The sequence below is a fragment of the Paraburkholderia suaedae genome, assembly GCF_040812055.1.
In the GTDB taxonomy this organism is placed as follows: domain Bacteria; phylum Pseudomonadota; class Gammaproteobacteria; order Burkholderiales; family Burkholderiaceae; genus Paraburkholderia.
This window is the reverse complement of the sequence record NZ_JBFOAH010000012.1, coordinates 57672-115342: the sequence shown is the minus strand read 5'-3', so window position 1 is coordinate 115342 and position 57671 is coordinate 57672. Positions and strand designations below refer to the sequence as shown.

Genomic DNA, 57671 nt, shown 5'->3' with positions numbered 1-57671 from the left:
GGCGGATTCGCGTCGTGCCCGGCGTGTCGCTCGCTCTGCTCGGACAAGTGGACTCGGGCGAACTCGATCTGGCCGTGATCATCAAGCCGCCGTTCGCGCTGCCGTCCGAGCTCGAATGGCGCACGCTCGTCACCGAGCCGTTCGTTCTGCTCGTACCGAAGAAGCTCGCGCGCGGCCAGCGCGGCTGGCGTGAACTGCTCAACAGCGAGCCGTTCATCCGTTATGACCGCACGTCGTTTGGCGGCAGGCTGGTCGACCGTTTTCTGCGGCGCTCGCGGTTGAACGTGCACGACGTGATCGAGCTGGACGAGCTGCAGGCAATCGTGCAACTGGTCGCGCGCGGCATCGGCGTGGCGCTGATTCCGAAGTCGGCGGGGCTCGGCAAGTGGCCGGCGCGCGTCGCCGCGCTCGAACTCGGCGAGGCGACGTTCCAGCGCGAGATCGGACTCGTGCAACGTCCCCGGCATAGCCGGCAAGCGGTGGTGGACGTGTTGGCCGATTGTATTGGAGAGGCAGCGGGTGCGTGATCGATTGATGAGCCGTACCCACGCATGCCCGATTGTCCTGTCGCGCGCCCAATCAACTGTATCTGTGGGATTCACGCGATGGCGCGTAGAATCGTCGCTCCCGCATTGATTCGCATAGCGAACGACGCGTTCGCCCGATGCTCGTGCCGCGTGCATCGCGCCAAATATGCGGCGAGCGGCAGTCGACACCCCATTCCAGAGACCATGATCGCCAGCCCCATTCTCACCGCCGATGTCCTGATCGCCTATAGCGCCTACTTCGTCGGCACCGCCAGCCCCGGCCCCAGCAACCTCGCCATCATGTCGCTCGCGATGAACGCGGGCCGGCGCTCGGCATTGGCATTTGCGCTCGGCGTGGTGTCGGGGTCGTTCTCCTGGGCGCTGCTCGCCTCGCTCGGTTTGTCGGCGCTGCTCGCCAGATATTCGGCATGTCTGGTCGCGATCCGGATCGCCGGCGGCTTGTATCTGCTATGGCTCGGCTTCAAGTCCGCGCGGTCCGCGTTCGGCCCCGGGAACATGCCCAGCGGCGACGCGCGGGCGAGCGCGCCGCTCAAGCATCTTTTTCTGCGCGGCCTGCTGCTGCATCTCACCAATCCGAAAGCAGTGCTGGTGTGGCTGTCCATCGTCTCGCTGGCCGTCTCGCCGTCAACCGGCACGTCGCACACGTTGCCGGTGGTGCTCGGTTGCATGGCGATCGGCGTGACGGTGTTCAGCAGCTACGCGGTGCTGTTTTCCACGGCTCGCGCGCGGCGCATCTACGTTGCCATCCGGCGCTGGCTGGACGGCTCGCTCGCGCTGATGTTCGGAGTCGCGGGCATCAAGATGCTGACTTCAAAAAGCTAGCGCGCGTTCGACACGCGCCGCCGCTCTGCGATACTGTCGCCGTGACGAACAGTGGACGAGCCAGCACGATGAGCGGCAGCAACGAAGTCAACGCGGCGGTGAAACGCTCGCCTTTGCAAAAACGTATGTATCTGGCGGGCACCGCCGTGCTGTTCGCGGCGCTGCTCGCGGCGGCGCTGATCTACGCGAACACGCCGCCGCCCGACGAGGCGATCGCCCGATACGCCGCTGTCGATCCGCGATATCAGATCGAATTGCAGCGCATAGGCGGCAATGCGGCGGTGCTGATGGCGCAGCTTCATCAATGGTTCGACGGTCTGTGGCACGGCACCGCCCTCGCCTATACAGTAGCCGTGCTGGGCATCGCGATCGCCGGCGCATGTTTTCCGATCGGCTATCTTTTCGCCGACGACCCGCAACACTAGCCGCCCCACCGAAAAAGCTTCCGCTACGACGCGTGCTTCACATGCTCATGCGGCTTCTCGATGCCCGCCGCGAACAGCGCCTCGTGCAGCGTGCCGAAAATGCAGCGTTCTTCGACGATCGGCGTAATGCCGTGCCGATCCATGTCCGAGCGCAGATAACGGTTCACACGCGCGAAGATCACTTCGATGCCGCTCTGCTTGAGCGTGTTGCACAGCTCGCCAACCGAGCGTGCCGCCGAATAGTCGAGATCGGTGATCGCGCTCGCGTCGATCACGAGGCACCGCACCGCGCTCGGCGCGCGATCGACGAGATGCCGGATATCCTCGACGAAAAAATGATCGTTCGCGTAGAACAGGTCGGCGCCGAAGCGGTAGACGATGAGCCCCGGCGTGGTTTGTATACCCGGCACGGCGGGCACCGGCAACCAGACACCGTCCTCACCCGGGACCAGCACCATGGTGTGCGGCCGGTAGCTATGCCGCACGTGACGCAGCAACGATAAAGTCACCGCAATCAGAATGCCGTGCTCGACGCCGATCAACACCACCGCCGCGGCGGTGAACGAGGCGAGCGCGAATTCCCCAGGACTTTCGCGCCGGATCGCAAACAGCATCCTCAGGTTGATCAGGCCGATCGCAATCGTGAACACGATGCTGGCGAGAATGCAGCGTGGCAGATAGCGCAGATAGCGGCTGAAAAACAGCAGCACCACGACCACCGTCGCGGCGAACACCAGTTGCGCGAACTGGCTGCGCGTGCCGGCGCTATCGGCCATTGCGGTTTGCGTGGGACTGCCGTTGACCACGAACGCGCCCGATAACGCGGCTGCCGCGTTGGCCGCGGCAATGCCGAGCAGATCGGCGTTGATGTCGACGGGTTCGTGATAGCGCTCGGCGAACACCCGCGTCGCGGCAGCGCTTTGTGCGACGATCATGACGAAGCACGAGGCCGCAACCGGCAGCAGATCGAGCATCTGCTGCCAGCTCACCGAGGGCACGCTCAACGGCGGCAGTCCGGCCGTCACGGGACCGAGCACTGAGATGCCACGGGCCGCGAAGTCGTAGAAGTCGCTTGCCGCAATACCCGCGACCACGGCGATCAACGGCACCGGCACGCGCGGCAGGAAGCGCTTGCACACCAGAATCGCGATAACCACCAGCAGCGAAATGGCGAGCGTCGGCGCACTGACCCGGGCTGACTCGTGCGCCGCGAGCAGCAGCTGATCGACGCTGCTTGCCGCGTGTCCCGGAAGGCCCAACATCTCGCCAAGCATCGCGATGCCGACCTGCACGCCGACGCCGGTGAGAAAACCGACCAGCACCGTGCGCGACAGGAAGTCGGCGAGAAAGCCCAGTTTAAAGATGCGTGCGACGAGCAGCAACCCAGCAGTGAGCAGCGCGACGATCGCGGCGAGCGCTGCGTATCCGGCGCTCGACGCCGGCGCCATTGTCGAGAGGCGGCTCGCGAAAATGGTAGCGGTCGCGGAATCGGCGGCCACCACCAGGTGCCGCGATGCACCGAAAAACGCAAACGCCACCAGCGGCAGAAAAACCGTGTAAAGGCCGGCAACCGCGGGCATGCCGGCAATGCGCGCATAGCCGAGCACTTGTGGAATGTCCATCGACGCGAGCTGTACGCCCGCCAGCGCATCGCGCGCCGCTGCGGCACGGCTCAAAGGAAGAACGCCCTTGAGCACGCCTGCGCGCGCCATGATTTTCGCCAGAAAGTCGCACATATGCGATATCGCCCTGAACCTGGGTTATCGCGCATCGTGCCGCGAGTCGGCACGCAAAGGCAAGGCTTCAACTGCAACCGGCCGCAGCAAAAGCCTACGGCCCAAAAAATTCAACGCTTGATATGACCCGTTTGCGGATCGACATGTCGCGCAAACCCGAACAACGCGATGATGCAGATCGGAAAGGCAACCAGAAAAACGGCGAGCATCACGCACCCCGTAACAATTGTTACCAGCCAGTTTAAAGGATTGGTAAGCGAATTGAATGAGGGAAAACAGCAAAGCTCTATTGCCCGGAATTACAGCAATTTTCTGCAACGCGCGAATCGGCTCACGCCGGGCAAAAGCTGGAATCGATCGAGAAGCGGCGAATCACCACCGGCAAACGACGCGCAAACCTTTGCGGACCGATACGGGCGACATGTCTGAAGCGTCGCGTCGGCCATCTTTACGCGACGACTCGACGAACGCCTCACGCAAAGCCGCAAGCCCCTTCGCCCCACCGTCACCGATGAAGCCGCGACTTCGGCGCCGGCCCGACGGACTCTCGCATCGTCACGCTCACCGGAAACTCGCGGAAGATCTCCCATTCGGTCTGGTAGCACTCGTTGATCAGCCAGCGCACCGCATTCTGCGTCAGTTCCGCCGTGGGGATACGCACCGACGTCAGCCCCGGGGCCGTATAAGCGGCCGAGTAATCGTCGTCGTAGCCGATCACCGACATGTCGTGCGGCACGGCAATGCCGGCCTGGTGCAGGCGCGCGAGCGCGCTCACGGCCATCGTGTCGTTTGCGCAGAAAAGGCCGGTTGCGCGCCGCTTCGAGTCGAGCAGCTTGTGTGCGGCGGCGTAGCCGCCTTCCGGCGAGAAGTCCGATTCGATCAGCGTGACGTTCTCGCGCGCAATGCCTTCACGCGCCAGTTCCGCAAAGAAGCCGTCGAGCCGCGCCTGGTTATCCGACGAGGTGAACGGCCCCGAAATGACCGCGATCTCCCGGTGCCCATGATCGAGCAACGTGCGCGCCGCCAGTTCGCCGCCGCGCCGATGATCGGCGCAAAACGACGCCTGCGGCAACTGCTCGAACACGCGGTTCAGAAACACCATCTTGGGATGCATCGCATGCAGCATGATGAGATCTTCGTCATGCAGATCGTGGCTGACCACCACCACGCCGTCGCAATCGCGGCCGATCAGGAAGCGCACCGCCTCGATCGCCTGTTCGCGCGGCGACACTTCCCCGCAGCCGGTCGCCACCACCACGTGACGGTGCACCGCGCGCAGTTCGGTGTCGGTCTGCTTGAGAATGGTGCCGTAATAGGAGCCGAAGAAGGTCGGCACGAATAGACCGATGATGCCGAGCGACTGCGTCGCCATCGCCCGGCCGATCGACGACGGGCGAAAGTTCAACGCCTCAATTGCCGCCCTCACGCGGGCGGCAGCGTCGGCCGAGATAGGTCCTTTCCCGGAAATGGCCCGCGACGCAGTGGACATGCCCACGCCCGCCAGTGCCGCGACATCCTTGAGTGTTGCCACGCGGTTCTCCGTCATGCCTTGTTATACGCAAGCGCCGTCTCCAGCGCTACAAACGCGCGCCGCTCGCCTCCTCGAACAGGCAGACGTGTGCGGCGTCGAACGAGAACGTCGCGCTATCGCCAGGTGCGAGCGGCACTCTGCTCTGGTCGATCGACGCGATCTGCTCGCCATGATAGTCGAGCCAGACGATGCGGTGGTTGCCCATTGGCTCAACCAGCGAAACTTTTGCGCGCTCGCTCGAAGCACCGGCGAGCCGCACATCTTCGGCCCGGACGCCGAGCACGCAGGGCGCGGACGGCAACGCTTGCGCCGGCGCTTGCCTGAACGCATAAGCCGACATGTCGAGTTGCCAGTGCGGGGTGCAAAAGCAAAGCGCGCCGTTGCGCGTTTCTAGTGAGCCCCGCAGCAGGTTCATCGCGGGTGTGCCGAGGAAGGTGGCGACGAACAATGTGTCGGGGCGCGCATAGACCTCGGCGGGCGTGCCGTATTGCTGGATCACGCCGCCGCGCATCACCGCAATGCGCGTGGCGAGCGTCATCGCTTCGACCTGATCGTGCGTCACGTAGATCATCGTCGCGCCGAGGCGTTGATGCAGTTGCTTGAGTTCGCGGCGCAGTTCGGTGCGCAGTTTGGCGTCGAGATTGGACAGCGGCTCGTCGAACAGAAACACGTCCGCTTCCCGCACGATCGCGCGGCCAATCGCCACGCGCTGCCGCTGTCCGCCCGACAGTTGCGCCGGCTTGCGCTTGAGCAGCGGACCCAGCTGCAGCATCTCGCAGGCGCGCGCCACGCGCCGCGCGATCTCCGCCTTGGGCGTGCCATTGATACGCAACGCGAAGGACAGATTGCGCTCGACGTTCATCGTCGGATAGAGCGCATACGACTGAAACACCAGCGCGATGCCCCGGTCTTTCGGGTCGGCCCATGTCATGTCTTCGCCAGCGATTTCGATGCTGCCGTCGCTCACGTCGATCAGGCCGGCGATACTGTGCAGCAACGTGGACTTGCCGCAACCGGACGGCCCCAGCAGCACGATGAACTCGCCGGCTTGCACGTCGAGCGAGAGGTTCTCGATCACGGTATTCGTGCCGAGGCGAATGGTCAGATTGCGCACCGCGACGTTGGCCGGATTCGTGATATCCGCCGAGTCAGCGGCGTCAGCCCCGCTCGCCCTGTCGTCCATGTCAGCCGCGTTTGCCACACCCGCCATGTTTGTCATGCCCTTGCCTTTACCCTTGCGCTATCCCTTGACAGCGCCGGACGCAATCCCGCGCACGAACCAGCGCCCCGAAATGAAATAGACCGCGAGCGGCACCATCGAAGTCAGAATGGTCGCCGCCATGTTGACGTTATAGAGGCGCTCGCCGGTCGTCGTATTGATGATGTTGTTCAACTGCACCGTCATCGGCAGATTCTTCGTGCCGGCGAACACGAGGCCCAGAATGAAGTCGTTCCAGATGTTCGTCACCTGCATGATGAGCGCGACCACGATGATCGGCGTGGACATCGGCAGCATCAGTTGCACGAAGATGCGCCAGAAGCCGCCGCCGTCGATGCGCGCCGCCTTGAACAGCTCCTGCGGAATCGACACGTAGTAGTTGCGAAACAGCAACGTCATCACCGGCATGCCGAAGATCGTGTGAATCACGACGATGCCCGCCAGCGAGCTGAACAGGTGCACGCTCGCCAGCACTCGCACGAGCGGGTACACCATCACCTGAACCGGGATGAAGGCGCCCATCAGCAGCACGCCGAACAGCATGCCGGCGCCGCGCGGCCGCCAGAACGACAGCGCGTAACCGTTTACCGCGCCGACCGCGATCGACAGAACCGTGCTCGGCACGACAATGCGCACCGAGTTCCAGAAGCCGACCCGGATGCCGTTGCAATCGAGCCCGGTGCACGCGGATTGCCACGCGGCGCGCCACGCTTCGAGGCTGAAATGGGTGGGAAACGCCAGCAGATTGCCGAGCCGGATTTCGCTCATCGGCTTGACCGACGTGACCAGCATCACGTACAGCGGCAGCAGGAAGAAGAGCGCCGCGCTCAGCAAAAACGCGTAGATGCCGACGCGCGCCGGCGTGAACGCCGTGCGCCGCCGTTTGTGCGCGCGGCTTGGCGTGCCGCTTTTGAGCGGCGAACTGAGCGTGTTCATCACGTCTCCTTGCGCAACGACGCGCGGCTGCGGGCGTAGAAGAACGGCGCGAGAATCGCGAGCACCGTCGCCAGCAGCACGATCGACGCGGCGGATGCGAGGCCGATATTGGCGCGCCCGAACAGATAGTCCATGATGAACTTGGCCGGCACTTCGCTCGCCGTGCCGGGGCCGCCCTGGGTCATCGCGACCACCGCGTCGTAGAGCTTCACGACCATCACGAACAGCAGCACGAATGCGGTGGAGATCGACGGGCCGAGCATCGGCACGACGATGCTCGCATACACGCGCCAACGCGGAATGCCGTCGATGCGCGCGGCCTTCCATAGCTCGTCGTCGATGCCGCGCAAGCCTGCGAGCAGCAGCGCCATCACGAGGCCCGAGGCCTGCCACACGGTCGCAATCACGAGGGTGTAGATCACCCGATCCTGATCGACGATCCAGTCAAAGCGCGCGTGCACGAAACCGAGCCTGTGCAGCACGGCCTGCGCGCCCAGTTCCGGATTGAGAATCCATTGCCAGACGAGCCCCGTGGCGACGAACGACATCGCATACGGATAGAGAAACACCGTGCGTAACGCGCCTTCGGCGACCACGCGCTGATCGATGAAGATCGCCAGCAACAATCCGATCACCATGCACGCGACGATGAAGCACGCGCCGTAGACCACCAGGTTTTGCAGCGACAGCAACCACCGGTCGTTATGAAAGAGCCGCACGTATTGCGTGAAGCCCGCGAAGTCGCCGGAAGGAAACGTATGCGAATTGCTGAGCGACACGCGCGCGGTCCAGACCATCGTGCCGAGATACGCGAACACGACGGTCAGGACCATCGGCAGCAGCGCAAGCCACGCCGCGATGGAAACCCGTCTGCTGAGCGGCTTGTGGGCCGTTTTGCGGCCCGGCCCTGGACCGGTGGCTGGCAGCGCGTGCATTGCGGGCACGCCTAGCTCTTCAACGCGCTGGCAAACGCTTTCTGCGCATCGTCGACCGACTGGTTCTTGTTCCAGAAATTGGTGACGACGTCGATCAGCGCGCCCTGCGTGTCAGGTGAGAGCAGCATTTCCGGATTCGGCAACTGACGCGACTTGTCTTTCATGATCGCAATGCCCTCTTTCGCACAAATGTCGAGGCTGGCGGCATCCACGTCAGGCCGAATCGGAATCGAGCCCTTCTTCGCGCTGAACGCAACTTGCGCGGACGGCGAGGTCATCACCGTGGCAAGCAGGTTTTGCGCCTTGATTACATTGGTGTTGTCGGTCTTCGGGAACACGAACACGTCGCCCGCGACCAGATACGGCGAATGCGGACCAAAGCCGGGGAAGCAGCCGAAGTCTTTGCCCGCGCTCTGGTTGGCCGCCGAGAATTCGCCCTTGGCCCAATCGCCCATGATCTGCACGCCGGCCTTGCCGGAAATCACGAGTGCGGTCGCATCGTTCCAGTTGCGACCCGGCGAGCCCGCATCGACGAAGTCGTGCAGACGCTTGAACGATGCCAGCACTTTCCTGAACGCGTCCGACTTCACCGCGTTCAGGTCGTGGTCGCGATACACCTTCAGATACAGATCGGGGCCACCCACGTCGGCAAACACCGCGTCGAAGGTGATTTTTTCCTGCCACGGCTGACCGCCGAACGCGAGCGGAATCACGCCCGCACTCTTCAGCTTGCCGAGATCGGCGATGAACTCGTCGTAGCTTTTCGGCTCGGCGGCGATGCCGGCCTTCTGGAATACCGGCTTCGAGTAAAAGAACCAGGCCGGCATGTGGATGTCCACGGGCGCCGCATAGTAGTGCCCCTTCACCTTGATGCTGTCGATGATCGAGGCCGGGAACACGCCGTTCCAGTTCTCCTTTGCGGCAACGTCGTCGACGTTGTTCAGCAGGCCTTGATCGATCAGGTCGTGAAACTGCCTGGACGTATTGAACTGCGCGGCCGTAGGCGGATCGCCGCCGACGATCCGGTTGATCGCCGTGGAGCGCGCCTGATCGGCGCCCGCCACCGCGTTGTCGACCCACAGGCCGCCGGCTTTGTCGTACGCATCGGCGAACTGGCGAATCGCGGCCGACTCGCCGCCCGAGGTCCACCAGTGAATCACGTTGGCCTTCAGAGGCTCCGCGTGCGCGACAACGCCGTACAACCCCACTGCCGCAGCCACGGCCCGCAAGACCATTTTTCTGCTGTTCATTCCGTCTCCTCCAGGCTTCATGCCCGTTTGCAAGTCGACATCTCCGCCAGCCTTACCTGCTGTTCCCCACTTCACTACGACCGTGCCCTGCGCTCCCTCAAAAATTCGGCCACCAGTTCCGCGCTGCGTTTGAGCGTGCGCTTCTGCGTGCCGTAATCCACGTGCACGATGCCGAAACGCCGCTCGTAACCATACGCCCATTCGAAGTTGTCCATCAGCGACCACAGGAAATAGCCGCGAATATCCACGCCCGCCTTGATCGCCTGGTCGACCGCGGCCAGATGGCGTTTGATGAACGAAATGCGCTGGCTGTCGTCCACGCGGCCGTCCGTCACCTGGTCGTCCGAGGCCATGCCGTTTTCGGTGATGTAGATCGGCGGCAGGCTCGGGTAGGTCTGCCTGAAGCCGGTCAGCAGATCGCGCAAGCCGTCGGGGTGGACCTCCCAACCCATCTGCGTGCGCTCGACGCCTTCGAGCGGCACGTCCCTGAAACCGTGCGCGCCGTCGCTCGCGACGTTCGTGCGGAAATAATAATTGATGCCGAGGAAGTCCAGCGGCGCGGAAATGACTTTCATGTCGCCGTCGAGCACGAGCGGCTCGGTGCCTGGCCACAACTCGAATAGCGCCTGTGGATATTCGCCTTTGAGCAGCGGGTGGAGAATCCACTCGTTGTGCTGAACTTCGAACAGTTGCGCTGCGCGCTGGTCGGCGCGGCTGTCGCTGTCGGGCGTGCCGCGGCCCACGTTGGCGACGATGCCCTTCTGCGAGCGCGGGTCGTTCGCGCGCAGCACCGGCAGCGCGCGACCGTGGGCGAGCAGCAGATGATGCATCGCTTGCGTCGCGAAGCGGCGGTTCGCGAGGCCCGGCGCGTGATGGCCGTTGCCGTAGCCGAGATACGCGGAGCACCACGGCTCGTTGAGCGTCGCCCATGCGTCGACGAGACCCGACAATTCGCGGCTCATCAGGTCGGCGTAGTCGGCAAAACGGTACGCGGTGTCGCGGTTGAGCCAGCCGCCGCGATCTTCCAGATGTTGCGGCAAGTCCCAGTGATACAGCGTGACGAAGCTCGTGACGCCCTTATCTTTCAAACGCGTGAGCAGGCGCTTGTAGAAGTCGATGCCCTTGCGATTCGGCGCGCCGGCCGCGTCCATCACGCGCGGCCACGCGATGGACAGCCGATACCCCTCGAGGCCGAGCTCCACTAGCATGTCGAGGTCCGCTTCCCAGCGATGGTAGTGATCGCAGGCCACGGCGCCCGTATCGCCGGCCAACACCTTGCCCGGCATCGCTGAGAACGTGTCCCAGATGGACGGCAGACGGCCGTCCTCGTGAATCGCGCCTTCGATCTGATATGCGGCGGTGGCCGCGCCGAGCAGGAAGTCCTTGCGCCACAGCGACGAGTCGGCGGGCGGCGTAAACGGGTCGGCGAGCGATTGGGGGGAGACAGGTTCGATTACGGCGGATGCGTCGTTTGCCACGGCTTCTCCTCTGCTGGGATCGGTGCAACCTGGTGGATGGAAGACGCCGCGCCAAGCCCCTTGAACCGTTGATTGGAAGCGCTTCCACCTGGACCAGCGAACGATAGCAGCGCCGCATTCACCGCAGCAATGAGGGTTTGTCTGGAGCGAAACCGGCATCGGCGACGCAGGTAATGCAGCGCGCATTGGAGAGGTGGTGGCAGGCGTGAGGCGGCTGTTGGTTGGTGGGTTTGCGGCCGTTCGTCACGCGCCGGGGGACCACCAACGCTTGACGGAAAATCGCTTCCAGCCGTTCGCGCGGCGGCCACCGCGCAGTGGCGGCGCGGCTGCAGTGAAAACCCGCGCAGTAACCGAGGAAAAACGTATCGGCGGATACTCAGCGTCCGCGTGCCTCAACGCCACGATCTTGCCATGCACAAGGTCCGCAGCGCCTGACACATGGCCGCGCGCCAACATTGCGCGTCGGTGCAAATGCTTTGCACCGACTGCATCATCAGCTTTCTACTTTGGAAATGACTGCCGTCGCGGGATCGTATCGGTAACCCTTCTGCGCGAGTCGTTCGGCCATCGTCGCGCCAATCAGTTTTTGCTGCGCCTCGCGCGATGCGAGCTCATGATCCGGTTTCAGCCGCTCGAGTTCGGCCGAAAGCCGCCGTAGCAGCGCCACTTCTCCGGTGCTGCGCGCATCGACGAACAATATTCTTTCGTTGGCCGAACCAAGTCGCTGTTTCAGATCTTTGGCATGCGCGACCCACTGTTCGGCCAGTGCGCGAAGCTCGTTGAAGGCCTTCTCATGCGCTTTCCCTTCGGCCGAGAGTTGACGTCGCAACGTAAGCACTTCGTCCGCCGCGGCCGACTCATCGCGTTGTGCTTCGCGGATGCGCGCAGCGTTGAGTTCGGCGAGGCGTTGCTCGAGTCCAACTGCACGCTGCTCGGCGACATCCGCACGTTCTCTGGCGGCGGAGAGTTCGTGTGAGACGCGTGCGGCTTCGTCGATAGCAGCTGCTCGTGCGTCAGCCAGTGCGCTGATGTCTTTGCGTGCGGCCTCCAGTTCCGCGGCAACGCGCTGTACTTCGCCGAGATTGGCCGACGCTTGTTCCCGACTCGCAGCAGCAGTCTGCAGCTCGACTGCCAACGCTTGACGAACATCGTCCAGCTCCCGCGCGCGGGCGGCGTCGAGTTCCGTGAGGCGTTGCTCAAGCGTTGCCGCTCGTTGCTCGGCGGCGTCCGCACGTTCTCTTGCGGCGGTGGCTTCCTGCGTGAGTCGGGCGGCTTCATCGATTGCCGACGACTTCGCATTAGCCAGTGCGCTCACTTCTTCCCGAGCTTGCTCGAGCTCACTCACTACGCGCTGCAATTCGCCGAGCTTGACCGTTGCTTCTTCCAGTCGCGCCGCGGTGGTCTCGCGTTCGACTGCCAACGCATGACGCGCTTCGTCCAACTCCTGCACCCGCGCGGCGTCGATTTCCACGAGGCGTTGTTCAAGGGCTGCTGCTCGTTGCTCGGCGGCATCGGCCCGTTCGCTCGCGGCAGTGGCTTCTTGCGCGACTCGCGCGGCTTCAGCTAGCGCGGCGGCCTTGGCGTCGGCCATCGCAGTGAGCTGTTGTCGCGCGTCCTCGAGTTCCCCGGCTACGCGCTGCAGCTCGTTCAGATCGGCCGACGCTTGTTGCAGCCGCGCGGCAGTGATCTGCTGCTCAGCTGCCAGTTGATTGCGAGCGTCTTCAAGCTCGTTCTCGCGCGCTACGAGTTGCGCGCGGCTCTCGTCGCGTTGCGCCTCGGCGGCTTCGGCGCGCGATGAAGCCGCGCCCGCTTCCTCGGACCAGCGTTTGACGTCGTCCGACATCGCCCGATAGGCTTCGCCCAAAGCTGCGGCTTCTTTCCATGCCTCATCGCGCTTATGAGTGATCCGCGTTATCTCGTCGTTTTTGCTCGAGAGGGTCTCGGCCAATGCGTCGCGCGCCGCGCGTTCGTCATTGAGCGCCGCCTTGGTGTTGTCGAGTTCGGCGCGCTCCACCGATGCGCGCTGCACGAGCTCTTCCACTCGCGCCTCGGCCGCATCGGCACGCTGGTTCGACGTCGCGAGTTCCTCTTCGAGCTGCGTCGCAGCTTCGTGCGCAGCGCGTTGTGCGTGCGTGAGCCGCTCGATCTCGCCGTCTTTACCGGAGATCACCGCACTCAACGCAGCGCGCGCGGCGCGCTCTTCATCGAGCGCCGCTCGGGTCGATTCGAGTTCGGCCCTTTCAACAGACGCGCGCTGCGCAAGCTCGTCGACTTGCGCCTCGGCAGTTTCAGCGCGACGCGTCGACGTCGCGAATTCCGCTTCAAGGCGCCTCGCGGCTTCTTCCGAGGCACTATGCGCATTCGTCAAAGCAACGAGCCGCTCACGCGCGGCCTGAACTTCTTCCGCCATGCTCTGATATTCGGCGAGTGCTTCGCTGCGCTCGGCAAGCGTAGTGTCGAGATGCTGGCGCACGACACCCAGGCGCTGACTGGCTGCCCTTTCTGCTTCCTCATGAGCGGCCGACCAGAGCCGGTTGGCCGCGCCGATGACAGTTTCGGCGATGTTTTCCGGCAGCGTGTGAGGCGCTGCTTGCGGGGCTTGCGGCTGTCGCGCGTCTCGCCAGCGATCCAGCGCCGCCGCAATCGCGACGATCGAACCGCCACGAACCTCCGCCCAAACTGACACCGGAGATACGTTCCGGCCTTCTTCGATCATGCGATCCGCAATTCCAGCGATCCGTTCATCCGTCACTGCGTCTGCGTCCGTCGACATAAGCGCCTCTAAATGCACGTGCGTGATAGAAAATGGAGCTTTCAAATCCATCACTCCACTCAACGAGATCTCAAATGATAAAGGAATGGCATCGATCCATTCCATAAGCGCCGTTGCCAGGATGGACCGGGAGTAGCCGAACGATAAAGCGGCGGACTTTCAGCACCATCGACGTGTCACGTTGTTCGCGCCGCTCGTCGAATGCGGATTCGCACCGCTTCAATCAAGAAGAGCAGGATCATCGATCGCGCCCGTCAGCAGTTCGACGAACGCCTGCACCGCCTGCGGCAAAGTCCGGCCAGCCATCGTCTGGATCTGTAAGGTGCGCTGGTGGAGTTCCGGGTTGCGAATCGGCACGGCGGCGAGGCCGTCCACCTCGAGGCGGCTGCGCACGGTAAGCAAGCCTGTCACCGTGACGGCATCGGTCTGTAGCACGAAGGTTTGCAGCGCCGCATGATAGTTGCTGACGAACACTGGATCGAAAACGAGGCCCGCCACGCTGCATGAAATGTCGAACAGCTGACGGATCGTCACGCCCTGATGGTCTATGGCGAGCGGCCACGGCAGCAGGTCCGCGAGCGTCACGGACTCGCGCGCCGCGAGCGGATGAGCGCGCCGCATCAGCGCGAAAATCGGTGCCCGCTGCGCGTACACGACATTGATGTCCTTCTCCGGCGAAATGCTGAAACACACGGCGATATCGGCCACGCCGTCGCGTACGCGCTGCGTCGCTACAGACGGCGCGGACACGTCGAGCTGAAAATGCGTTGCCGGATGCGTGTTCAGAAAGCGCGCAAAAACCTGCGGCAGGAAATGAGGGGCGACACCCTCCGAACTCGCCACACGAATCGTCGCTCGGCCGCCGTTGCTCAATCCTCGAATCTCTTCGGTGACGCGCTCCGAGTCGAGCAGCGTGCGACGCGCGTACTCGGCCAGCAGGTGCCCGGCGTCGCTCAGCACCATTCCACGGGGGCGCCGTTCGAACAGCACCGCGCCGACTTCCTCCTCCAGCTTCGCAATCTGCCGGCTCAGCGCCGACACGGCAACGTACAGCCGCTCGGACGCCTTGCTCAACGAGCCGCTGCGCGCGACTTCAAGAAAGTAGCGCAGCGCCGTGTTGTCCAACTGAGTCATAACTGCCCCGCTTTGCCGTTTCGGCAACGATATCTGCCAAATATTGTAATTGTCCACAAATATCGTCCACGCCAAGATCGCGGCATCGCTTCGAATCAAGGGTTCTCGCCGATGGAGCGGACACCGGAGAACAATGTTGAGACATGACACGGCTAATCGATCGGCGACGGGTCTGCCCGATTCCGGTCGTTTTCTCGAAGCGCTTCGAGGCCGTGTCGCTTTCCATATGGAGAGCCAGGGAGCTTGCAGCGCATCCCGACTCCCGCGAAACGCCGCTAAGGGAAACTACTATGAGTTTTGATTCCGCCACTACGGCCGGGACGATCGAGCAACCCGCGTCGCGCTCGGGCGTATCGCGCCTGATCCTCGCGACTTCCATCGGCAATGCGCTCGAGTTCTACGACCTGATCGTGTACGGCTACTTCGCCACCGTGCTGTCGCGGACTTTTTTTCCGGTGCACGACAGGACGGTTTCGCTGCTGCTGACGCTCGGGACCTTTGCACTCTCGTATCTGGCGCGGCCCATCGGCGCGCTGGTGCTCGGCTCGTTCAGCGATCGCAAGGGCCGCAAGGCGTCGCTCACGCTGTCCATCGCGATGATGACGCTCGGCACCGGCATGGTCGCGCTCATGCCTTCGTATGCGACGATCGGCCTGCTCGCGCCGATCGGCATCTTCGCTTCACGGCTGTTGCAAGGCTTCTCCGCCGGCGGCGAATTCGGCAGTTCCACCGCGTTCCTGATCGAGCACGCGCCGGCCCGCAAAGGCTTCATGGCAAGCTGGCAGTTCTCGAGCCAGGGTGCGAGCACGCTCATCGCATCCGCGTTCGGCGCGGTACTGACCGGTGTGCTGACCCAAAGTCAACTCGAAGGCTGGGGCTGGCGCATTCCTTTTCTGTTCGGCATGCTGATCGGGCCGGTCGGCCTGTACATCCGCCGGCGTATCGACGAGACGCCGGAATTCGAGCGCGCGGAGAAGTCGGCGTCGCCCGTACGGGAATTGCTGGCCACGCAGAAAGAGCGCGTTCTCGTGTCGATCGGCTCGCTGGTCCTGACCACCACGGCCAACTACATGCTTCTCTACATGCCGACGTATGCGGCGCGGCAGCTCGGTCTCGCGCCCTCGTCCGGCTTCATTGCAACGCTGCTGGCCGGTTTGATCATGATGACGCTGACGCCGATCGTCGGCCACTGGTCCGACAAGGTCGGCCGTATCCGCATCATGCTGGGCGCCGGCATACTGTTCTTCGCGACGGTCTATCCGGCGTTCATGTTCATGAACGCGCACCCCTCGCTCGTCACGCTGCTTGCCGCTGTTGTGTGGGTCGCCGTCCTGAAGGCCACGTATTTCGCGCCGATTCCCGCATTGATGTCGGAGCTGTTTCCGACCCGCACGCGAACCACGGGCATGGCGCTCGGCTACAACATCGGCACGACCGTATTCGGCGGCTTCACACCGCTCGCCGTGGCGGCGCTCATCGCGCTGACCGGCAACAACCTCGCCCCTGGCCTCTATCTGATGCTGGCGGCCGTCATCAGTCTCTTCACGATCGTATGGGCCCGTGTGCGCCTGAATGCGCACTGAACCGTCGACCCCAATTGCACGAACAGGACTTTGAGCATGCAAGACGATTTGCAACAGGCAGTGCAGTTCGCAGTGGAACATGAGTCGCTTTGGGATCGCCACGTTGGCGGTGCGTGGGGCGTGCACGTCAACGACCCGCCCCCATGGAACCGGCTCCTCGGCCCGGTCCATGATCGCGGTCCCGTTTCCGGCACGATCTGCGTCGATGGTCGCGTGTTGACGTCGTGGGGCGAACCCGATCGGCCCGATCTGACTTTCAGCGTCGCCAAGATGTGCCTCGCTTTGCTCGCCGGTGTGGCGTTCGATCGTGGACTGCTGCCGGATGTCGACGAACCGGTCGCTGTGCGCGCGCCCGGCATTGGCTTCGATGACGAACATAATTCCGCCGTCACCTGGGCGCACCTGCTTCAACAGACGAGCGAATGGCAGGGCTCGTACTTCGGTCTCCCGGATCAGGCGGACCACTATCGGGCCGTCAATTTCGCCGCCCCGCCCGATGGGAAAAAGGGCGACCTGAGACCGCTGAACAAGCCCGGTACGTACTGGGAATACAACGATGTGCGGATCAACCAGCTTTCGCTCGCGCTGCTTTATCTATTCCGCCAACCGTTGCCCGAGGTTTTCCGCGAAACGATAATGCGCCCTGCCGGCGCGAGTGAAAACTGGCAATGGGTCGGCTACGACAATGCATGGGTCGAGATCGACGGACAGCGCATGCAATCCGTTCCTGGCGGATCGCATTGGGGCGGCGGAATGTCGGTCAGCGCGAACGATCAACTCAAGGTCGCACAGATGCTGCTGAATGACGGCGTGGTGGGCGGCCGGCGCGTTCTGTCGAGCGAATGGATCGCGCGCATGCGAACGCCTTGTGCGCTGGCACCGTTTTATGGCTACCTGGTATGGCTCAATACGGATCGCAAGATCTTTCCGAGTGTGCCGGCGTCGAGTTATTTCGGCATCGGTGCGGGTAGCTCGTTTACCTGGATCGAGCCGGAGCGCCGGATGGCGGTTATCGTTCGCTGGCTGAATCCGGCCAGCGCTGACGCGTTCTTTGGGCGTGTGCTCAAAGCGGTCGATGCCATACACGCGAGGTGAAGCGTCAAAGCGGAACTGTCTGAAGGCACTGAGTTCCGTGGCGGCGCTCGCCACAAGTGAAAACTGCCGCGCCCGCGACAGCATGGCACCACGGTCACCCGGCGATAGCTCAGGACCAGTGGTGCACTTCGCTCTGCGCGACATTCTTGCTTGTCGGCCAGACGCGTCCCTCGAACTGATCCGACGGGACCGGCTCGGAATATAAAAAGCCTTGAGCAAAGTCACAGCCTATCGCGGCGAGAAAATCGCGTTGATCTGTGGTTTCCACCCCTTCGGCAATAACCTTTAACCCCAGTTTGTGCGCGAGCATGACCATGGCTTCGCAAAGCGCCTGATTGTCGGCGTCGAAGCCGAGGTTCTGTATCTTGAGGTAATCGATGTCGAAGCGCTTCAGATAGGCCAGCGATGAATAACCCGTCCCAAAGTCGTCAATCGAGACCCCAATCCCCGCATCACGGAAAGTCAGCAACTTCTCGTTCAACTCGGCGTCCAGCAATAACCCTTCAGTTATCTCGATAGCCACGCTTTTGCCGGGCATCCCTTCCCCCGCGAGGTAGTCCGACCATTGAATGCAAACCAGGTTGTCCTGACGAATCTGCGCGGGTGACATGTTGACGCTGATCTGAAACGACGGATGGAATCGGCGTCGCCAGTGACGGGCCTGGCGCACCGCCTGTCTGAAAATCCAATCGCCGATCGGGACGATGAGCCCTGTCTCCTCGGCCAACGCAATGAAATCCAGCGGGCTGATCTGGCCGCGTTCCGGGTGCAGCCAACGAATCAGCGCCTCCGCTTTATAAACCTCGCCGGTCGCGAGGTCGACGATAGGCTGATAGTAGACGCGGAACTGTCCGGCCGGCAGGGCAGCGCGCAAATCGTTCGTGAGACGCAAGCGCCTTTGTGCCGCCACTTGCAAATCGGGGGTGAAGTAGTTCCAGCGGTTGCGTCCGGCGCTTTTGGCCGCGTACATGGCCTGGTCCGCATTCTTGAAGAGCACATCCAGTTCGCGCGCGTCTTGCGGGTAAAGCGTGATGCCGATACTCGCCGAAATGAAGGCTTCGTCCGGGCCCAGCCTGAAGGGTTGGGCCAGTGTGTCAATGATCGTCTTCGCGATCTGTTCAATGCTTTCGGTGTCGTCCATTTCCGGCAGAATGACCGTGAACTCGTCGCCGCCAAGACGGGCTACGGTGTCGGTCTCGCGCACACAGGACTTGATGCGCCTCGCTGCTTCGATCAGCAGAATGTCGCCGGTGTCGTGCCCCAGTGAGTCGTTGACTTCCTTGAATCGATCGAGGTCGATCAGCATCAGGCCCATGGGTCGTCCGGATAAATGCGAGAGTCTGGCTTCCTTGTCAAGTCGGTCATGAAACATCTGCCGGTTCGGGAGATGAGTGAGCGCGTCGAAATTGGCCTGTTTCCAGATCGTTGCTTCGAATACCATGCGGTCCGATAGATCACGGCCGATGGCCAGCACCGAATTCACCTCGCCCGAGCGGTCGATCTCGGGCGTCAGGCGGATGTGACTGCACTGTTCCTGTCCGTCCTTACTGAGCCATCTCAGTTCGAATTGGCCGCTCTTTCCGCTTGCAATGGTTTCGCCGATCTTCTTCTGGTACATCAGTGCATTGGCGCCGCCTGGAACTTCTGACGGCTGCTTTCCAAGCAGTTCGCTCAAACTGCGCCCGGCCGAAGCACAGAACGCGGGATTGGCATAGGTGCGGCGTAGATCCCGGTCATAGCGCGCGATGGTGTCGGGCGAGTTCTCGATCATGGTGCGCGACTGCTGCTCCCGCGTCACCAGTTCCGCCGTTCGTTCTATGACAACCTGCTCGAGTGAGGCGTTGATCTCGTTGATCTTCTGGATCTTCTGCTTGATCGCCGCACTCATTCGTTGAAAGCGGTGTGCCAATCTGCCGAGTTCATCCCTGGCACCCGGGCGAGTGGGAACGTCCGCCTGCACCGGAAGCTCGGCGCCCGCGTCGCTGCCTGTTGCGTGCATTTCCTGCACCAGTTCTTTGAGCGGTGCAGAGATGCTGTATGAAATGAAGTAAGCAAGGAAGATGGATAGCAGAAACCCCGAGATGCCGACCAGCACGATCTGGTTGCGCACGGATTGCGCCTGAGCCGTCAGCTTCTGTTCGGCAATGGTGCTGACCACGAACCATGTCGTGCCGGGAATGCTCGTGTACGCGGCGAGATACCGGCCGCCGCTCTGGCCGTCGAAGTCGACGAAAGCGCTGCGGCCGCCCTGCCGCCCGGCGTTGGCGATCTTTTCTATCAGCCCGGGTTCGGCCGTGCCATTGCTGCTCATGGCCGCGCCGCCGGCCCGAATGATCAGCTTGTCGTTGCGGGCGTCGAGTACGTAGATTTCCGTTCCACTGCCTAAAGCGACATCATCGAAAATCGACGAAAAGTACTCGCGCCGAACAACCAGAACCAGATTGCCGATCTGCCGATTGTTGCTCTTGCCGATGATGGCACGCACCATGCCGAGGTTTTGCTGTCCGACGCCGTTGTCGTAGCTGCCCCAGTACGGCCGGCCGTTATGATGGGGAGACTGCTCGACGAGGCGCATCACGCCCTGCGTGAGTTGTGCGAACGCCTGGGTGTCCATGATCCGGTTGTTCTGGTCGAGCAAGTATTTCTGGTTGATGAAATCAACCGAGCCGTAGTGCCAGGTTTTTCGACTCGCCGCCAGCCGACAGGCGCGCGTTGATTCGGGCCGCAGTGAAGCAAACGAGCACCGTCATGAACAGCTCCGTTGCAGCCACCGAATACGCGGCACCTACGCCGCCGCCAAAGTAGATTGCCACCGGCATCTGGCAAAGATGAAAGAGCGCGCCGACGAAATAGATGCGCTTCAACACATTCTGGTTACCTGAAGCCACGATGCACAACTGCACCAGGGTTGCGGCGACACCGATGATGACCGGCACCAGAATCATTACCTGCAACACGTGGTAGGTCTTCGCGAACCCGCCGCCGTAGAATCGCGTGACGAACCATTGCCCCAACAGTTGAAAGCCCACGAATAGCAGCGTGCCCGCAATAGTGAAAACGATCACAAGGCGGCGCAGCACGCGGCCGACCGAATGAGCATCGCCATTCGCATAAAGCTGGCACATTTTGGGGAAAAATGCCTGGATCAAGGGAACGGACAGCTGGCGAAGCGGCGTCGTCAGTTTGTCCGCAGCCACGTAGTATCCGACATCGGCGTTGCCGGCAATCGCGCGCAAGAATACGACGTTCGCGTACATGTAGACGGATGTCAACGCCGAACTCGCGAAGATATGGTACGCATCCTTCATATCGTCCAGCATGTCGCGCAAACTGACCGTGCAACCGAACCATACCGCGCGTATCCGGAAAAGCCATGCGGTCAGGACGCTTCCCGCGACCATTGCTGGAGCAAATTGCAGTGTCGCTGCCATGACCACGTCGTCCGGCGTTTTGACGAACAGAAAAAGCGGCACCAACAGCATCGCGCGGATCGCCAACATCGACAAGGCGAGCATCGGCATACGCTGTGTACCTTGATAAAACCATGTCGGGGTCAACACGCTCCCCCAAATGATCAGCATACCGAGCAATGTCGCGCTCCGCTCTGACCCGCTGTCGTGCCCGACGAATGCGACGCCCACCATTCCGATGCAGCATATCAAAGCAAGTACCGACTTTGCGCTCATCGTCGTCCAATAGATCTTGTTCAGAACCTCCGGCTGATCCCGATGAAGTGCGACCTTGCGAGCACTGGTGAGATCGAAACCAAAGTCAACGACGATCAGCAACATTTGTGCGACGGTCTGCGCATATCCGATCACACCCAGTCCTGCCGGACCGAGAACCCGTGACAAGTAGGGCAAGGTGATCAAAGGCACCACGTAGTTCAATAGTTGTGCCGAGTAGAGCCCGGCAATCACCTTTTTTGTCGACATGGATAGCCCCGTCAGACCGTCGCGCAGCCAAGATTGACCAGCGCTTTCTCGACCTTGCTGAGTTGAGGCTGAATGAACGCCGTCGCAGCGCTATCCAAACGCATGCTGAGAAATAGCTCTTGAAGGATCGACCGGGCTTTGGCAGCCATGCGCCGGTGGTTGTCCGGCGAAAGCGGCGCGGACTGATACCACGCGTCCGGCGAGCCAGAGAACAGCCAGCGGCGCAGATGCGCGCGCAGCGAAGGCCCAATGGCATCGGCAAAGAACTCGTCTTCGCTCGGACTGTCGTGGATGCAGGCATCGAGCCGCGCTACATATAACGCATTGTCGATGCTCTGCAGTGCCTGCCGGTCCATTACAAACAAGTTGGATCGCACCCAGCGGCTAGTATGCAAACCGCAAAGTTGAAGACGCCGTGCCGACCAATCGACGAGGCCAACGATCGCATTCGAACCAAGATGCTCTTGCGCTGCGCTGCTGAACTTGCGCAGGTAAAAGGTGGTGATGGGGTAGTGACTGCCGACTGTGTCATTGGCGAACAGACATGGCAGATCATCTGCGTCGGTGCGCCGCAGGTCGTCGAGGCCGCGCTGATACGCGCCGAACTCGAGGCCAGTATTGTCGTGCCGTAATATGCGCACTGGCGCAGACAGACTCGCAAAATGCTGCTTGACCACGCTCTCGTCGATCTGCGGGTTATTGATTACCACACGCAGCGTGGCTACGCTTTGCGCTTCCATCAGAGCACCCATGACTTTGACGATTCTGGCAAGGTACGCCGCGAAATAGATCACCAGCACGCAATGAACAGGCCGGGGGGTACTGTCACCACGGGACCGCGCGGACTCTTTACCGCCCATGTCGCTCCCCATCTCTACGTCCGTTGCCGAGCGTGCGCCGGCTCAAATGCGCTGTTGAAAGTGGTACTCCCCGAGTTGGCGCAGGGCTCCTCCCGCCGTTTGCGTTAAGCACAATACGAGCAGGTAACCCAGTGGTCAATGATAGTTGCCGCGCCGACGCGGTGCACGAGCGCAAACCGCATGTCCTCAACGCTTTGGCGCTCGCGAGCGTGATCTGAATGCAGGTCGCCACCGATCCCGAGCCGGTGCATTGGAACCTAAGAGCGAGACGGCCGTGCGCGGATGTCAAAGTTTCAGAATGACGGATTAGCAAATGAATATTCGTGTATCGGGCCAACATGCGCGCTCAATAATGCGCATCGATCCTGTGCCATCCCGCGCGAAATGGCGATGAAGGCTGGCATGACCCCGGATGATTACCCGCTAGGCCGTCATCGAAATCGCGACGGAAACATGGAACGTTTCTGGCGCGCAAGAACGCACGTTCAATTTGTCGGCGAATGCCGCGCTTTTGACTGACGTCATCGCCCGATTATGTAATTTGGCTAAATAAACACCGCGAACAGCCGATAACATGTTTACCCGCTTCCTTCCCGGCGGCCGGATCCAACATGCACAGCACATATAATCTTTGGCTCGCGGCCATTTCATTCGTGGTTGCGACGCTGGCCTCGTACACGGCGCTCGACCTGACCGGTCGCATTTCCCTGCTGGCGTCCGCGGGGCTGCGGCAGGCGTGGCGGCTGGGCGGCGCGCTTGCGCTCGGCGTCGGCATCTGGTCGATGCACTTCATCGCGATGCTGGCGTTTTCGCTACCGATCCCGCTCGGCTACGACCTCGCGACCACGGCCTGCTCGCTCGGGCTCGGCATCGGCGCGTCGTATCTGGCGCTGGTCGTGACGACCCAGCCCCGGCTGACGCCCGTCCGCCTGCTGGCAGGCGGCGTGCTGATGGGCCTCGGCATCGCCGGCATGCACTACACCGGGATGGCGGCGTTGCAGATGACGCCCGCGATCCACTATCGGCCGGGCTGGCTCGCAGGCTCGCTGGCGATTGCGATCGGCGCGTCGAGCGCCGCACTCTGGATGGCGCAGGCCCTCGGCAACGACCAGGCGCAGCACGTGGTGCGCAAGCGTCTGGGCGCCGCACTGGTGATGGGCATCGCGATCAGCGGTATGCACTATGCAGGCATGGCCGCGGCCGACTTCGCGCCGGACGCGGTGTGCGGCGCAGCCAAAGGCGTGGACGCCCCCTGGCTTGCAACCTCGCTGATCCTGCTCACGTTCGCGATCCTGATCGTGACGCTGATGCTGTCGCGCTTCGACGCGCGCACCAGCTTGCTCACGGGCGCGGTGTCGCGGCTGAACGGGCAGATCGTGCGCCTCGCCACGCTCGATACGCTGACCGGGCTGCCGAACCGCAGCACGCTGACCGAGTGCATCGAACGTGCGATCTCACGCCGTCAACACGCACCGTTTGCGCTCCTCTTCATGGATCTGGACGGCTTCAAGACCATCAACGATTCGCTCGGCCACTCGGCCGGCGATGCCGTGCTGTCCACGTTCGCGCAGCGCCTGCAGCACTGCGTGCGGGCGACCGACACCGTTGCGCGGCTGGGCGGCGACGAATTCGTGGTGCTGGCGCAAAACCTGGGCTCGCGCGAAGACGCCGCGATACTGGCCGAAGCCGTGCTCGAACGGATGCGCCAGGCCATGTGGGCCGATTCGCAACCGCTGCAGGTCATGCCGAGCATCGGCATCGCGCTTTATCCGGGCGACGGCGACACGGTGGAAACGCTGCTCAAGCACGCGGACGCAGCCATGTACGAAGCCAAGCGCGCTGGCCGCAGCACATACCGCTTCTTCGAGCGCAGCATGAACGAGGCCGCCACGCGCACGCTGCAGATTCAAAGCGCACTGCACGCCGGGCTTGCCGAGGGCCTTTTTTCGCTCGAATTCCAGCCGAAGTTTTATGGCGGCAACGACTCGCTCGCCGGCGCCGAGGCGCTGATCCGTCTGTGCCACCCGCAACTGGGCATCTTGCCGCCGGCCGAATTCATTCCGATCGCCGAGCGCTCCGGCCAGATCGTGCCGATCGGCTACTGGGTCGTGCGCGAGACATGCCGGCGGATTCGCAGCTGGGTCGAACAGGGCCTGCCGGCAATGAAGGTGGCGATCAATCTGTCGCCGCGTCAACTTCTGGAGCCCGACCTCGTCGCAAACATGCTGGAGATCGTCAAGGCGGAAGGCGTCGCGAGCGGACAGATCATGTTCGAGATCACCGAAACCGTGGCGATGCTGGACGCCCAGAAAACCGTCGAGATGATCCGCGCATTTCAGGCAAGCGGCTTCGAGATCGCGATCGACGATTTCGGCACCGGCTATTCGAGCCTCGCTTACCTGCAACGTTTTCGCGTGAAGCAATTGAAGATCGACCGTTTCTTCACCAACGGACTGGACGAGCACGGCGCGCAAGGCAGCGCGATCGTATCGGCGATCATCGCGCTCGCGCATTCGCTGGAAATGGACGTGGTGGCCGAGGGCGTCGAGACCGAATCGCAACTCGGCCTGCTGCGTTCCATGAGCTGCGACGAGATGCAAGGCTTTTTGCTTGGCAAGCCCGTGAGCGCGGACGACTTCGGTGCGCTGCTGAGGGGCCGCACGATGGCCCCGTGAGCACGTCGGCGGTTTTGCGACATTGTCGCGGCGTGCAAGGCTGTGCCGTCGCGAGCCGCTCCCGATAGCCGGCCGCGGCACATCCGCACGACTGGCGGTCGCATGCGCGGTGCGCAAGCTGGGCGACGCGATCATTTTTAGCAGGGTCAATGGCCGCCGCTACCTTCAACGACGCACGCGTGGCGCGGCCACAGCGCCGCGCTAGCCGGCCTTGCGTTCCTTGCGGTCCTTGGGTTCCCTGGGTTCGTCACGTTCGCTATATTCGGCGCGCGAGGGTTGATCCACCGCGACCAGATGCGGCGGCGCGGCCTGCGCAGCTTCTTGCCGTGTTAGCTTGCCATCGACCGACGCGCCGCAATCCATCCTCAATTGCTGATAGTAGATGTTGCCGACCACATGGGCGTTGCCCTGCAACTCGACGAAGTGATCCGCAATCAGATCGCCGACGATCCTGCCGTTGACCACCACGTCGTACGCGTGCACGTTGCCCTCGATCGAGCCGCGATCGCTCAGCACCAGCAGCGCCTGACTGCCGGGCGCGCCGCTGACATTACCCTTCACATGGCCGTCCATGCGCAGGCCCTCGCTGAACTGAACGTCGCCGGTGATGCGCACGTCATGGGCGATCAGGGTGGCAAGTCTGGTCTGTTCGATGCCCGAATTTTTCTTCTTGCGGAACATAGCGGTTTCCTCGAAATGAAATGGATGGTCGCGTGACGGCGCTTCGCCGACGCCACAGGTAGTCTGTTGCAATGGCCTGGCAGATGGCTTACCGCGCCCTCCCCGCTGTTGCGTGCGCTCAATGTCGCGACGCGTTGCTCTGGCTGCGCAAAAACTGCAATTCCGCACTGAGCCGGGCGACCTCGGCGGCGGCGCTATCCGCGGCCTTTTGCACCGCAGCGCGCGCGGCCGATTCCTCCGCCAACGCCAGCCGCATACGGGCCAGTTCCGTCTGCTGGCTGCCTACGTCGACGGATCGGGCCGCGCACGCCCCCGCCGCGGTGCCCGCGCGCGACACCTGCCAGCCCGTCAATGCCGCGGCGCCGAGCACAGCGCTGGCAAGGCACACGACGGCCCACCCGGCGATCCGCCAGGCCAACGGCCGCGCGGGCTGCAACCTGTAGTCGCGCCGGCTCAGGGCGTTCGCGGCGCGGGCCACCCGGCGATCGGCGCGCCGGCCGCTTCCCAGCTCAGCCATGAGGCATCGGCGCGAACAGCGCGAGGTAGCCGGCAGGATTGACCGGCGCACCGTTGACGAGCACTTCGAAATGCAGGTGCGGGCCCGTCGAGCGGCCAGTGGAGCCGACATCGGCAATATATTGGCGCGGCAGCACCAGCTCGCCGACATGCGCGACGATCCGCGACGCGTGACCGTAGCGCGTCACCAGCCCATTGCCGTGATCGATCTCGACCGCATTTCCGTAGCCCGCCTTCTCTCCCGCGAACACCACGCGGCCGCCCGCTGCCGCCAGAATCGGCGTGCCGGTGCGGGCGACCAGATCGACGCCCGGGTGAAAACTCAAACGATGCGTGAACGGATCGCTGCGATTGCCGAACGGCGAGCCAAAACGCGCGCCGTCGACCGGCATGCGGCCTGGAAAAGCGGCATACGCGACCGCGTGGGCGGCGGTCTGCTGCTCCAGTGCCGACAGCGTCGCAGCGATGCAATCGAGTTGTTCGCGTGTGTGTTCGGCATCGGCACGGCTGCGCCACGGCGCCCCTTGGTCGCTGCAGCGCCGCGGCGGCAATGCGGGGCCGCCGGCGCCGTCGGTGGCGGAGGCGTCGGCTTCGGACGACGAGCCCGGCGCAAGGGATTCGCTCGGCGCAGCCGACGCACGCGGCGCCGGCCGCGGCGTATTCAGGCGTGCTTCAAAATCGCGCAGCCCGTCGACCTGCGCGGTCAGCCGCGCGATGCGCGGCTCGAGCTGCGCGACCGACGCGCTCAACTGCCCGAGCTGATCGATCGCGTAGTCGTGTTCGATGCGCTTGTCGCCGGGCGCGCCGGGCGTTTCGTGCACGGGCCAATGCCGGCCGATCGCGACGCCCCCGGCAAGCGCGAGCACCGCCGCACTGCAAGCTGCGCCGAGCGCGATCGACCATGCCGTGCGGTGTGTGACGAAACGGACGGAGCCGTTGGAAAGCCAGTTGCCGGCTGCGATCACGGAAGCCATTCAAGGCTCCTCGCGTGCGATGCCCGCTGCGCGACGGCGTGCAAACGCGGCCGGGCGCACAAATGCGGACAGCGGCACAGTGAAAGCGTGCCCGACGCGACGCGCGGAGCAGCGGGACCAGAGATCGGTGAATACGATTGACTGCATACGGCATCGGCGGGGCGCAGCCCGCGGCGATGAAAGACAAAGGGCGTCGATTATCGCGTGGATGCACGCGGCCTCATCTCAAATATGGGCCGCAACCGGACGCGCCGCCTGGATTCGCCGTGACCAGGACTTCGCGATCGCCGGCTAAATAAAATGATTCGATGTCCTACACGATTTCATCGAGCCCATCCAGCGCCCTGAGCCGCGCGGCTAGCGCGTCGCTCGCGCGCGTCATTGGCATGCGCAGTTCATCGCGTATCAGTCCTTGCGCCGCGAGCAGCGCCTTCACCGGCCCAGGGTTCGGTTCGGCGAACGCCGCCTGGATCAGCGGCGTGAGCGCGTGAAAAATGCGTCGGCCCTCGGCGAGCCGTCCCTCAGCCAGCGCGCGATACAGCGCGACGAAGCGTTCCGGGCACAGATGCGCGGATGCCGCGATCGCCCCACTGCCGCCCAGACACAGCGTGTTGAAGATCGCCACGTCCTCGCCGGCGAGCACTTGCAGGCGGCCGTCGCGGACCAGCGCGAGCGTGGTGTCGAGCGAACCCGCGCAGTCCTTCACGGCGCGAATCATCGGATGCGCCGACAGTGTGAGCAGCGTGTCCAGTTCTAGCCGTACGCCGGTGCGGTATGGAATGTCGTATAGCACAACGGGCTTGGCGCTGGCGTCGGCGAGCGCGGTGAAATGGCCGACGATCCCCGCTTGCGACGGCCTGATGTAGTACGGCGCGGCGATCAGCATGCCGGCAATCGGCAGCGGGTTCAGCTGCGCGATCCGCGCGCGCATCGACGCCGTGTGATTGCCCGATACGCCGACCACCACCGGCAGCGCCCGCGCAGGGGGCCTGTCATGCTCGGCGGGCTGCGCGGCGTGGAGAATCGTCGCCAGCACCGCGTCCTGTTCGGCGGCGTCGAGCGCGGCCGGTTCGCCGGTCGTGCCGAGCGCGACCACGCCGGCAATTCCCGCATCGGCATAGCGGCGCACCAGCGCGCGCAGCGCGGCGTGGTCGACGGCACCGTCGGCGAACGGCGTGATGAGTGGAACCCAGATACCTGAAAAATCGAACATGTTTTTACCTCGATAACGCGACCGTATCGATTCCGTTCAGCGGTACGAGGAAAATTCAGGACAGGCCGCACGCAGGCGGTAGACCGGCTGTTCCGTCGCACATCTGACGGAACAGCTTGCTCCGGTCAGATGAGCGGCTGTTTTTTGGCTTTGGCGCCGACGTTCGGGCGGCTCGCGCGGCGGGCAGCGCCGATGCGAACGCGTGACGCCTGCGCGCGCGCGAATCCGACGCTTGCAAAAGCGTGGCACGCAAGGGACGACGGGCAGAGTCGAAAGGTAGGGCCGGAATGCATGAGACGCAGTGTAACCGGGCACGGGGCCCGCTGGCAAAGCACTTCGCAAATAGCGCTTGACTTCCCCAGCAGGCAAACTAATATACGCACCGCGTATATCTCCCCCACCCTCTGCGACAGGTGCCTCGATGAGCGTTCCCCAGCAAGCCTTCCTGCGCGATGCGATGCGTCGCCTGAACATGACGCGCGAGAGCTTCGCGAGCCGCATCGGCGTGTCGCGCCGGGCGCTGGACACCTGGCTGCTGCCAGACGATTCGCAGGAATCGCGGGCCATGCCGGAGATCGTCGAGCGCTTCGTGTCGGAGATCGTCGTTCGCGGCGACCCAGCCGAAAAATATACGCAGAGCGTAGATTCCCAGTCGCTTGCCAGCCAGATGCTGTTCGAGGGCAAGCCGCAGCTTTTGTCGGTGGATCAGTTCTCGCGAGATTCCGTCGAGGCCCTGTTTCGGGTCGCCGACATCATGCAGCCGATCGCCCGGCGCCGCAAAATCTCCCGCGTGCTCGAAGGCGCGGTGCTCGGCAATCTGTTCTTCGAGGCGAGCACGCGCACCCGCGTGAGCTTCGGCGCGGCGTTCTGCCGGCTGGGCGGCTCGGTGTGCGACACCACCGGCTTCACGTTTTCGTCGATGGCCAAGGGCGAGTCGATCTACGACACCAGCCGCGTGATGAGCGGCTACGTCGACGCACTCGTGATCCGCCATCCGGAGCAAGGCTCGGTGGCCGAATTCGCGCGTGCGACCAACGTGCCGGTGATCAACGGCGGCGACGGTCCGGGCGAGCACCCCAGCCAGGCGCTGCTCGATCTGTACACGATCCAGCGCGAATTCTCGCGGCTCGGCAAGATCGTCGACGGCGCGCATATCGCCCTGGTCGGCGACCTGAAATACGGGCGCACCGTGCACTCGCTGGTGAAGCTGCTGGCGCTGTACCGCGGCATCAAGTTCACGCTGATTTCCCCGCCGATGCTCGAAATGCCCAGCTACATCATCGAGCAGATCTCGCGCAACGGCCACGTGATCGAGCCTACTCACGACCTCGCAAGCGGGCTGCGCGGCGCCGACGTCGTGTACGCGACGCGCATCCAGAAAGAGCGCTTCACCGACGAGTCATTCGAGGGCTACACGCCCGACTTCCAGATCAACGAGGCACTGGTGGACAGCGTGTGCGGCCCCGACACCCTGATCATGCACCCGTTGCCGCGCGACAGCCGGCCCGGCGCGAACGATCTGAGCGTGGACCTGAATCACGATGCGCGGCTGGCGATCTTTCGCCAGACCGACAACGGCATTCCCGTGCGGATGGCGATTTTCGCGGTGCTGCTGGGCGTCGAAAGGCTGGTCCAGCATTCGATGCGCGATGCCGCATGGCGTCCGCCCGCCTATCTCGGCCCGGACGACGCGGTGTTTCACGGCATCGACTGAGCGGCGCCGCACGCCGCGCCTTCAGCTCGCGGCGCCTGTCATGCCGTTGGCCATCTTCGTGAGCAGGCGCGCGTGGCTGAACGCGCCGGCGAAGAACATCACCTGATACTGCACGGTGTTGGCCCAGTACTTCCAGGTATGGCCCCCGGGCCGCTCGGCGTAGTCGTGCGGCATGCCGAGTTCGACGAGCCGCTCGTGCAGCGTCCGGTTCGACTGCACCAGCGAATCGTTCACCCCGCAGTCGATTGTCAGCGCGATATGCGCATCGCCAAAACTGCGCGCGTTGTCGACGATCGCCTCGCTGTTTCAGAAGCCGGCGTCGCGGGCCGGGTCGCCGAATCACGCCCCGCCGCGGGCTTTGCCGATCGCGTCCAGTTCGCCCAACACCTCGTCGGTCAAATTCAAGCGCCCCGCTTGCAGGTTTTCCCGCAGATGCGCTGTCGAGGACGTACCCGGAATCAGCAGAATGTTAGGAGACCGATGTAAAAGCCAGGCCAAAGCTACCTGCATCGGCGTCGCGCCGAGGGTCCGCGCGATCTCCGACAGCGCCGACGACTGCAGCGGCGTAAAGCCGCCGAGCGGGAAGAACGGCACGTAAGCAATGCCATGGGCTGCCAGATCGTCGATCAACGCGTCGTCGTCGCGATGAACCAGGTTGTAGTGGTTCTGTACGCAGACGATCCCGGCGATGCGCCGCGCCTCGGCGATCTGGGCGGCCGTGACGTTGCTCAGGCCGATATGGCGCACGAGCCCACGCTGCTGAAGCTCGGCGAGTGCCGTGACCTGCTTTTCGATCGGACCTTCCGAAGGCGCATGCACGCTGCCCATGATCCGCATGTTGACGACCTCCAGTACGTCGAGGCCGAGGTTACGCAGATTGTCGTGCACGCCGCGCTCGATGTCCGCCGGTTCGACGGCCGGCAGCCACGCGCCATCGCCGCCGCGCGTCGCGCCGACCTTCGTGACGATCACCAGCTTCTCCGGATACGGATGCAGGGCTTCGCGGATCAACTGGTTGGTGATGTGCGGCCCGTAAAAATCGCTGGTATCGATGTGATCGACGCCCGAGGCCACCGCTTCGCGCAGCACCGCGAGCGCGGCCGCGCGGTCCCGGGGCGGCCCGAACACGCCGGGCCCCGCAAGCTGCATCGCACCATAGCCCATGCGGTGGACGGTGCGGCCGGCAAGCGGATAGGTATCGGTGACAGTGACATTCGGCATGACGCGCTCCTCGATGAGTGGATGACCCGCAGTATCCCCGACATTGCGTTGTTGAATAAAGGGGTCTAACGTGGACGGGTTGTTTAATATTTTCAACAGCTGTCTGACTTGCCCGTCATCGAGGATGGAATTGAACGACCTTGCCGCGTTTGTCTCGGTTGTCCGCGCGGGCGGCTTTCGCGACGCCGCGCGAATCGGCGGCGTGTCCGCGTCGAGCCTCAGCATTGCCGTGCAGCGGCTGGAGGCGAAACTCGGTCTGCGCCTGCTGAACCGCACGACACGCAGCGTCGCCCCGACCGAAGCGGGCCTGCGTCTGATCGAAAAACTCGCGCCGCTTTTCAGTGAAATGGAAGCGGCGCTGGACGTCCTCAATGGCTTCCGGGACAAGCCGAGCGGCACGCTGAAGCTGAACGTGCCGTCGAGCGCAGCGCGCATCGTATTGCCCGGCGTCGTCGCGCCATTTCTTAAGCTGTATCCGGAGATACGCGTCGAAGTGGTGGTCGAGGACGGCTTCGTCGACGTGTTGTCGATTGGCTGCGACGCGGGCATTCGCTACGACGAGCGCCTCGAGCAGGACATGATAGCGATCCCGATCGGGCCGCGCGTGCAGCGCTTCGCGACGGCCGCGTCCGCCGCCTATCTCGACGCACATGGCCGGCCCGGACATCCGCGCGAGTTGCTGACTCACGCCTGCCTGCGCGGTCAATTCGCCGGCGGCGCGACGCCGACCTGGTATTTCGAACGCGATGGCGAGGTGCTGCAGTTGAATCCGACGGGGCCGCTGCTCGTGCGCCCCGGTGCCGCGATCGATCTCGCCGTCAGTTGCGCCATCGCCGGCGTCGGCGTCATTCATCTGTTCGAAGACCTGCTTCGCCCGCATCTCGACAGCGGCGCGCTCGAGCCGATTCTCGAACCGTGGTGGCAACGCTTTTCGGGGCCGTTCCTCTACTATCCCGGAGGCCGCCACTTGCCCGCGCCGTTGCGCGCGTTCGTCGACTTCGTGAAGGAGGCCAACGCGCGCACCTGACTTGCGCATCAGTCTTGTTGCGGCCGCATCGATCCCGCGCTGGGCGCGTGAACGGCGGCGTGAGCGTTGGAACCGTCGCGGTCGCCCGAATCGACACCTTGCGAAGGTGAAGCGGCCGTGCAACAAACGTTCCTTGCGCGGCAATTACGGTGATAATGGAACCGACTTTCGGCCACTGCAGCGCGGGTTGCTTTTTACACAAGCGAGGCACCCACCGGCGCGCCCTCCAATTGACTGCGGCAAACGCAGGCGGGCACAGGCAAAAGGTCTTCGCGAACTGCCATCGTGCCGGATTGGAACGCCCGCATGTACTTGAACTTTCATCCCTAGACGCGCCATGACCGACACACCCGCGAGCCCGCTGCATAAGTTTTCCCAGTTCATCCGGGCCGAGCGAATCCGCTTCACCAAGCAATGGATGAATGCCGTCGCCAAAGATGTCGATCTCGTCGAAGCCGACAAGCTCACCTACCAGCAACTCGTCGATCATCTGCCCGAAATCCTCGACGGCCTGTGCGCGGCGCTCGACAGCGAAGATCTCGAACGCGTCGAGAGTTCGATCGAGCGCAATGCAAAAAAACACGGCAAAGTGCGATGGCGGCAGGGCTACCGCATCGAGGAGCTCGTGCGCGAACTCGATCTCTTTCATCAGGTGCTCGCCGATGCGCTGGAAGAATTCGCCGCGCAAGACAGCACCTTCACGCGCCGTCACGAGAGCCGCGCGCGGCGGTTGATCGCCGAAGCGGTCAGCATGGTCTCGTACACGTCGATCAAGGAAGTGGTGAGTGAGCGTGACCGCAAGATCGACGAGTACACCGGCAGGCTGGAACGCGCGAACCACGAACTGACGTTGAAGCAGCGGCTGGTGAGCGATCTGTATGAATCGCGAATGCAGATTACACGCAGCGTGGTGCATGACCTGCGCAATTTTCTGAACGCATTTTCGATCGCGCTGCAACTGATCGCACGCGCGCCGTCGAAAGCGGACACCGCGTTGACGCTGGCAAACCGGCAGACCGCCGACATGAAGCAGCTGGTCGACCAGATGGTCGAGTACGCGGTCATGCTCGGCGATGGCGCGCCGTTCGCTCTCGAACAGGTGGACCTACGCGAGCTTTATGACGAACTCGTCGCGTCCTCGCGTCCGCTGATCGAAGCGAAGGGGCTGACATTGTGTGCGGTATACGATCCCGCGCTGAAGGCTGTCACGTCCAATCGCCTCAAACTGAAACAGATCGCGGTCAATCTGTTGTCCAACGCGGCCAAGTACACGAAGTCGGGCCAAGTGGAACTTCGCTTTGCAATGAACGGCCCCGCGCACTGGACGATACGCGTGTCGGATACCGGCGTGGGCATCGCGCCCGCGGACGCGGACCGGGTGTTCGACGAATTCGAGCGCGCCGCGGGCGAGGACATTCCGGGCACGGGTCTCGGCCTCGCGATCGTCAGGGAGTTGTGCCACGTGCTGAATGGGCAGATCGATTTCGTGTCCCACGAGGGGTTGGGGACTACGTTCGAGATCCGCTTTCCGGTGGTGCTCGAAGCTCAGCAATAAACTCGCGCCGCGCGAAGTCGCGCCGCTCACTGGGACGCTTGCCCGCTTGAGCTGATCGGCAGGCACGTGTTCAATGCGCCGCGCCGATCGCTCAGGCCGCGCACCACAACCTTCGATGATTTGCCCTCGCGCCTCGCCAGTTCAGCGAGATCCAGCACCGCAGCGTAGCGGGACGCACACTCTTGCGCTGCCTCGGGTTCGCGAGCCGCGCGCAGCGCCAGCGCGTGAGTGAAAAGTCCGCTGATCGCCGCTGCCGCGCAGAACGCAACGATGAGCGCCGCTAGCACGCCTACCCTATAGATAACGCTATGTGGCGCCGCCGCGCAACGCGAGGGGGACGCAGCGTTGCTGTCCCGAGCCTGGAGCACCTGATGATGGGATCGCATCGCCGCGCGCATCACGCCCAGTGCGCCGGCACCCAGACACGCCCGACCCAATGGCCCGGCACCCACACCACCGCACGGGGCGCCGGCGCGACGTAGACCGCGCGCGGTGCGACGTAGACCGCATGCGGCGCGGGCGGCGGCAGGTAGACTACCGGCGGCCGGACCACGACAGGCTTCGGCGGAACATAGACGACCGGCGGCGGCACCGCGGCCGGCGGCGGAACGGAAGTGACCGGCGCCGTCACGACGACCGTAGGCGGCGGAACGTACGCCACCGGCGGCGCTACGACGACTGGCGGCGGCGCAACATAAGCGACTGGCGGCGCCACGACCACGGGCTTCGGCGCCACGACGACCGTGGTCCCACCTGTCGCGACGGCATGACCCGTCACGACCGTCCCACTCGACGTCACCGTGTTGCCGTGCGTGCCGGTCACACTCGTCGAAGTCGTGACGACACCCGGCGCGACACGCGTCGCCGTGCCGGCGTGATTGAAGTTCCCGCCATCCGGGCCCGTCACCGTGCCCGAGCGTGCGCACGTCGAGCCCGCGCAATCAGTCGATGCCGAATGATCGACCGTGTTGCCGTTCGAGCCCGTGATCGACCCCGACGACGAATACTGCCCCGGCGCACTCTTCGTCACCTCGCCGGAGGTGGTGGCCGTCTTGCCGTCCGGCCCGGTCAACGCGCCGGTGTGCGTGCACGTGCCGCCCGCGCAACTGGTGTCGCCGGCGTGCTGCACGGAGTTGCCGTAACGGCCGGTCGCGGTGCCCGAATTCGAAAACTGGCCCGGCGCATTGCGCTTCACCGTGCCCGTGTTGCTCGCAAAGCCACCGTACGGGCCGGCGACGCCGCCCGCATGCGAGCAGCTGCCGCCGCCGCACGAGCCGTAGCGCGCGCCGTTGTAGGTGCCGTGCGACGTGTATGCCGTGCCATGCTGCGACCACGCGAACGCCGATGCACTGCCGAGCGCGAGGACGGCGACGGTTGCGCTGAAAACGAGCTTGCGCAGCACGCCGCGCGTCGACGCAAGAGATGCCGATGATGCAACACAGGCGGCACTGGCCGGGGCGATGAACGAACGATTTTTCACGGTATGTCCTTGCTGGGTTCGGGCCACTGGGTGTGACTGCTGCGTGGCGACAAACGGACTATAGAAGGACGCGCCGGCTAAATCAGCAACGAACATATGTCGCCTTGTTTCATGCTGCCGGAGGAGCGCTGGGCGTGGGTTTGCGGGCGATTTCCAGTGGCCGTGACATATCTCTACATAGATTGTCGTAGCGGCAGCGATGCCATGCACCCGATGCTTCACGTGCGCCGCGCCGCACGCATGTGGGTGCACACCGCGCACCGAGCCCGCGTTGTTTGAAACGGTCCGCGGCTCGCGAGGTGCGCGTATTCGGTCATCAGCGTCGCGATGCGTCGCCGGTACGCGGCGAGCAGGCACGCCTCGTTGCGGCCGCAGGTTTGCCGTGACTTGAGCCACGTCTCTCTGTTCGTCGTGCATGTCGCCACGCGTGCCCACCCGGCTGAACCGCGGCAAGCGCGGCGATGATCGCAACATGCGGCCCCAGAACGAACAGCCCCATCGCACAAGCGATGGGGCTGTTCAAGGTTCAAGAGGCAGGTGCTGCAAACAGAAACGCCCGCGACGGCGCCCCGCGCTAGATCATCACACGCGCTCGATGGCGATCGCGATGCCCTGACCGACGCCGATACACATCGTGCACAGCGCGAAGCGGCCTTGCGTGCGCTGCAATTGATACATTGCGGTCGTCACCAGCCGCGCGCCGCTCATACCGAGCGGATGGCCGAGCGCGATTGCGCCGCCGTTCGGATTCACGCGCGCGTCGTCGTCGGCGACGCCGAGCGCGCGCAGCACCGCGAGACCTTGCGAAGCGAACGCCTCGTTCAGCTCGATCACATCGAACTGGTCGATGGTCATGTTCAGGCGCGCCAGCAGCTTTTGCGTGGCGGGCGCGGGGCCGATGCCCATCACGCGCGGCGCGACGCCGGCGGTGGCGAGGCCCAGCACGCGAGCGCGCGGCGTGAGGCCGAAGCGCCTGGCAGTGGCTTCGTTCGCAAGCAGCAGAGCCGCCGCGCCGTCGTTCACGCCCGACGCATTGCCCGCCGTCACGGTGCCGTCCGGACGCACCACGCCCTTGAGCTTGGCCAGCGTTTCAAGGCTCGTTTCACGCGGATGCTCGTCTTGCGACACGGTGACCGGATCGCCCTTCTTCTGCGCGATCGTCACGCCGACGATTTCCTGCGCGAGGGTGCCGTCGCGCTGCGCACGAGCCGCCTTCTGCTGACTGCGCAGCGCGAACGCGTCCTGGTCCGCTCGGTTGACGTGGTAGTCGGTCGCGACGTTTTCGGCCGTCTCCGGCATCGAGTCGACGCCGTACAGCTTCTTCATCAGCGGGTTCACGAAGCGCCAGCCGATCGTGGTGTCGTAAATCTCGGCCTGGCGCGAAAACGCGCTGCTCGCCTTGGGCATCACGAACGGCGCGCGGCTCATGCTTTCCACACCGCCGGCCACCATCAGCGCGGCCTCGCCCGATTTGATCGCGCGAGCCGCGATGCCGACCGCGTCCATGCCCGAACCGCACAGGCGGTTCACCGTCGACCCCGGCACGCCCTGCGGCAGGCCCGCGAGCAGCAGCGACATGCGCGCGACGTTGCGGTTGTCGTCACCGGCCTGGTTCGCGCAGCCATAGATCACGTCGTCGATTGCGTCCCAGTCGACGCTTTTGTTGCGCTCCATCAAGGCCTTGAGCGGCACGGCGCCCAGATCGTCGGCGCGCACCGACGACAGGGAACCCGCATAGCGGCCAATGGGGGTGCGAATCGCATCGCACAGGAATGCTTCGGTCATGTGATGTCTCCAGTTGATGGGGTGCGTGCGCCGCGGCGCGGGCGGCTCGCCGCACCGGCGCGGGCGGAATGCACGAGGCACCGGGCCGCCGGGCACGAGAAAAGCGCCGATACGTTGGCCGCCGTGAAGGGCAGCTTAGCGCAGGATCGGGAACGACGACCTTGCAATCGCCGTTTGTTCTTTATACGAACATTAGGTCATATATCGAACAACAAGACTCGATGATAGGCGCGTGCGCGAAACGGTGTCAAGCGCGACCAGGCCTGCACCAGGGATTACGTGCAGGCCGTGCGACATGACAGGTTGATCGTGAAGCGTCACAGGAATCGCGATGAAAGCGCTCATCCGCGCGGGGCAACAAGATGAGCGAGAGGCAAGAGGCGCTTGCCGCTGGCCCGAAGCCGAGGCCAATAACGAAGCCAAAGCCAAAGCAGAAAGCGCCTCAGCGAATCTGAATCCCCTCATCCGCGATATAACTGCGAATCACATCCGCGAAACTCCGCTCGCCGCTCAGACCCAGCTGTTCGGCGCGCGAAGTGTCCCACTTCCCCGGCCAACTGCCGACGATCTTCTCCACGCGTGCATCCGGCTCGCGCACGATCCGCTTCGCGACTTCGTCGCCGGCAACTTTGCGCAAAGCGGCGATCATCTCGTCGACGCTCACCGAAATGCCCGGCAGGTTCAGCACGCGCCGGTTGCCGAGCGCGGGCGCGTCGAGTTCGAGTCCGGCGATCAGGCTCTCGATTGCCTTGCGCGGCGACAGCAGCCACAAGCGCGTGGCGCCCGCCACCGGACACACCGCCGTCTCGCCGTTCAGCGGCTCGCGGATGATGCCGCTCGCGAACGACGACGCCGCCGCGTTGGGCCGCCCCGGCCGCACGCTGATGGTCGGCAGGCGCAGCACGCGGCCGTCGACGAACCCGCGCCGCGCGTAATCGTTGAGCAGCAACTCCGCGATCGCCTTTTGCGTGCCATAAGAGGACTGCGGATTCAGCGCGGTGTCGTCCTGAACGACCTCGGGCAAGTCGCCCCCGTAGACCGCCACCGAACTCGTGAACACCACGCGCGGCCGATGCCCGCGCTGCCGGCACACTTCCAGCAGCAGGCGCGACGCGTCCAGATTGATGCGCATGCCCAGGTCGAAATCGGCTTCGGCCTGACCACTGACGATCGCCGCCAGGTGAAAAATCGCGGCGGTCTTGTCGTCGATCACGCGCTCCAACACGCTGCGCTCGGCGATGTCGCCCACTTCCGTGCGCACGCGGCCGTCGCCGAAATCGCCGGCACGCACCACGTCGAGCAACACCAGTTCGGTCAGCGCTTGCGGCGCACCGTGCGGGTCCTTCACGCAACCGCGCGCAAGCAGTTCACGGGCGAGGCGCTGACCGAGAAATCCCGCGCCGCCGGTAATCAGTATTTTCATGTCGATGTGTCCGTCGTAGTGAGTGCTTAGCGCTGCGCGTCCAGATACGGCTTGAGCCAACCGAGGCCGGCCGACGTGGCCGCGCGCGGCCGGTATTCGCAACCGATGTAACCGTCGTAGCCGAGCGAGTCGATCAGCTCCAGCAGATACGGGTAGTTCAGTTCGCCGATATCGGGTTCGTAGCGCTCCGGCACGCCGGCGATCTGAATATGGCCGATGCCGGCCATATCGCGTTTGAGCTTCATCGCGAGATCGCCCTCCACGATCTGGCAGTGATAGCAGTCGAACTGCACCTTGAGATTCGGCGCGCCGACTTCCGCGCAAATCGCCTGCGCGTCGTCCTGACGGTTCAGGAAGAAGCCCGGTATGTCACGCGTGTTGATCGGCTCGATCAACACCATGATGTTTTCGGCCTGGGCGGCCTGCGCCGCATGCGCGAGATTCTTCAGATACACGTCGCGATGTTTCGCGCGCGGCTGATCGGCGCCGATCAGCCCGGCCATCACATGCACCTTGCGATTGCCGAGCACCCGCGCGTATTCGAGCGCGGTGTCGAAACTCCGGCGGAACTCGTCCTCGCGGCCCGGCAGCGAAGCGATGCCGCGCTCGCCCGCGGCCCAGTCGCCCGGCGGCGCATTGAAGAGCGCCTGCGTCAGGCCGTTCGCGTCGAGCCGCGCCTTCAGTTCGCCGGCGCGGAAGTCGTATGGGAACAGATATTCCACGGCTTTAAAACCGTCTTTCGCGGCAGCGGCGAAACGGTCGAGGAAAGCGTGCTCGTTGTACATCATCGTCAGGTTGGCGGCGAAACGCGGCATGGCGGCAACTCCTTGAAAACGGTGTGTCATGCATTGTCCATGAACGCCGGATGCGCGCCGGGGGGCGGCATGGCTTGGTGTGTCGTGTTCTACCAGCGTGCGCCGAACACCGCGCGCAGTTCTGCGATGGCGGCCGGGTCGAGCGGCGCGGGTTTTGGGTCCGTCATCAGCCACAAGCGCGCGGTCTCTTCCAGTTCTTCGAGCGCATAAGCGGCTTGTGCGACCGACCTCTCCCACACCACCGGGCCGAGACGTTCAAGCAGCACCGCACGCACGCTATCGGCGAGCGCGGCGATCTGGGCGGCCACTTGCGGGTCGCCGGGCCGGCTGTAGCGGATCAGCGGCACGTGGCCCACTTTCATCACGTAGTACGGCGTGAGCGGCGGCAGCACGTCCGTCTCGCGCCACACCCCGGCGAGCGTGAGCGCAACCAGGTGCGTCGAATGCGTATGGACGATGCCGCGCGCTTCGCCGTTGCGCGCATAGATGCCGCGATGAAGCGCGAGCGTTTTCGACGGCTTGCCGCCCGACACCGCGTTGCCGTCGAAATCGACCTTGGCGATGTCCGCGGGATCGAGCCGGCCGAGACAGGCGTCGGTGGGCGTGATCAGCCAGCCGTCGTCCAGACGCGCGCTGATGTTGCCGGCGGTGCCGACGGTATAGCCGCGTTGATGCAGACTCGCGCCGTTCAAGCAGATTTCCTCGCGTACGCGTGCCTCGTTGGTCGTGTGCAGTGCGGGCGCGGCGGTCATCGCGCGCCTCCATCGAGATGCCGCAATGCCTTGTCGAAGAAATCAGTCGTGCCGAAGTTGCCCGACTTGAGCGCCAGCGCGAGCGGCTCGGCGCCGGTGGTGGCCGTGGCCGGCACGCCAGGATCGATCTGCGCGCCGATGCGCAGCGTACGCACGTCCAGTGCCTGCACCACCGCGCCGGAGGTCTCGCCGCCCGCCACCACGAACTTGCGCACACCGCGTTCGCGCAGGCCTCGCGCGATCGACGCCAGCGTGGCCTCGACCAGATGCCCCGCCTCGTTGACGCCGAGTTCGCGTTGCACCGACTTCACCTCGTCGGGCGTGGCGGTGGCATAGATCAGCACCGGTTCGGCGCGTTCGAGATGCGTCTGCGCGAAAGCCAGCGCCTGCTCGACGACGGCTTCACCGCGCGCCGCCGCGAGCGGATCGATTCGAAAGGCCGGCCGGTTCGCGCGCCATGCCGCCACTTGCGCGTTGGTCGCTTTCGACGCGCTGCCGGCCAGCACCACCGACAAGCCTTCGACGCGCGGCAAACGCGCGGCGTCGGCCCGCTGCGCGAGCAGACCCGCGCGGCGGAAGTTGGCCGGCAGTCCGAGCGCGATCCCGGAGCCGCCGGTGATCAGCGCGAGGTCGGCGCAGGCTTCGCCGAGCACATGGAGATCGGCGTCGGACACCGCGTCGGCGATCGCCATGCGCACGCCCTCGCCGCGCAGCGCGTCGAACGCCGCGCGCACGCCCGGCACGCCCTTGGCCACCACGTCGTAGCGCACGAGGCCGACTTTCGATGGGGTCTGCCGTTGCAGGACGCGCACGAGGTTCGCATCGCGCATCGGCGTGAGCGGATGGTTCTCCATGCCCGATTCGTTGAGCAGCACATCGCCGACGAACAGATGGCCGCGAAAGATCGTGCGGCCGTTCTCCGGAAAAGCCGGGCAAGCGATCGTAAAAGCGCTAGGGTTGCCGTCGGCGGCAAGCGCGTCGAGCAACGCATCGCTCACCTGGCCAATGTTGCCCGCGTCGGTCGAATCGAATGTCGAGCAGTACTTGAAGAAGAACTGCCGGCAGCCTTGCGCGCGCAGCCAGTCGAGTGCCGCAAGCGATTGCGCGACGGCGTCGGCGGCGGGGATCGTGCGCGACTTCAGCGCGACCACCAGCGCGTCGGCCTCGACCGCTTCGTTCGACGCAGGCACGCCGATGGTCTGCACCGTGCGCATGCCGCCGCGCACCAGCATGTTGGCGAGATCGGTCGCGCCGGTGAAGTCGTCGGCGATGCAGCCGAGCAGCGCGCGTTGGGTGTTGGCCGTCATGGCGTGCTCCTCGCTTACCTGGCTGCCGGCACGTCGATGCCGGGGAAGATCTTGATGACCGCCGAATCGTCCTCGCCGCCGTGGCCGGCGGTGGACGCCATCATGAACATTTGATGCGCCGCCGCCGACAACGGCAGCGGAAATTTGGAGCGGCGCGCGGTATCCAGCACGAGCCCGAGGTCCTTGACGAAAATATCGACCGCCGACAAGGGCGTGTAGTCGCCCGCCAGAATGTGCGGCACGCGGTTTTCGAACATCCACGAATTGCCCGCGCTGTGCGTGATCACGTCGTACAGCGCGTCGGGATCCACACCTTCACGCAGGCCGAGCGCCATCGCCTCGGCGGCCACCGCGATATGCACGCCGGCCAGCAACTGATTGATGATCTTCACCTTCGAACCCGCGCCATGCGCCGAGCCAAGGCGATACACCTTGCCGGCCATCGCGGCCAGCACGTCCTCGCATGCGGCGTAGGCCGCCGCCGGTCCGGAAGTCATCATCGTCATTTCGCCGGATGCGGCGCGCGCTGCGCCGCCCGACACCGGCGCGTCGAGCATCTGCAGACCGGCCGCCTCGATCCGCTTGCCGAGTTCGATCGCGAAGTCCGGCGCGACGGTCGCACTCGCGATCACCACGCCGCCCGGCTTCATCGCGGCGAGCGCCCCCTGCTCGCCGAACAGCACGGCCTCGGTTTGCGCCGCATTGACGACGAGCGTGACGACCACGTCGCAGTGCACGCCGAGTTCGGCGGGCGTCGCGCAACCTGTGCCGCCTTCGGCAACGAACGCTTGCAGCACCTCGCTGCGCAGGTCGCACGCATGCACCCGAAAGCCCGCGCGCAACAACGAACGCGCGACTCCCAGGCCCATTGCGCCCAAACCGATGACTCCGACATTTCTCGACATGCTCGACCTCTCAAGATGGGTTGTGCGTCGTTGCGCCGGTTCTCTTCACAGATTCGCCGGACGCAAGCCGTGCTACGCGCGCAGCCTCAACGAATGCCCGCTTCCGCGAGCCGCCGCGCAGCGTTGTACATATGGGTTTGCGCCGCATTGCGCGCCGCCATCGGATCGCCCGCGCGAATCGCGGCGGCAATCGCCGCGTGCTCTTCGCGCACCTGGCGCGAGAAGTCCTCGCGCAGCGCTTCATTGCGGCGCGTGACGAGCGTGCCCGCTTCCAGGTACTGATTCAGGAACGTGAGTGTTTTGAGGAAATACGGATTGCCGGTGGCCGCTGCGATCGCACGATGAAACGCCACATCTTCTGCGACGCCGTCCTCGCCTTGCGCGACCGCCTCGTCGATGCGGGCGAGCGCCGCGTCGATCGACGCCATGTCGGCATCGCTGCGGCGCATCGCGGCTTCCGATGCCACCTCGGCTTCGATCGCACGGCGCAGCGCGAGAATCTGCACCACCGAGCCGGGCTCGACGGCTTGCGCATAATCGATGCGCAGCGGCCGGATCGCCCCATGCGCCGCGATGAATACGCCGCTGCCCTGGCGCGGCTCGACCACGCCCTCGTTCTTCAGCCGCGAGATCGCCTCGCGAATCACCGTGCGGCTTACGCCGAACTGCTGCGACAGCACGGCCTCGGTCGGCAGTTTGCCGCCGCGCACGAAGGTGCCTTTGTCGATCTGCTTGAGCAGCTGCTGCGCGACCGTGTCGCTCAATGCGCGCGCAGGAATCTTGTCGAACATCGACGCCTCGCATGATCAGGTGATCGGGTCATCATACAAATTTGAGATGCCCGCGGCATCCGCACAAACCCTGGAACCACCGGGCAATTTCGCGTTAAGTTGGCGAAACAGAAGGCTTAAGCTATCGTCACGCCTTTGCGCAAGCAGCGCGTCGCGTGCAACAGCGCGGCCGCGGGCGCGCCTTTCCGAACGCATTTTTCAGGTCCATGAGCAAAGCCCCACCGCCGTCATCCGCCGTTCCCGTCACCGCCGAAGCGGCCCCGGACAAACCGGGCGACTCGTATGTGCAGTCCTTCGCGCGAGGACTCGCGGTGATCCGTGCGTTCGACGCGACGCGGCCCGCACAGACGCTCACCGACGTCGCCGCCGCCACGGGTCTCACGCGCGCGGGCGCACGGCGCATTCTGCTGACGCTGCAAACGCTCGGCTACGTGGAAGCCGAGGGGCGCCTGTTCCGCCTCACGCCGAAGATTCTCGACCTCGGCTTCGCCTATCTGACTTCGATGCCGTTCTGGAATCTCGCCGAGCCGGTGATGGAAGCACTCTCGGCGCAAGTGCACGAGAGCTGCTCGGCGGCCGTGCTCGACCGCACGGAAATCGTCTACGTGCTGCGCGTGCCGACCCACAAGATCATGACCATCAACCTCTCGATCGGCAGCCGGCTGCCCGCGTACTGCACGTCGATGGGCCGCGTGCTGCTCGCCGCGCTCGACGAAGACACGCTCGACGCCACGCTCGGTTCGACGCCGCTGTACGCACACACACCGCGCACCGTCACCGACAAGGAAGTGCTGAAGAAGCTGATCGCGCAGGTGCGCCAGCAAGGCTGGGCCATCGTCGATCAGGAACTGGAGGGCGGGCTCATTTCGCTGTCCGCGCCGATCCGCAATCGCCAGGGGCGCGTGATCGCCGCCATGAACATCAGCGGTAACGCGCAGCGCAATTCGGCGAAGCAAATGGTGAAGGCATTCCTTGAGCCGTTGCAGCAAGCGGCGCAGACGGTGTCGGAGATGGTGGCGCGGCGGGGCTAATGACGACGCATGAACTCATGGCCAGCTGGCAACGAGGATTCGAGCCAGTTGCCGATCACCGCCGCGGCGCTCGCGCCCCGGCTGGAGATCCGGCGTGCATCGGCGGCACGGCTTGCATGGTGGTGGCGTTCATCGCGTCGCCTTTATTGTCGTTGTGCGGGCTGGCTGCCCTCATGAGACGCGTCACTGCGCCAGATACCGCTCCACCAGCCGCGCCCAGAACGCCGCGCCGACCGGCAGATTGCGATCGTTGAAATCGTAGTGGGGGTTGTGCACCATGCAGGCGTCTTCGCCCGCGCCGTTGCCGATCCGCAGGAACGTGCCCGGCCGCTTCTGCAGCATGAAGGCGAAATCTTCACTACCCATCAGAATGTCCGTCTGCGCGATCACCTTGTCGTCGCCGACCAGTTCGCGCGCTACCTGCACTGCGAAATCCGTTTCGGTGTCCGAATTGACGACCACCGGATAGCCTTCGATGTATTCGACCACGGCCTTTCCGCCATAGCTTGCGGCCTGGGTTTGCGCAAGCTCGGTGATACGCTTTTTCAGCAGCACCCGCACTTCGGGACTGAATGAACGCACGCTCAGTTCGAGTTTCGCGCTGCTCGATATCACATTGTTCGCGGTGCCCGCATGCATCGAGCCGACCGTCACCACGGCCGGCTGCGACGGATCGACGTTGCGCGCGACGATCGTCTGCAGGGCCATCACGATGCTCGCCGCGATCACCACCGGATCGACCGTCAGATGCGGACGCGCCGCATGGCCGCCGACGCCCTCGATGGTGATGATCGCCTTGTCGCCCGCCGACATGAACGGCCCCTTGCGAAACAGCAGCACGCCGGGTTCCGCGCCGGGATGGTTGTGCATGCCGAACACGGCATCGCACGCAAAGCGCTCGAACAGGCCGTCCTCGATCATTTTCAGCGCGCCGCTGTCGATGCCGCTTTCCTCCGCCGGCTGGAAATACAGATGCACGGTGCCCGAGAAGTTGCGCGTGGCCGCGAGATGTTGCGCAGCGCCTAGCAGCATCGTCGTGTGGCCGTCATGGCCGCACGCGTGCATCTTGCCGTGGGTGCCGCTCGCATACGGCAGACCCGTCTGCTCGACGATGGGCAGCGCGTCCATGTCCGCGCGAATGCCGATGCTGCGCCGGCCCTCGCCTACCTTGAGCGTGCCCACCACGCCCGTTCGGCCGACCTCGCGCGTGACCTGCCAGCCCCATTGCTCGAGCTTCTGCGCGACCAGCGCGCCGGTTTGCAGCTCCTCGTAGGCCAGCTCGGGATGGTGATGGATGTGCTGGCGAATCTCGCGCAGGCCCGGCGCGGCGTGCTCCAGATCGGACAATTCGGTAAAACGCGCGGCAGGACGCTGTGCTTCGCTCATCTTGGTGGCTCCAGGAACTCGCGCCGCGCGGCACGCGGCGAACAGCCTCGCACTATAGCCAGCGCATCGTGTTCGAACAAGATGCTATTTTTTTCGCCCCAATTAACCGGGCTTATATAGAGGATTACCCTCATGAAGCTGCAGCAGTTGCAGGCCTTCGTCGCAGCCGCGCATCACCGCAGCTTGCGCGCCGCCGCGCGCGAACTCGGCGTGACGCAACCGGCCGTCACCCATACGATTCGCGACCTGGAGAATGCGCTGAACGCGGAACTGATGGTGCTCAGCGTGCGCGGCATCGAATTGACGGCATGCGGACTCGCGCTGCTGCCGCGTGCCGAGCAGTTGCTCGGCGACATGCGGCGCACGGTCGAAGCCGTCGAGCAGGTGAAGGGAGCACTGGCCGGCAAGGTGAGCGTAGGCACCATGCCCTCCATCGCACTCACCGCGCTGCCGCACGCGGTGTCGAACTTTCGCCGGAAGATGCCGCTGGTGAGTCTGCACCTGGAAGAAGTGACGATTCCGGACGCGCTCGCGCGTTTGCGCAACGGCGCGCTCGACATCGCGGCGCTTCATCACGTGCAGGCGCTCGACAGCGATCTGGTGCAAGTGCCGCTCTACTCCACACAGTTCGTCGTCGCGATGCGCGCGGGGCATCCGCTTGCGGACGTGACGCGGCTGCACCAGCTGCTCGAAGCAGAGTGGATCGCGACGGTCGGCGCCGATCACTTTCCGCATAGCGTGATGATGGCGATGTTCGACATGCACGGCCTGCCGGTGCCGCAGCGCCTCGTGCGCGCGCCGTCGTCGTTCGCGGTGACCTTGGGGCTGGTGTCGCAGACCGACGTGATCGGCTGCTTTACCAGGCCGCTCGCGCGGATGGTCGCGCCGCTCGGCATCCATATCGCGCCATTAGAAGATGCGCTGCCGAACTACGACCTCAGCATCATCTCGCGACGCGATCTGCTGCCGACGCCGGCCGTGCAGCAGTTCATATCGTGTCTGCAGCAGGCGACACGCGAGCGGATGAGTGCATCCGAATAGTTCGGTCTACTGAGCGACGGCGACCGTCGGGAGAAACGCGACCTGTTTGCCCGCGCCGGACCGCGCCATCGCCCAGACAAAACACGCTGCCATGGTTACTGCATCTCGCGGGTGCCAAACGGCACACGCTGCCATAACACTGCCATAACAGGAACGGCTCACCAGGCGACGGCCCCACGAACAGCGCGGCTTGATCGACCGCCAGCGGGCCGAGCGTGGGCGTTTGCTGCCGCCCCCATGCAAGGAGCGCGGCGCGTCCACCGCCCGTAAGGCTGCGCTTGCGCAGATAGTTGATCATGTTGAACCCGGCCATCGACTTCGTGATACTGCTGGTGCGCCGCAAGAGCTCGGGCACGTTGGCAAAACGCGTGGCCGGATACGCGATCCCGGCCGCGAGTATCCGTTCGATCCGCCGCCAGACGGCAACGCCTGCGCCGCGTTCGAGCATCGTGCCCGGCGTCGATCTGGGATTCGATGTCATGGTGCTGGCGTACCAATGGGTTCGCATCGTTACTATGACGTGCATTGTCGTGCGTAAGCTGCTGCTCGACGAACCCTCAGCTTCGCTGGAATGCTCGCATCGTGACGCGAGACGAAGTATTTACCGGCGTACTACGAGTCGACAACGGCGCGATTTGCGACATCGAGCGCGGCACGACCGCCGCGCGTGAAGCGGAAGATTGGGACGGCGACTATCTGCTGCCCGGTCTGATCGAACTGCACACCGACAACCTGGAGAAGCACCTCGCGCCGCGGCCCGGCGTGCAATGGAATACGGACGCCGCGTTCATGATCCACGACGCGCAGGTCGCGGCCGCCGGCATCACTACGGTGTTCGACGCGCTCGCGATCGGCTCGCGTTCGAGCATCGGCTTGCGCGCCCGCGATCTGCAAACGCAGTGCGCCGAATCCCTGCTGCGTTTTTCTACGCGCCAACTGCTGCGTGCCGAACACTTCCTGCATCTGCGCTGCGAGATCGCCACCGCCGACGTCGTCGAAGTGTTCGACTCGCTGTGCACGCACCCGCTGTTGCGGCTTGCGTCGGTGATGGATCACACGCCCGGTCAGCGGCAATGGCACGACCGAGAACAATGGCGCCGCTTCCAGGAACGCAACGGCAAGCTGAGCGATGAGCATGTCGCGACCGCGCTGGCCGAATCGTCGATCGAGCAGGAACGGTATGCCGACGCACATCGCCGCGAGATCGTCACGCGCTGCAAGGAACTCGGCATTCCCTTGGCAAGCCACGACGACACGCTGATCGAGCACGTCGAACAGGCCAGGGCCGAGGGGATCGTGCTGGCCGAATTTCCGACCACCCGCATTGCCGCCGAAACGGCGCGCGAACATGGCATCTCCACCGTCATGGGCGCGCCAAATATCGTGGGGCCACAGTCTCCGCCGAACCTGCGCGCACCGCCGGCCTGCACGACCGGGGCGCGGTCGAAACCGGCCTGCGCGCGGACTTCGTGCGGGTGACGATGCTCGACACGCTGCCGGTGCCGCGCGCGACATATCGCAACGGGATACGAATCGTTTGATGAGCGGTGAATGGGTCATCGAAGGTGCACTCTTTGACCGCGCGCACGCCGAACAAAACAATGCGGAACGTCATACAGCGCGTTAAATCCCGTTCAGCGGACCTTTCCGGTAGCCGAGCCGCGGCTAAAGAAGCGTGACGCCGCTGCCGATAACCATGACTTGTATCGTCCCGCGATGGCGGTTGACGACGGTCCGCGCAACGACTACGCGAGCTGCGCGCAACAATGCCACGCGCCGGTGTGCGGCCCACAGACCCGCTTGTCATGAGCCGAAAGAAACCAACGATGCGTCTGAGCAAAAACGAGTGGCTGGGAGTGGCCGTCATGGCAGGATCGATAGCGTGCTTCGGCAGTTGGCTGCAAAGCGAAATGGACCGCGCCACGCTGGCGCGCATCCAGCGCAACGCGGCCGACTCGGGAGGCGCGTGCGCGCACATCAGCATGAGCGAAGCCGAAATGCTGTACAAGGGCGAACTTTGGTGCGGCGCGGTCGGCGGTGGGCGCGGGCAGTTGCCCGGCAAGGCGTAGGAGCGTGTGCGCGACGCCAGGCTTGGGCGAGGCACCCCACGCCGCGGCGCTGAGGCTGCGCACGAATCCGCAACACATTGGCGCTTTAGAAGCGATCCTCGGCCGCCATCCGGTGTTTCACTAGCTACCCAATTTTTTTGAACTGGTAAGCTTGGCGCGCGCTGCTGGCCGCCCAGGCCAGCGGCTTGAACCCAAACCCGATCGCGAGTCGCATCGGGTGTCCCGCAGCGGCACAACCGCACGCGGGCGTATTTGAACTACACCGAGGAGTTAAACAGTGAAAAAACTGCTAGCGGCTTTGACGGTTGCTCTGCTTGCCACCGTCTCGATTGGCGCCCACGCTAAAGATTGGTCGACCATCCGGTTTGGCGTTGATGCCAGCTACCCCCCATTCGAGTCCAAGGGCTCGGACGGCAAGCTCGTTGGCTTCGATATCGACCTCGGCAATGAAATCTGCAAGCGCCTGAATGCCAAGTGCGTGTGGGTCGAAAACGACTTCGACGGCATGATTCCGGCCCTGAAAGCGAAGAAGTTCGACGGCGTGCTGTCGTCTATGTCCATGACGCCGCAACGCGCCGAACAGGTCGCGTTCTCGTCGAAGCTGTTCAACACGCCGACGCGCCTCGTCGCGAAGAAGGGTTCGGGCATCCTGCCGACGGCTGAGTCGCTCAAGGGCAAGACGGTCGGCGTCGAACAGGGCACGATCCAGGAAACCTACGCGAAGACCTACTGGGAACCGAAGGGCGCGAAGGTCGTGCCGTATCAGAACCAGGACCAGGTCTACGCCGACCTGTTGTCGGGCCGTCTGGACGCCGCACTGCAAGACGCGGTGCAGGCTGAAATCGGCTTCCTGAAGACGCCGCGCGGCGCGGGCTTCGAGTTCGTGGGCAAGAACCTCGACGATCCGAAGATTCTCGGCAACGGCGCGGGCATCGGCATGCGCAAGGAAGACACCGACCTGAAGGCCAAGGTGGACAAGGCGATCGCCGAGATCATCAAGGACGGTACGTACAAGAAACTCGAGAAGAAGTACTTCGACTTCGACGTGTACGGCAGCTAAGCCCGGCTCGCGCGCGTCATGCGCGCTCGACGGCTGGCCAGACGGGCTCCGCCATTGCGGGGCCCGTTTCGTTTGGGCGGCAGTGCAGCGACGAGCCCCGCGCGGTCCACAGGACGCTCCAAAGGCGCTGCAAAGCCCCGTCGAGCCGCAGCGAGCGACATTTGCGCGCCATATCGGCTAAGATCGAGCGATCGCGATGCCGCCGCGCGGCCCGCCCTGAGCGCCGCGCCCGTGCCCAGCAGCACTTGAATCAGTACGCGAGGCAACTCTCGCAACAGCACGCTTTCCCACTGTAATCAACGACATAACGCGGCATGCCAGATCGGGCCGCGGCTCTGAAAACCATGCAAACCCAAACCCATCCGCTGATTGCCCCGACGCTCGGCACCGCCCGCAGCCTGACCAGTTTCCACTACGGCCCCGGCGGCGGACAGAAGATCTACATCCAGTCGTCGCTGCATGCCGACGAGTTGCCGGGCATGCTCGTGTCCTGGGCACTGCGCCGCAAGCTGGCCGCGCTGGAAGCCGCCGGCAAACTGCGCGGCGAAGTCGTGATCGTGCCGGTGGCCAATCCGATCGGCCTGAACCAGCACTTTCTCGGCCATTTGACGGGACGTTTCGAAACCAATACCGCGCAGAATTTCAACCGCAACTTCCACGATCTGTCGGCGCTGGTGCAGCCGGTCATCGAGGCGCGCCTGACCCGCGACAGCGACGCGAACCGCACCGCGATCCGCGCGGCGATGCGTGAAGCACTCCACACGCAACAGCCCACGACCGAACTCGAATCGCAACGTCTGGCGCTGCAAAAACTGTCGTACGACGCCGACATCGTGCTCGACCTGCATTGCGACTGGGAAGCCGCGATGCACCTGTACACGAACCCGGACCTGTGGCCGGAAGTCGAGCCGCTCGCGTGCTATCTCGATGCGAAGGCCTCCCTGCTCGCGCTCAATTCGGTGGGCAACCCGTTCGACGAAATCCACAGCTTTTGCTGGTCGGATCTGCGCGCCCGCTACGGTGAGCGCTTCCCGATCCCCAACGGCTCGATCTCCGTCACGGTCGAACTGCGCGGTCAGCGCGAAGTGTCGTATGAGTACGCCGAGCATGACGCGCAGGCGATCATCGAATACCTGACCTTGCGCGGCGCAATTGAAGGCACGCCCGCGCCGCTGCCGCCGCTCGAGTTCGCGGCCACGCCGCTCGCCGGCGCGGAGCCGCTGGTGGCGCCGATGAGCGGCGTGCTGGTGTATCGCTGTGAAGTGGGCAAGTGGGTGGACGCCGGCCAGCCGATCGCCGATATCGTCGACCCGTTGACCGATCGCGTCGTCACGCTGAAGAACAGCGTGGCCGGCGTGCTGTACGCGCGGCATCTGACGCGCTTTGCGACGGCCGGGGTGGAGTTCGCCCGGATCGCTGGCGCGAAGGCGTTCAGAAGCGGGTCGCTCTTGAGCAATTGATGGAGCGAGCGCATCGCGATGTTTCGCCGATGCGCTCACTTTGTCGCGCGGTGCGCGCCTGGAACGCGGGCGTCGTGCTTGCAACTGCGATTCACCGCCGCGTGGCGGCTTGCGGGCTAAGTGGTCTGGACCGTAGCGGTCAACCGCGCCCGCAATCGCGCGACGCCAGCAGCGTCAGTGAGAATGACGCGGCACCGCAGCGCCACGGCAACCGACCAGAAAATCAAGGTCGCAGCCTTCATCGGCCTGCAGCACATGATCGACGTATAGCCGCTGGTAACCGCCACCGCTTTGCGGCGCCAGCGGTACATGTTGCGCCATGCGCCGCTCCAGTTCCGCGTCGCTGATATCCAGATGCAGCGTGCCGGCGTCGCAATCGAGTTCGATCCAGTCGCCGTCCTGCACTGCTGCCAACGGACCGCCCGCCGCCGCTTCCGGCGTCACGTGCAAAACCACGGTGCCATAAGCGGTGCCGCTCATGCGCGCGTCGGAAATCCGCACCATGTCCTTCACGCCCTGACGCAGCAGCTTCGGCGGCAGCCCCATGTTGCCGACTTCGGCCATACCAGGATAACCCTTCGGGCCGCAGTTCTTCAGGACGAGCACGGAGTTGGCGTCGACATCGAGCGCTTCGTCGACGATGCGCGCCTTGTAATGCTCCAGATTTTCGAACACCACCGCGCGCCCGCGATGCTTCAGCAATTCAGGCGTCGCCGCGGACGGCTTGAGCACCGCGCCGCGCGGCGCGAGGTTGCCGCGCAGCACACGGATGCCGCCATCGGCGACGAGCGGCTTGTCCAGCTGGCGGATGACTTCGTCGTTGGTGTTCGGCGCGTCCTTGACGTTCTCCCACAACGACTTGCCGTTCACGGTCAGCGCCCCCGGATGCGGAAGGAGGTCGGCTTCGCCCAGACGGCGCAGCACCGCCGGCAGTCCGCCCGCGTAATAGAACTCTTCCATCAGGAAACGGCCCGACGGCATCAGGTCGACGATGGTCGGCGTGTCGCGTCCGATGCGCACCCAGTCGTCGAGCTCGAGATCGACGCCGATGCGGCCGGCAATCGCCTTTAGATGAATCACCGCATTGGTCGACCCGCCGATCGCGGCGTTGGTGCGAATGGCGTTCATAAAGGCTTCGCGCGTCAGGATCTTCGACAGCTTGAGGTCTTCGTGGGCCATCTCGACGATTCGGATTCCTGACATATGCGCGAGCACGTAGCGGCGCGAATCGACAGCCGGAATCGCCGCGTTGTGCGGCAGCGACGTGCCGAGCGCTTCGGCCATGCAAGCCATCGTCGACGCGGTGCCCATCGTGTTGCAGGTGCCCGCGGAGCGCGACATGCCGGCCTCCGCCGACAGGAATTGGTGCAGGTTGATCTCGCCGGCCTTCAGCGATTCATGCAGCTGCCACACCGCGGTGCCGGAGCCGATGTTTTTGCCATCCAGTTTGCCGTTCAGCATCGGGCCGCCGGTCACGACGATCGCCGGCACGTCGCAGCTCGCCGCGCCCATCAGCAACGCGGGCGTGGTCTTGTCGCAACCGGTGAGGAGCACGACCGCGTCGATCGGATTGCCGCGGATCGCCTCTTCGACGTCCATTGCCGCCAGATTGCGGGTGAGCATCGCGGTGGGCCGCAAATTCGATTCGCCGTTCGAAAAGACCGGGAACTCGACCGGGAAGCCGCCGGCTTCGTAGATGCCGCGTTTCACATGCTCGGCGAGCTTGCGAAAATGTGCGTTGCACGGCGTCAGTTCCGACCAGGTGTTGCAGATGCCGATGACCGGCCGACCGTCGAACTCGTGATCGGGAATGCCCTGATTCTTCATCCAGCTTCGATACATGAAGCCGTTCTTGTCAGCTGTGCCGAACCATTCAGCTGAGCGCAGTTTCCGCTTTTTTTCCGACATGCCTATTTCCTTGATGCACCTGCCGGGACGCAACACCGGCCAGTTGGACCGAACCGGCGCGGCGCGACCGGCGATTCGACGATTAAGCGGATGGCGACAGCGTGTTCGGCGCTCGCTCTGTCGTGGCCAGACTTTGCGATGCGCGTCACCGGAAGGCCGTTGCTCAATGTATGTGAATGCTGCAGTGTACGGAGCGGGTTGATATCTTTCCAATCAAATTTTTGGCGGTATCAATACCTATTTTGATATGTGACTCGCATGGAAGATCGCCGCCTGCTGCGCACGTCGTCCGCTGAACGTTGAATAAAGAATAGAGCACCCGGAGCACGAGTGCGAAGGGCAGCTTGATGGCGACGATGCAACGATCGCCGCTGGCGCTCCGTCCGTGTGGAATGACTGACGGCAATTGCCTGGCGCGTGCGCCGCGCTTCGGTCCTGCAGCTGGCGAACCTTGGGGATAGGGCCGCCCGCTTCCCACAGGCCTTGGCGAAACGTTCAGTACGATGGAATGCGAGGGGGAACCGCTGGTCGCGAGCACCGCGTACGGGTTTTCACGCGTGCGGCAGTTCGAAGGCTACGTCGCGGTTACAGCCACGGCCTTGATTTCGATGATGTAGCCCGGCTGACCGCCAAGCATGTGCGCTCCCACTGCGGTCCAGGCCGGCAGCGGATCGGTCGTGAGGTAACGGTCGCGCACCTGCATGAACAACGATAGGTCGCGCATGTCCGTGTGGAACGTGGTCAAGTCGACCACATCGCTCAGCGATGCGCCTGCCGCGGCCAGTACCGACTTGAGATTTTCGAATGCCTGCACGATTTGGGCTTCGTGACCCTCGACGAGTCGCATGGCCTTGTCACGGCCAATCTGCCCGGACACGTAAATCGTGTTGCCGACTTTTATCGCGGGTGCGTATCGAATGTTCTTGTAAACCGCTTCCATTTCCGAGGGAATGATGGCTTTGCGTTCGTTCATGGAGTCCACCTTCAATAGGAACGCGACCGCACATGCCAAGCCATGCTGCCAGGCAGCGTGTGCTCGACACTTGCCGCGTCCGGTCGTTTTAAATTGTCTTTGCGGTGCGGGCGCTGGTTTGGCTCAGCCCGCGTCGCCGCCGGCTACCGGCAGCACCGAGCCCGTGATATAGCTCGCCTCGTCGGAAGCGAGAAACAGAATCGGTGCGACCTGTTCGTCGATGCTGCCGTACCGCTTGAAGAACGTTGATTCAGTGACCTGCTTCACGGCATCGGCCATCCACGCCTTTTCCTGCTCGGTGTCGCCCGCGCTGTTGCGCGGCACGCGGCGCGGCGGCGCATCGGTCCCGCCCGGCGCGGTGGCGACCACGCGGATGTTGTGCTCCGCGTATTCCATTGCCAGCGACTGCGTCATCGCGTTGACACCACCCTTGGCCGCCGAATACGGTATGCGGCGAATTCCACGGGTCGCATTCGACGAGACGTTCACGATTGTGCCGCCCCGGCGCTCGAGCAGGTGCGGCAACACTGCATGGCAGGCGTAGAGCGTCGGCATCAGTGAGCGCCGGATTTCGGCATCGATCTGTGCCGGCTCGAACTCGGCGAAGGGACGCATGCGAATCGCGCCGCCCACACCATTGATCAGAATGTCGATGCCGCCGAAGGTGCGTGCGGCGAAGGCCATCGCCGACGCGGCGCCTTCGTAAGTTTCGAGGTCGGCGACAAACGCTGCTGCGTCCGAGCGCTGCGCTTGCGCGGCCACCTCGGAGACGAAGTCAGCGCGGTCCACGAAGAGCACCTTGCCGCCTTCGGCGGCCGCGCGAAGCGCGACCGCGCGACCGATGCCCTGGGCGGCGCCGGTGACCACCATCACCTTGCCAGCAAATCGTTGGTTGCTCATGCGGCCCTCGTCGCTGCGTTAGGAGTGAACTTCTCATAGTGGAAGCTGTTGGGCTTCACCCCGTTGTCGTCGAAATGCTTGCGCACCGCATCGACCATCGGCGGTGGTCCGCACAGGTAGACGTCCACGTCGCCATCGTTGACGGCTTCTGCGGGCATGTGCTGCGTTACCCAACCCTTGCGCGGATGGTTCGACCCGGTATCGGCGACGACGGTGCTGTAAGTGAAGTTCGGCAACTTCGCCACGTAGGCGTCGATTGCATCCACCTGTACGAGGTCGAGGTCGCGCGTTACGCCGTAGATCAGATGAATCTTCTGCTGAGATTTCGCACGAGCCAGCACTTCGAGCATCGAAAGGAACGGTGCCAGGCCTGTACCGCCGGCGAGAAACAGCAACGGCCGCTCGACCGCGCGCAAATAGAAGCTGCCGAGGGGCCCGGTCAGTTCCACTTTATTGCCCGCCTGCGCGGATTCGAGCCACGTGCTCATCACGCCGCCAGGAATCTTTTTGATCAGGAAACTGATTTTCGACTCGCCCGGTGCTGATGAAAAAGAATACGAACGGTGCTGCGCGCTGCCGGGAACGTCGATATTGACGTACTGGCCGGGCAGGAATACCGGCGCGTTTGCGTCCACGTCCAGTCCCAGCACGATGGCCGCATCGTTGTGCGGCTGCACCTTCGATACAGTCGCAGCAAACTTGCTCTGTTCGGTCTTGCATGTGGTGGAAGATGCGGGCACTGCAATGACGCAATCGCTTTGCGGCACCATCTGGCAGGTGAGCACGAGGCCGCTGGCCTTCTCATCTTCGCTCAGCGCGTCGTCGATGTAATCGTCGCCAAGGTCGTAAGTGCCGCTCTCGGCGCGGCACTTGCACGTGCCGCAGACACCATCGGAGCAGTCCATCGGCAGATTGATCTTGGCGCGAAAAGCGGCATCGAGCACTTTCTCGCCCGCCTTGCATGTGACGAAACGCGTCACGCCGTCTTCGAAATTAAGTGCAACGTTGTAGCTGGACATCTCGCCTCCTGTACTTCCTGTTCCCACCGATATGCAATATCAAACGTGATAGACGTCCAGCACCTGGCGGATGTAATCGTCTTTCAGCATGATTCGCTTATACGAAATCAACAGCTCGTCACCGGCTTTTCGCAGCGTGACGAACATCGTGCCGAAGAACTGGTCAGTCGCTTTGTAGCGGTGGCTGAGCGTGTTGAAGTTGTAGCGCACGTCGACTTCGTTCTCGCGCTCGGCCAGCACTTCCACATTGGTGACGTTGTGACTGGTACGCGGTTCAGGCATCGACGCACCGCTGCGTTCGGTCTTGATGCGAAACACGCGATCTTCCAGGCCCGCACGATCCGGGTAATACATCAGCGAGATCTGACTCTCGTGATCGTCGGTAAGCTGGTCGTCGTCATCCCACGCCGGCATCCAGTACGTGACGTCCTCCGCATAGCAAGCAAGCCAGTCATCCCATTGACGGTCATCGAGCAGGCGCGCTTCGCGATACAACGCGGCGCAGATTTTCTGGTAATCGAAACTCATGCCAGTGCCTCCCCTTGTTCCTTCTTCAGTGCATCGCGCATCACATGAACCCAGTACTCGTGCTGACAGACAAACAGGCCTTCGTCTTCGCTGCGCTCGCCTGAGATGCGCGGCTTGAGCCCCATTCTTTTCGCGTTTGCGTCGGGACCTTCGACCCACAACGGCGCGCCTCGCGACAGGTCGTTCCACAACGCGGTGGTGGCGGCATAGCCCGCCTGACAGGCGCGAAACTCTTCAAGGTCGTCGGCGGTGCCCATTCCCGAGACGTTGAAAAAGTCTTCGTATTGGCGGATGCGGGTAGCGCGGTCGGCGGCACTCTCGCCCTTGGGGGCGAAGCAGAATATGCTGACTTCGGTCTTGTCTACGCTGATTGGCCGAATCACCCGGATCTGGGTACTGAACTGGTCCATCAGGAACACGTTCGGGTACAGGCACAGATTTCTCGTCTGATTGACGATGAAGTCCGCCTCGACTTCGCCAACGCGTGCCTGGATTTCGTCGCGGTATCGATAGACCGGACGTACTTCGGGGTTCATCGTCTTGGTCCACAGCAGGATGTGACCGTGGTCGAACCCATACACGCCGGCCACCGACTTGCTCCAGCTGTTGGCATCCACCGCCTTGGTGCCGTCGACTTTGCGACGGTCCATGGTCGCCGCGTAATTCCAGTGCACGGTGCTGACGTGGTAGCCGTCGCAACCGTTCTCCATCTGCATCTTCCAGTTGCCGTCGTAGATATACGAGGAGTTGCCGCGCAATACCTCCAGTCCGTTTGCGGCCTGATCGACGATCTGGTCGATGATCACCCTCGTCTGCCCAAGGTAGTCCTCGAGCGGCAGCACGTCCGGGTTGAGGCTGCCAAACAGAAATCCCCGGTAACTCTCGAAGCGCGCGACTTTCTTCAGGTCGTGCGAGCCGTTGGTATTGAATTGCACCGGATATTCGGTGGTTTTCGCATCCTTCACTTTCAGCAGCTTGCCCGTGTTCGCAAAGCTCCAGCCATGGAACGGACAGGTGAAGGTGCCCTTGTTGCCGTGTTTTTTGCGGCACAGCATCGCGCCTTTGTGCGCGCAGGCATTGATGACCGCGTGCAGCTCACCCGTCTTGTCGCGTGTGATGACGACCGGCTGACGGCCAATCCACGTGGTGTAGTAGTCGTTGTTGTTGGGCACCTGGCTTTCATGCGCGAGATAGACCCAATT

46 protein-coding genes and 4 pseudogenes (2 of these 50 cut by a window edge) are annotated in these 57671 nt (G+C 63.8%); 16 read left to right on the top strand and 34 right to left on the bottom strand.

Annotated elements, in window-relative coordinates:
• From ABQJ48_RS18030 to ABQJ48_RS18020, 3 genes are all read left to right on the top strand, one after another.
• Window positions 1–527, top strand: partial view of a LysR family transcriptional regulator gene (locus ABQJ48_RS18030; protein ID WP_367839363.1) — the 3' portion only. The gene continues 349 nt to the left of window position 1, outside the view; 527 of the gene's 876 nt are visible here — the last part of the coding sequence; its start codon lies beyond the left edge, outside the window; the stop codon is at window positions 525–527.
• Window positions 528–731: 204 nt separating this feature from the next.
• Window positions 732–1370: a LysE family translocator gene (locus ABQJ48_RS18025; protein WP_367839362.1), complete on the top strand. Its 639-nt coding sequence runs from the start codon at window positions 732–734 to the stop codon at window positions 1368–1370.
• A gap of 68 nt (window positions 1371–1438) precedes the next feature.
• The gene (locus tag ABQJ48_RS18020; protein WP_367839361.1) at window positions 1439–1795 is read left to right on the top strand and encodes a hypothetical protein; all 357 of its coding nucleotides are present in this window, start codon (window positions 1439–1441) and stop codon (window positions 1793–1795) included.
• Window positions 1796–1818: 23 nt separating this feature from the next.
• Here ABQJ48_RS18020 and ABQJ48_RS18015 read toward each other — a convergent pair whose 3' ends face one another.
• Entirely contained in the window at window positions 1819–3531 is a 1713-nt protein-coding gene (locus ABQJ48_RS18015) for a SulP family inorganic anion transporter (protein ID WP_367839360.1), read from the bottom strand.
• 168 nt (window positions 3532–3699) lie between these two features.
• Here ABQJ48_RS18015 and ABQJ48_RS18010 point away from each other — a divergent pair, with 168 nt between their 5' ends.
• Entirely contained in the window at window positions 3700–3960 is a 261-nt protein-coding gene (locus ABQJ48_RS18010) for a hypothetical protein (RefSeq protein WP_367839359.1), read from the top strand.
• A gap of 76 nt (window positions 3961–4036) precedes the next feature.
• Here the strand turns inward: ABQJ48_RS18010 and ABQJ48_RS18005 are convergent, their stop codons facing one another.
• The 8 genes from ABQJ48_RS18005 to ABQJ48_RS17970 all read right to left on the bottom strand — a co-directional run bounded on the left by ABQJ48_RS18005 (window position 4037) and on the right by ABQJ48_RS17970 (window position 14778).
• Complete coding sequence (locus ABQJ48_RS18005) at window positions 4037–5062, bottom strand: LacI family DNA-binding transcriptional regulator (protein ID WP_367839358.1); 1026 nt, start codon at window positions 5060–5062, stop codon at window positions 4037–4039.
• 46 nt (window positions 5063–5108) lie between these two features.
• The gene (locus ABQJ48_RS18000; protein WP_367839357.1) at window positions 5109–6281 is read right to left on the bottom strand and encodes an ABC transporter ATP-binding protein; all 1173 of its coding nucleotides are present in this window, start codon (window positions 6279–6281) and stop codon (window positions 5109–5111) included.
• A 21-nt stretch (window positions 6282–6302) separates the two neighbouring features.
• Window positions 6303–7217, bottom strand: coding sequence for a carbohydrate ABC transporter permease (locus ABQJ48_RS17995; RefSeq protein ID WP_367839356.1), 915 nt, complete (start codon window positions 7215–7217; stop codon window positions 6303–6305).
• A complete protein-coding gene (locus ABQJ48_RS17990; protein ID WP_367839355.1) occupies window positions 7217–8152 on the bottom strand; it encodes a carbohydrate ABC transporter permease in 936 nt (311 codons plus the stop codon). The genes ABQJ48_RS17995 and ABQJ48_RS17990 overlap by 1 nt, the downstream gene beginning before the upstream one ends.
• A gap of 11 nt (window positions 8153–8163) precedes the next feature.
• Window positions 8164–9402, bottom strand: coding sequence for an ABC transporter substrate-binding protein (locus tag ABQJ48_RS17985; RefSeq protein ID WP_367839354.1), 1239 nt, complete (start codon window positions 9400–9402; stop codon window positions 8164–8166).
• Window positions 9403–9476: 74 nt separating this feature from the next.
• Window positions 9477–10880 (bottom strand): GH1 family beta-glucosidase, encoded by a 1404-nt coding sequence (locus ABQJ48_RS17980; protein ID WP_367839353.1) that lies wholly within the window; start codon window positions 10878–10880, stop codon window positions 9477–9479.
• A gap of 493 nt (window positions 10881–11373) precedes the next feature.
• Window positions 11374–13653: a DNA-binding protein gene (locus tag ABQJ48_RS17975; RefSeq protein WP_367839352.1), complete on the bottom strand. Its 2280-nt coding sequence runs from the start codon at window positions 13651–13653 to the stop codon at window positions 11374–11376.
• 219 nt (window positions 13654–13872) lie between these two features.
• Complete coding sequence (locus ABQJ48_RS17970; protein WP_367839444.1) at window positions 13873–14778, bottom strand: LysR substrate-binding domain-containing protein; 906 nt, start codon at window positions 14776–14778, stop codon at window positions 13873–13875.
• A 299-nt stretch (window positions 14779–15077) separates the two neighbouring features.
• On the opposite strand from ABQJ48_RS17970, the gene ABQJ48_RS17965 reads away from it, so the two are divergent.
• Both ABQJ48_RS17965 and ABQJ48_RS17960 read left to right on the top strand, forming a co-directional pair.
• Window positions 15078–16370: an MFS transporter gene (locus tag ABQJ48_RS17965; protein ID WP_367839351.1), complete on the top strand. Its 1293-nt coding sequence runs from the start codon at window positions 15078–15080 to the stop codon at window positions 16368–16370.
• A 36-nt stretch (window positions 16371–16406) separates the two neighbouring features.
• Complete coding sequence (locus ABQJ48_RS17960) at window positions 16407–17465, top strand: serine hydrolase domain-containing protein (RefSeq protein ID WP_367839350.1); 1059 nt, start codon at window positions 16407–16409, stop codon at window positions 17463–17465.
• Window positions 17466–17574: 109 nt separating this feature from the next.
• On the opposite strand, the gene ABQJ48_RS17955 is transcribed toward ABQJ48_RS17960, so the two are convergent.
• From ABQJ48_RS17955 to ABQJ48_RS17945, 3 genes are read right to left on the bottom strand one after another with little or no spacing between them, the layout of a single operon-like run.
• Window positions 17575–20079, bottom strand: coding sequence for a bifunctional diguanylate cyclase/phosphodiesterase (locus ABQJ48_RS17955; RefSeq protein WP_367839443.1), 2505 nt, complete (start codon window positions 20077–20079; stop codon window positions 17575–17577).
• 43 nt (window positions 20080–20122) lie between these two features.
• Window positions 20123–21400, bottom strand: coding sequence for a flippase (locus ABQJ48_RS17950; RefSeq protein ID WP_367839349.1), 1278 nt, complete (start codon window positions 21398–21400; stop codon window positions 20123–20125).
• Window positions 21401–21411: 11 nt separating this feature from the next.
• Complete coding sequence (locus ABQJ48_RS17945; protein WP_367839348.1) at window positions 21412–22272, bottom strand: hypothetical protein; 861 nt, start codon at window positions 22270–22272, stop codon at window positions 21412–21414.
• 599 nt (window positions 22273–22871) lie between these two features.
• Between ABQJ48_RS17945 and ABQJ48_RS17940 the strand changes: the two genes are divergently transcribed.
• The gene (locus ABQJ48_RS17940) at window positions 22872–24935 is read left to right on the top strand and encodes a putative bifunctional diguanylate cyclase/phosphodiesterase (protein ID WP_367839347.1); all 2064 of its coding nucleotides are present in this window, start codon (window positions 22872–22874) and stop codon (window positions 24933–24935) included.
• Window positions 24936–25136: 201 nt separating this feature from the next.
• Here the strand turns inward: ABQJ48_RS17940 and ABQJ48_RS17935 are convergent, their stop codons facing one another.
• The 4 genes from ABQJ48_RS17935 to dapA all read right to left on the bottom strand — a co-directional run bounded on the left by ABQJ48_RS17935 (window position 25137) and on the right by dapA (window position 28319).
• Window positions 25137–25616: a bactofilin family protein gene (locus tag ABQJ48_RS17935; protein WP_367839346.1), complete on the bottom strand. Its 480-nt coding sequence runs from the start codon at window positions 25614–25616 to the stop codon at window positions 25137–25139.
• A gap of 118 nt (window positions 25617–25734) precedes the next feature.
• Window positions 25735–26133 (bottom strand): hypothetical protein, encoded by a 399-nt coding sequence (locus tag ABQJ48_RS17930; RefSeq protein ID WP_367839345.1) that lies wholly within the window; start codon window positions 26131–26133, stop codon window positions 25735–25737.
• Complete coding sequence (locus ABQJ48_RS17925) at window positions 26126–27106, bottom strand: M23 family metallopeptidase (RefSeq protein WP_367839344.1); 981 nt, start codon at window positions 27104–27106, stop codon at window positions 26126–26128. Before ABQJ48_RS17925 ends, ABQJ48_RS17930 begins: the two co-directional genes overlap by 8 nt.
• 313 nt (window positions 27107–27419) lie before the next feature.
• Window positions 27420–28319, bottom strand: coding sequence for a 4-hydroxy-tetrahydrodipicolinate synthase (gene dapA, locus ABQJ48_RS17920; RefSeq protein WP_367839343.1), 900 nt, complete (start codon window positions 28317–28319; stop codon window positions 27420–27422).
• Window positions 28320–28740: 421 nt separating this feature from the next.
• On the opposite strand from dapA, the gene ABQJ48_RS17915 reads away from it, so the two are divergent.
• Window positions 28741–30033 (top strand): aspartate carbamoyltransferase, encoded by a 1293-nt coding sequence (locus ABQJ48_RS17915; RefSeq protein ID WP_367839342.1) that lies wholly within the window; start codon window positions 28741–28743, stop codon window positions 30031–30033.
• A 21-nt stretch (window positions 30034–30054) separates the two neighbouring features.
• Here the strand turns inward: ABQJ48_RS17915 and ABQJ48_RS17910 are convergent.
• A pseudogene (locus tag ABQJ48_RS17910) lies at window positions 30055–30372 on the bottom strand (alpha/beta hydrolase); the annotation flags it as partial.
• Window positions 30373–31254, bottom strand: a complete 882-nt coding sequence (locus ABQJ48_RS17905) for an aldo/keto reductase family oxidoreductase (protein ID WP_367839341.1) — start codon at window positions 31252–31254, stop codon at window positions 30373–30375. It abuts the pseudogene before it with no gap.
• 124 nt (window positions 31255–31378) lie between these two features.
• Here ABQJ48_RS17905 and ABQJ48_RS17900 point away from each other — a divergent pair, with 124 nt between their 5' ends.
• Both ABQJ48_RS17900 and ABQJ48_RS17895 read left to right on the top strand, forming a co-directional pair.
• Complete coding sequence (locus ABQJ48_RS17900) at window positions 31379–32281, top strand: LysR family transcriptional regulator (RefSeq protein WP_367839340.1); 903 nt, start codon at window positions 31379–31381, stop codon at window positions 32279–32281.
• Window positions 32282–32618: 337 nt separating this feature from the next.
• The gene (locus tag ABQJ48_RS17895; protein ID WP_367839339.1) at window positions 32619–33836 is read left to right on the top strand and encodes a sensor histidine kinase; all 1218 of its coding nucleotides are present in this window, start codon (window positions 32619–32621) and stop codon (window positions 33834–33836) included.
• A 397-nt stretch (window positions 33837–34233) separates the two neighbouring features.
• On the opposite strand, the gene ABQJ48_RS17890 is transcribed toward ABQJ48_RS17895, so the two are convergent.
• The 8 genes and pseudogenes from ABQJ48_RS17890 to ABQJ48_RS17855 all read right to left on the bottom strand — a co-directional run bounded on the left by ABQJ48_RS17890 (window position 34234) and on the right by ABQJ48_RS17855 (window position 43094).
• On the bottom strand, window positions 34234–35316 hold the full coding sequence (locus ABQJ48_RS17890; RefSeq protein WP_367839338.1) for a hypothetical protein: 1083 nt from the start codon (window positions 35314–35316) through the stop codon (window positions 34234–34236).
• A gap of 582 nt (window positions 35317–35898) precedes the next feature.
• The gene (pcaF, locus tag ABQJ48_RS17885) at window positions 35899–37101 is read right to left on the bottom strand and encodes a 3-oxoadipyl-CoA thiolase (RefSeq protein ID WP_367839337.1); all 1203 of its coding nucleotides are present in this window, start codon (window positions 37099–37101) and stop codon (window positions 35899–35901) included.
• A 442-nt stretch (window positions 37102–37543) separates the two neighbouring features.
• Window positions 37544–38524: a D-erythronate dehydrogenase gene (gene denD, locus ABQJ48_RS17880; RefSeq protein ID WP_367839336.1), complete on the bottom strand. Its 981-nt coding sequence runs from the start codon at window positions 38522–38524 to the stop codon at window positions 37544–37546.
• 26 nt (window positions 38525–38550) lie between these two features.
• Window positions 38551–39339 carry a 2-oxo-tetronate isomerase gene (otnI, locus tag ABQJ48_RS17875; protein WP_367839335.1) on the bottom strand — a complete coding sequence of 263 codons (789 nt, stop codon included), beginning with the start codon at window positions 39337–39339 and terminating at the stop codon, window positions 38551–38553.
• A gap of 89 nt (window positions 39340–39428) precedes the next feature.
• Window positions 39429–40091: a 3-oxo-tetronate 4-phosphate decarboxylase gene (otnC, locus tag ABQJ48_RS17870; protein WP_367839334.1), complete on the bottom strand. Its 663-nt coding sequence runs from the start codon at window positions 40089–40091 to the stop codon at window positions 39429–39431.
• Entirely contained in the window at window positions 40088–41398 is a 1311-nt protein-coding gene (otnK, locus tag ABQJ48_RS17865; protein ID WP_367839333.1) for a 3-oxo-tetronate kinase, read from the bottom strand. Before otnK ends, otnC begins: the two co-directional genes overlap by 4 nt.
• Window positions 41399–41412: 14 nt before the next feature.
• Window positions 41413–42309 (bottom strand): annotated as a pseudogene (gene ltnD / locus ABQJ48_RS17860) (L-threonate dehydrogenase); the annotation flags it as partial.
• Between the two features lie 80 nt (window positions 42310–42389).
• Complete coding sequence (locus ABQJ48_RS17855) at window positions 42390–43094, bottom strand: FadR/GntR family transcriptional regulator (RefSeq protein WP_367839332.1); 705 nt, start codon at window positions 43092–43094, stop codon at window positions 42390–42392.
• 206 nt (window positions 43095–43300) lie between these two features.
• Between ABQJ48_RS17855 and ABQJ48_RS17850 the strand changes: the two genes are divergently transcribed.
• Entirely contained in the window at window positions 43301–44125 is an 825-nt protein-coding gene (locus ABQJ48_RS17850) for an IclR family transcriptional regulator (protein WP_367839331.1), read from the top strand.
• Window positions 44126–44308: 183 nt separating this feature from the next.
• On the opposite strand, the gene ABQJ48_RS17845 is transcribed toward ABQJ48_RS17850, so the two are convergent.
• A complete protein-coding gene (locus ABQJ48_RS17845) occupies window positions 44309–45511 on the bottom strand; it encodes a M20 aminoacylase family protein (RefSeq protein ID WP_367839330.1) in 1203 nt (400 codons plus the stop codon).
• Between the two features lie 132 nt (window positions 45512–45643).
• On the opposite strand from ABQJ48_RS17845, the gene ABQJ48_RS17840 reads away from it, so the two are divergent.
• Window positions 45644–46552, top strand: coding sequence for a LysR family transcriptional regulator (locus ABQJ48_RS17840; protein ID WP_367839329.1), 909 nt, complete (start codon window positions 45644–45646; stop codon window positions 46550–46552).
• Window positions 46553–46931: 379 nt separating this feature from the next.
• On the opposite strand, the pseudogene ABQJ48_RS17835 reads toward ABQJ48_RS17840, so the two are convergent.
• A pseudogene (locus ABQJ48_RS17835) lies at window positions 46932–47033 on the bottom strand (phosphonate metabolism transcriptional regulator PhnF); the annotation flags it as partial.
• Between the two features lie 44 nt (window positions 47034–47077).
• On the opposite strand from ABQJ48_RS17835, the pseudogene ABQJ48_RS17830 reads away from it, so the two are divergent.
• The 4 genes and pseudogenes from ABQJ48_RS17830 to ABQJ48_RS17815 all read left to right on the top strand — a co-directional run bounded on the left by ABQJ48_RS17830 (window position 47078) and on the right by ABQJ48_RS17815 (window position 51141).
• Window positions 47078–48093, top strand: a pseudogene (locus tag ABQJ48_RS17830) (alpha-D-ribose 1-methylphosphonate 5-triphosphate diphosphatase).
• Window positions 48094–48417: 324 nt separating this feature from the next.
• Window positions 48418–48621, top strand: coding sequence for a hypothetical protein (locus ABQJ48_RS17825; protein ID WP_367839328.1), 204 nt, complete (start codon window positions 48418–48420; stop codon window positions 48619–48621).
• Between the two features lie 277 nt (window positions 48622–48898).
• The gene (locus ABQJ48_RS17820; protein ID WP_367839327.1) at window positions 48899–49681 is read left to right on the top strand and encodes an ABC transporter substrate-binding protein; all 783 of its coding nucleotides are present in this window, start codon (window positions 48899–48901) and stop codon (window positions 49679–49681) included.
• A gap of 344 nt (window positions 49682–50025) precedes the next feature.
• Entirely contained in the window at window positions 50026–51141 is a 1116-nt protein-coding gene (locus tag ABQJ48_RS17815; RefSeq protein ID WP_367839326.1) for a succinylglutamate desuccinylase/aspartoacylase family protein, read from the top strand.
• A gap of 174 nt (window positions 51142–51315) precedes the next feature.
• Here ABQJ48_RS17815 and ABQJ48_RS17810 read toward each other — a convergent pair whose 3' ends face one another.
• The 6 genes from ABQJ48_RS17810 to ABQJ48_RS17785 form a co-directional block, all read right to left on the bottom strand.
• Window positions 51316–53049 (bottom strand): IlvD/Edd family dehydratase, encoded by a 1734-nt coding sequence (locus tag ABQJ48_RS17810; RefSeq protein WP_367839325.1) that lies wholly within the window; start codon window positions 53047–53049, stop codon window positions 51316–51318.
• A gap of 574 nt (window positions 53050–53623) precedes the next feature.
• Window positions 53624–54022 carry a RidA family protein gene (locus ABQJ48_RS17805; RefSeq protein ID WP_367839323.1) on the bottom strand — a complete coding sequence of 133 codons (399 nt, stop codon included), beginning with the start codon at window positions 54020–54022 and terminating at the stop codon, window positions 53624–53626.
• 123 nt (window positions 54023–54145) lie between these two features.
• On the bottom strand, window positions 54146–54922 hold the full coding sequence (benD, locus tag ABQJ48_RS17800; protein ID WP_367839322.1) for a benzoate diol dehydrogenase BenD: 777 nt from the start codon (window positions 54920–54922) through the stop codon (window positions 54146–54148).
• Window positions 54919–55941, bottom strand: coding sequence for a benzoate 1,2-dioxygenase electron transfer component BenC (gene benC / locus ABQJ48_RS17795; RefSeq protein ID WP_367839321.1), 1023 nt, complete (start codon window positions 55939–55941; stop codon window positions 54919–54921). The genes benD and benC overlap by 4 nt, the downstream gene beginning before the upstream one ends.
• Before the next feature lie 39 nt (window positions 55942–55980).
• Complete coding sequence (gene benB / locus ABQJ48_RS17790; RefSeq protein ID WP_367839320.1) at window positions 55981–56469, bottom strand: benzoate 1,2-dioxygenase small subunit; 489 nt, start codon at window positions 56467–56469, stop codon at window positions 55981–55983.
• On the bottom strand, window positions 56466–57671 hold the 3' portion of the coding sequence (locus ABQJ48_RS17785; protein WP_367839319.1) for a Rieske 2Fe-2S domain-containing protein. Its footprint extends 153 nt past the window's final position; the window shows 1206 of its 1359 coding nt (coding positions 154–1359); its start codon lies beyond the right edge, outside the window — the gene reads right to left on this strand; the stop codon is at window positions 56466–56468. The genes benB and ABQJ48_RS17785 overlap by 4 nt, the downstream gene beginning before the upstream one ends.

Coding starts and splice junctions, on each gene's coding strand:
- ABQJ48_RS18025 (WP_367839362.1), top strand. CDS start 732: ATGATCGCCAGCCCCATTCTCACCGCCGATGTCCTGATCGCCTATAGC.
- ABQJ48_RS18020 (WP_367839361.1), top strand. CDS start 1,439: ATGAGCGGCAGCAACGAAGTCAACGCGGCGGTGAAACGCTCGCCTTTG.
- ABQJ48_RS18015 (WP_367839360.1), bottom strand. CDS start 3,531: ATGTGCGACTTTCTGGCGAAAATCATGGCGCGCGCAGGCGTGCTCAAG.
- ABQJ48_RS18010 (WP_367839359.1), top strand. CDS start 3,700: ATGATGCAGATCGGAAAGGCAACCAGAAAAACGGCGAGCATCACGCAC.
- ABQJ48_RS18000 (WP_367839357.1), bottom strand. CDS start 6,281: ATGACAAACATGGCGGGTGTGGCAAACGCGGCTGACATGGACGACAGG.
- ABQJ48_RS17995 (WP_367839356.1), bottom strand. CDS start 7,217: ATGAACACGCTCAGTTCGCCGCTCAAAAGCGGCACGCCAAGCCGCGCG.
- ABQJ48_RS17990 (WP_367839355.1), bottom strand. CDS start 8,152: ATGCACGCGCTGCCAGCCACCGGTCCAGGGCCGGGCCGCAAAACGGCC.
- ABQJ48_RS17985 (WP_367839354.1), bottom strand. CDS start 9,402: ATGAACAGCAGAAAAATGGTCTTGCGGGCCGTGGCTGCGGCAGTGGGG.
- ABQJ48_RS17975 (WP_367839352.1), bottom strand. CDS start 13,653: ATGTCGACGGACGCAGACGCAGTGACGGATGAACGGATCGCTGGAATT.
- ABQJ48_RS17965 (WP_367839351.1), top strand. CDS start 15,078: ATGAGTTTTGATTCCGCCACTACGGCCGGGACGATCGAGCAACCCGCG.
- ABQJ48_RS17960 (WP_367839350.1), top strand. CDS start 16,407: ATGCAAGACGATTTGCAACAGGCAGTGCAGTTCGCAGTGGAACATGAG.
- ABQJ48_RS17955 (WP_367839443.1), bottom strand. CDS start 20,079: ATGGACACCCAGGCGTTCGCACAACTCACGCAGGGCGTGATGCGCCTC.
- ABQJ48_RS17950 (WP_367839349.1), bottom strand. CDS start 21,400: ATGTCGACAAAAAAGGTGATTGCCGGGCTCTACTCGGCACAACTATTG.
- ABQJ48_RS17945 (WP_367839348.1), bottom strand. CDS start 22,272: ATGGGGAGCGACATGGGCGGTAAAGAGTCCGCGCGGTCCCGTGGTGAC.
- ABQJ48_RS17940 (WP_367839347.1), top strand. CDS start 22,872: ATGCACAGCACATATAATCTTTGGCTCGCGGCCATTTCATTCGTGGTT.
- ABQJ48_RS17935 (WP_367839346.1), bottom strand. CDS start 25,616: ATGTTCCGCAAGAAGAAAAATTCGGGCATCGAACAGACCAGACTTGCC.
- ABQJ48_RS17930 (WP_367839345.1), bottom strand. CDS start 26,133: ATGGCTGAGCTGGGAAGCGGCCGGCGCGCCGATCGCCGGGTGGCCCGC.
- ABQJ48_RS17925 (WP_367839344.1), bottom strand. CDS start 27,106: ATGGCTTCCGTGATCGCAGCCGGCAACTGGCTTTCCAACGGCTCCGTC.
- dapA (WP_367839343.1), bottom strand. CDS start 28,319: ATGTTCGATTTTTCAGGTATCTGGGTTCCACTCATCACGCCGTTCGCC.
- ABQJ48_RS17915 (WP_367839342.1), top strand. CDS start 28,741: ATGAGCGTTCCCCAGCAAGCCTTCCTGCGCGATGCGATGCGTCGCCTG.
- ABQJ48_RS17905 (WP_367839341.1), bottom strand. CDS start 31,254: ATGCCGAATGTCACTGTCACCGATACCTATCCGCTTGCCGGCCGCACC.
- ABQJ48_RS17900 (WP_367839340.1), top strand. CDS start 31,379: ATGGAATTGAACGACCTTGCCGCGTTTGTCTCGGTTGTCCGCGCGGGC.
- ABQJ48_RS17895 (WP_367839339.1), top strand. CDS start 32,619: ATGACCGACACACCCGCGAGCCCGCTGCATAAGTTTTCCCAGTTCATC.
- pcaF (WP_367839337.1), bottom strand. CDS start 37,101: ATGACCGAAGCATTCCTGTGCGATGCGATTCGCACCCCCATTGGCCGC.
- denD (WP_367839336.1), bottom strand. CDS start 38,524: ATGAAAATACTGATTACCGGCGGCGCGGGATTTCTCGGTCAGCGCCTC.
- otnI (WP_367839335.1), bottom strand. CDS start 39,339: ATGCCGCGTTTCGCCGCCAACCTGACGATGATGTACAACGAGCACGCT.
- otnC (WP_367839334.1), bottom strand. CDS start 40,091: ATGACCGCCGCGCCCGCACTGCACACGACCAACGAGGCACGCGTACGC.
- otnK (WP_367839333.1), bottom strand. CDS start 41,398: ATGACGGCCAACACCCAACGCGCGCTGCTCGGCTGCATCGCCGACGAC.
- ABQJ48_RS17855 (WP_367839332.1), bottom strand. CDS start 43,094: ATGTTCGACAAGATTCCTGCGCGCGCATTGAGCGACACGGTCGCGCAG.
- ABQJ48_RS17850 (WP_367839331.1), top strand. CDS start 43,301: ATGAGCAAAGCCCCACCGCCGTCATCCGCCGTTCCCGTCACCGCCGAA.
- ABQJ48_RS17845 (WP_367839330.1), bottom strand. CDS start 45,511: ATGAGCGAAGCACAGCGTCCTGCCGCGCGTTTTACCGAATTGTCCGAT.
- ABQJ48_RS17840 (WP_367839329.1), top strand. CDS start 45,644: ATGAAGCTGCAGCAGTTGCAGGCCTTCGTCGCAGCCGCGCATCACCGC.
- ABQJ48_RS17825 (WP_367839328.1), top strand. CDS start 48,418: ATGGCAGGATCGATAGCGTGCTTCGGCAGTTGGCTGCAAAGCGAAATG.
- ABQJ48_RS17815 (WP_367839326.1), top strand. CDS start 50,026: ATGCAAACCCAAACCCATCCGCTGATTGCCCCGACGCTCGGCACCGCC.
- ABQJ48_RS17810 (WP_367839325.1), bottom strand. CDS start 53,049: ATGTCGGAAAAAAAGCGGAAACTGCGCTCAGCTGAATGGTTCGGCACA.
- ABQJ48_RS17805 (WP_367839323.1), bottom strand. CDS start 54,022: ATGAACGAACGCAAAGCCATCATTCCCTCGGAAATGGAAGCGGTTTAC.
- benD (WP_367839322.1), bottom strand. CDS start 54,922: ATGAGCAACCAACGATTTGCTGGCAAGGTGATGGTGGTCACCGGCGCC.
- benC (WP_367839321.1), bottom strand. CDS start 55,941: ATGTCCAGCTACAACGTTGCACTTAATTTCGAAGACGGCGTGACGCGT.
- benB (WP_367839320.1), bottom strand. CDS start 56,469: ATGAGTTTCGATTACCAGAAAATCTGCGCCGCGTTGTATCGCGAAGCG.